The following is a 49,146-nucleotide window of genomic DNA, read 5'->3' as shown; positions in this document are numbered from 1 at the left end:
GTGAAACGCACACGCGCCGATGGTAGTGTGGCCTAAGCCATGCAAGAGTAGGTCATTGCTGAGCATTTACACCGAAGGCCGGTCCCCACAAGGGGCCGGCCTTCTTCTTTGGGCGAGAATCCATTTTTCCTGCGTCATCCCCACGGATTTCCTGCACCATCCCCGCGAATTTTCCGCGTCATCCCCGCGAAGGCGGGGATCCATGGACGTCGAACCGTAAAAACAAAACCCCCATGGGTTCTCCGGCGACCGCAGGAAGTGCAACTGGTGCTTACAGGAACCGTGCGGGTTCCCCGCCAATAATCACCACGTCAGCTGCCCGCCGGGCGAACAAGCCGACGCTGACCACGCCGGGGATCTGGTTGATCGCAGACTCCAGCCCAACCGGGTCGGTGATCGCCAGGCCATGGATATCCACGATCGTGTTGCCATTGTCGGTGACCACGCCACGCCCCTCCGCATCCTGCCGCCACACGGGTTGGGCGCGGGTCATGGCGAGTATCTCGCGCGCGACCAGGCTACGGGCCATCGGGATGACCTCGACTGGCAATGGAAACCGACCCAGCACGTCGACGCACTTGGACGGGTCAACCACGCAGACAAATTTGGTGCTGGCCTCGGCGATGATTTTCTCGCGGGTCAGCGCGGCCCCGCCGCCCTTGATCAGGCGTTTGTGCGGATCGCATTCATCTGCGCCGTCGACATACAGCGACAGCTGGCCGGACGCATTCAGGTCCAATATTTCGATGCCGTGGTCACGCAGGCGCCGGGTGCTTTGCTCGGAGCTGGAGACCGCTCCCTTGATGCGATCCTTGATTCGACCGAGGGCGTCGATGAAGTAGGCGACGGTAGAACCCGTGCCGACACCGACAATCATTCCGTCCTCGACGAACTCGATGGCCTTTTCCGCAGCAAGGCGCTTGGCTTCCGACATCCGGGGTTACTCCAGGGAAAGCAGGTAGTTGTACTGGTGAGCAGAGACCGGGAACACCGACAGGCGATTGCCGCGCCGAATCAACGCGAACTCTTCGCCCAGCTCGTCAGCGTGTTGCTTGATCTCGTCCAGGGCTATGGTGCGGGACAGCTTGCGCTCGAATGTCACGTCCACCAACTGCCAACGCGGTTCTTGCCGTGTGGCCTTGGGGTCATAATAATCTGACTCGGAGTCGAATTGGGTCTCGTCGGGATAGGACCCGGTTGCGACGGTGGCAGTACCGACGATACCGGGAACCTTGGTATTGGAATGGTAGAACAGTACCCCGTCGCCAATCGCCATGCCGTCACGCATGAAGTTGCGCGCCTGGTAGTTGCGCACGCCGTTCCATGGTTCGGTTCCAACCCGCTCCAGATCGTCGATCGAAAACGCTTCGGGCTCGGATTTCATCAGCCAGTATCGGCGGCGTTTGCTCATGGATTCTTGGGTCTGTGGAGGCTGAAGTGGGATGGGGTGCACACGGCGTCCATGGGAATGTCCCATTCGGCCGCCTCAAGTGTATCCACGCGCTGGAGGTCGAAGGCAACCCCGACCATCCACGGCGGCGGCGGCCGGCTTGCTTGCCGGAACGCGAAACTACGATCGTACCAGCCGCCTCCCATGCCCAAGCGTTGGCCGGTCGTATCGAACCCCACCATCGGCACCACCACCAGGTCGAGTTGATCGGCTTCGAGCAATTGCCCCGGGCCGACTGTGGGCTCCGGAATCCCGTACCGGTTGTCGATCAACGGGTCGCCAGCACGCCATGGCGCAAAGCACAGCCTGCCCGCGGAAAGCACCGGCAGACAGTAGATACATCCGTTGGGAAGTCCAGCCTGCCACGTGTCCAACGCAATTTCGCCGTCCATGGCCCAGTAGCCGGCCACGTGGCCGCCGGCTGGTGCAAATGGAAGGCTGAGCAGGTTCCCGGCCAGACACTCGGCGGCACGGGTGCGCTCGGATTCCGGGAGGGCACGGCGGCGGGCGCGTAGTTCGGTGCGCAGTTGCCGACGGCCTGCCGTCTGTTCCACCGTCATCGTGCTTGTCCTGTCCGACAGTGGCGGTGCGCCAGCCCGGTGTGGAGGGGGCTGGCGCGATCCTTGATAGCACTGGCCGACAGCAGCAACCGGCTGCCAGCTGGAAAGAAAAATCCTCCGCCGATGGCGATGCGCGCGAAACGACCTTGAACCCGAGGTTCAAGTGGGGACGCCTGGAGGCCGTCGGGCTTTCCGCTACGAGGGCGGACTTGCACGCCGGGCTTCCGTTGCACCCCCGCGGTCGCAATTAAGGGACAAGGTGTATGTTTGCGCACGCGGTCGTCCACAGCAGAGGACGTGACTCGAGTATAGCGCGGTGGCCGCAAACCGGTAGCGATCTGTCGCCAGGTGTTCAGCTCGCCGATGAGTCAAACAGCCCGTCGAGCTTGCGGTTCAAGTCACCCAGGGTGCGCGTCAGCTCCTGCGCACCTTCTGCGTCCTGGTCGCGGATCTGTTGCAGTTCGTGGGCGAAATTGAGTGCAGCCAACACGGCGACGCGGTCCAGGGCAGCCATGCGGTTGCTGCCGCGGATCTCGCGCATCTTGGTGTCGAGCAACTTCGCCGCCGCGATCAGGCTGTGCTGCTCGCCGGGTTCGCAACCGACGGTATATTCGCGGTCCAGCAGGCGAATGCTGACGGGTTGGTTGGTGCTCAAGTGTGTTGCTCCAGCGATTTCAAGCGAGCGATCATGCCCTCGACCCGGGTCCGTGCCTGCTCGTTCTTGGCCAGCAGCGCAGCGCGTTCGCTCGACAGGGTTTCCTGCTGTTGGCGCAGGCTCCGGTTCTCATCCTGGAGTTTGCGCATGCGCTCCGCCAGCTGGTCCACGCGAGCGGCCAACGACTGCATTTGGGAAATCAACGGGGAGCGATCCATCTTGGCACGATAGGCAGCGGCGGGCAGGCGGTCAAGAAGGCCGGTGAGGCAGACCGGCGGATTGGTTCAGTCAGCCGCCGGGCCAGCGTGCTCAACGCGTCCGAATAATCCGGGACCTCACCCTCGATGGCACCTTGGCGACGTTGCTAGACTGGAGGCCCTCCAATGGCGGTGATCGTCCATGACGCAAAGCTCCACCCCAGAACTCCCCACCCACGCTGCCGTGGAAGCTGAAATCAATCAGCTGGCCTTGTCCACCCCCGCTTCCGAGCTTCACGGCGGCCTCTGCGGCTGGCTTTCCGGCGGTGGTGCGAACGTGCGGCAATGGCCCGGCAAGGTGCTGGTCGACGACGCTGTTGCCAGCCCCGAGGAGGGCAGCCCGCTGGATGAGTTGCGCCTGGCCAGTGCAGAACAGCTGGCCGATCGCAGCTTCGATTTCGCGCTGCTGTTACCCGATTCCGGCAGCTCCCTGGCCGCCCGCAGCGGTGCAGTCTTTGATTGGTGCCGAGGCTTCCTGGGCGGCTTTGGCCTGGCGGCAGGGGCGAACCCGCCGTTGTCGGAGGAAAGCACCGAGGCGCTGGGCGACCTGGCCAAGCTTGCGGCCGCACACTCGCAGGATGAGGGTGATGAGGACGACGAAGCGGCGCTGGCCGAGATCGAGGAGTTCGTCCGCGTAGCGGCGTTGTTGGTGCATGGCGACTGCGTGCTGGCCCCCCAACACCGGCAACGACTGAACTGACATGGCCAATCCGTTGGCGATGCCGATCAAGGCCCATGCGCGGCGGCGCAAGCAGTTGATGGAAGTCGCCGGAGACGACAGCATCTTGATCCTGCCGGCAGCGCTGGAGCGGATCCGAAACCGCGACACCCACTATCCCTACCGGCAGGATTCCGACCTTCTGTATCTGACCGGCTTTCCCGAGCCCGAGGCGGTGCTGGTGCTGGTCCCCGGCCGCAAGCATGGCGAGACCCTGTTGTTCTGCCGTGAGCGCGACCGGGACCGGGAGGCTTGGGACGGGCCGCGATTCGGGCCCGAGGGTGCAGTGGAAGCGTTTGGGCTGGACGATGCCTACCCCATCACCGACCTGGACGACATCCTGCCGGGCCTGCTCGAAGGTCGTTCGCGGGTGTACTACCCCTTTGGTCGCGATGCCGAGTTCGACCTCAAGCTGATCGGATGGGTCAACCGGGTGCGCGCAATGATGAAGATGGGCAACCGGGCGCCGCACGAGTTCCTCGAGTTGGGCCATCTGCTCGACGAGTTGAGGTTGTTCAAGGATCGCGACGAGTTGCGACTGATGCAGCGTGCAGTCGACATCACCGTGACGGCGCACCAGACGGCGATGCGCGCGGTTCGGCCCGGAATGCAGGAGTACCAGTTGCAGGCGGAGATTGAACGGGTTTTCCGTGCCAATGATTCGGTGCCTGCCTACAGCAGCATCGTCGGTACCGGGTCCAATGCTTGCGTGTTGCACTACGTCGCCAACAACGGTCCGATTGCCGATGGTGACCTGGTGCTGGTGGATGCGGGCGCGGAGTATCGCGGTTATGCCGCCGATATCACCCGGACCTTTCCGGCCAACGGCCGTTTCAGCACGGAGCAACGGGCGCTGCACGATCTGGTCGGTGACGCCCATGCAGCGGCGCTGGCGCTGGCGCAACCGGGCATCGCGTACGCGGCCGGTCATGACGCGGCGGTCGCGACCCTGACCGAGGGACTGCTCAAGCTGGGCTTGCTGAAAGGCAAGCTGGAGAAAAGTATCAGTGACGGCAGTTACAAGCGTTTTTATCCGCACAAGACCGGACACTGGATCGGCGTCGATGTCCACGACGTCGGCGATTACCGGATCGATGGCGAGTCGCGCCTGCTGGAACCGGGGATGGTGTTCACGATCGAGCCGGGACTGTATGTGCGGCCGGATGACGCCAGCGTTGCCGCCAAATGGCGCGGGATCGGCATCCGTACCGAGGACGACGTGCTGGTGACCAGGGACGGCCACAAGGTGCTGACCGGGAAGCTTGCAAGAAGTGCGGAGGAGATTGAGACGTTCATGGCGCAGGGTTGAGCGAGCGCCGGTAATGAGCAACGTCGATAGTAAAAAAGCCCGGCCGGAGCCGGGCTTGCTGGTAGTCGGCGGCGGCCGTTGCTACCGGCTCACGCGGCGTTCGCGGCAAAATCCTCGCGGGTGAGGTTGATCGGGTCGCCATCGGTGCAGACCACATCGTCCTCGATCCGGATGCCGCCGTATGGACGGAAGGCGGCGACCTTGTCCCAGTTGACCGACTTGGCCTGTGGGCCCTTCTTGACCTCGTCAAGCAGCATGTCGACGAAGTAGATCCCCGGCTCGATGGTCATCACCATGCCCGGTTCCACCACACGGGTGGTGCGCAGGAACGGCTGGCCTTCGGGCTGGGCAATGGTGCCGCCGCGGTCGGATTCGGCGAAGCCGGCGACGTCGTGCACCTGAAGGCCGATGCCATGGCCGATCCCGTGCGGGAAGAAGGCGTTGCTGACGCCGGTTTCCAGCGCGGCCTCGGGCGACAAGTCGATGATGCCGAAGTCCTTGAGTACGGCGGATAACTTCAAGTGCGCGCCAAGGTGGAGCTGTTTGTAGTCGAAGCCGGCGCGTACCTCGTCGCACATCTTCAGCTGGGCGGCATCGACGGCGTCGATCAGTGACTGGAACTCGCTGTCGCGATCAAAGGCATAGGTGCGGGTGATATCGCTGGCGTAGCCGTTGTAGCTGCCGCCGGCATCAATCAGGAAGCTGCGCATCTGCGCCGGCGGCGTGGTTTCCGCATCGGAATAATGCAGCACGGCGCCGTGCTCGTTGAGCGCCACGATATTGTGGTACGGCAGCTCGTTGGGATCCTGGCGCGCCGCGGAGCAGTAGGCCATGTGGATGTCGAACTCGCTCCTGCCTGCGCGGAATGCGGCTTCTGCGGCCAGGTGCGCACGCACGCCAATGCGCGTTGCGCCGCGCATCATCATGATTTCGTACGGCAGTTTGAACGCGCGATGGTAGTCCAGGTAATTCACCACCGCGGCCGGGTTGTTGGGCACGAAGTTGCGCTGGTCGTCGCTGCCAAGAGCGCTTTGCGGCTCCCCCAGGATCGCGCAACGCGCCGGGTCGGCCGGCAGGTGTTGCAGGGCCTCTGCGCTCTTGCGGATGATGATGATCTCGAACTCGTCGACCCAATAGCCCTCGGGCGCACGGGGCACGACGTGCCAATAGTCGAACGGCTGCAGGTAGATGAGCTTGGGCTTCTGGCCAGGAGTGAACACCAGCCAGCTGCCGGGGTTCCGGGTCAGTGGAGCCCAGGCCTTGAACTGGGGGTTGACGGCGTACGGGTAGTCGCGATCATCGAATACCTGGTAGTGAATGGTCCCGCTGGGAATGACCAGGTGATCAAAACCGCCAAGCTCCAGAGCCTGCGTGCTGCGACGCTGCAGTTCCACCACGTAGTGGGAATAGGCGCTCGCCAGATCTTCGGTTGCCATGTCAATCCTCTTTGGGTCAGTGGTGCAATTCTGACCGATTAGTCGCCACGGCGCAGGGGACATTGGGCATGGCTGCGAGGAGTCTGCGGGTCATCTGGGCCGCGCAAGCCAGCCGTGCAGGCGTTGCCGATAGGGCTCCGGCAGGTTGATGAAGCGCAGCCCGACCCAGGTCCGCTCCGGGTTGGAGGTGGGTGCTTGCCACAACACGTGCGCCCCGACTTCGATCAACGATGCCGGGCTGTCGGTGCTGTCCAACTGGAACTGCAACTGATACAACCCGTCGTCGACCAGTGCGACGTTTGAGATCAGCAACATGCCCGTCTCCGACACGTTCCCAAGCAAGCCCAATGTACGGTCGGTCATGCAGTCGACAACCGCGATCACGCCGTCGGCGGGCCGGCGGACACCACGGCGCTGATCGCAGCCGTCCTCGGTGGTGGCGATGGAACTCACGGTGAAGTCTCCTGCGGTGGGTCCTGGCCGACCAGGCTGCGCAGCGCGCCCAGCGTCGCCTGCCAGGCACGGTCGACCACGCTTTCACGCTCGCTGCCGAGCACTGCTGCCTGGCCCACGGCGAGCAGCCGCGCGACCTGGTCCAAACTGTCGTGTTGCCCGGCATCCTCCACCCGTTGGCCACGCCGGTTCACAAACAGCGAACGCCCGGTCACCGGGCTGTACCACGCCAGGCGACGCCGGATCTTGTCACCTTGCTGGTTGGTCGCAAACTCGATCCAGGTACCGAATGGCAAGCTGCGCAGATGGTTGTAGCACGCCTGCTCGCGTGGATTGCGCTCCTTTTGAGGCGCTGTCGGCACCGAGCCGGGTCCTTGTGCGGAGCTTGATCGCCAGTTCGGTACGCGAGGCCGGATCGTGTTCTTCTTCGGCCGCGCCGACCAGGCGACTGGCAATCGCACTGGCTTCCTGGCCCTGATAGCCGACCAGTCCCAAAGCCTCCTCGACCCGGGGCTGGAGCTCGTCCCCGGCGGGCTGGCCGCCGGTGCTGGTGGCGACGATGGCGTCGGTGGCCTCAACCAGTTCCTGCCATTGGCCGGAATCCTGGCCATGGCGCAGCAGCGTCAGGCTCAGCACATCGACCCAGGCCTGGTCGAGCACATTGCGTTGGAACCGGGGTACCGCCGCGTCGCCGATGGCCGCTTTTACGGTGTCGGCGGCGTGTTGTTTTGCCAGATCCAGCTTGTCCCGTCCGCGAGCCGCTTCCACGTGACGGCGCTCGGCACTTTCGGCCTTGCGCGCCAGGGATTGCTGATGCTCGTCCAGGACCTGGTTGGCTGATTCAAATACGGTCTCGTCGCCGCTGTAATGCTCGACGACATGCTCGACCGCCTGGCCCAACTGCTGGTCAAGCTGAGGATCGACTTCATCCTCTGCGATCCAGCCGGCCCCGGCCTGGGCGACCGCGTTGAGCAGCTGGCGTGCAGGATGGTCGCCGCGTATGAAGAAACCACGATCCTGCAGCGCGACCCGCAACAAGGGCACCTGCAAGCGTTCCAGCAGGCCGGCGCTGGGGGTGTCGCGCCGCAGTTCGCGACCGATTTGTGCATACAGCAGGCCAAGCAGTTCGAAGGTCTCGTCGTCCTGCGGCGACAGCGACGTCGCATGGCCGCGCTGCTGTCGACTCTGCACCAGCAGGGCCTGCCGGATCTGGTCGGTACTGCGCCGATTGCCCGCCGTCGCGGGTTGCACCTGGAGCTGATGCAACGCGGCGTCAACCTCGGCGGTGGCCAGCGCGATCCTGGCCGGCGTGGAAGCGTCGGCGCCGGTGCCAGCCGGGGCCTGGCGCATCTCGCGCCGCCTTGCCAGCAGCAGATCCAGCTCCTGCCGCGCGAGAGCTTGAATATCCTCGTCGCTGGCGACACCAAATTCGGCGTGGGCTCGTCTATCGCCCGTTGTGACAGGTGCTGCAGCAATGGGGTCGGCACTGTCGGTGCGCTTGCCGGTGTCGTCGATCTCGACCCGCAGGGCAGGACCTGCTCCGCGACTCTTGCGCAGGGGAACAAAAGCCAATCCTGGCAGGACGTTGCCTTTTTCCAGCAGCGAGTTCATCAACTCCGCCAAGGCCGGGTAGCCGGCCATCAACTGACCGTCGAACCGCTGATAGAGCGACAATCGCGTGTCCAGGTTGAGGGACAGCTCGGCGCAGGTCTCGGCGAATATCCGGCCCAGGCACTGCGGCCCCACCGGGAGTCGCGCCGCCTCGAATGCGGGCATTCCGGCCAACACCCCGAATCGTTGGCCCAACAGCAGCAGCGGCAACCCCGCGCGCGATTCCTGGCGGCGCGCCATGGTGGCCAGCATGGCGTCCTCGGCGATCTCGTCATGCTCGAGCAGGCGTAACTGACCGGATCGCTGAACCGGCTCGTGCGGGTCGAGCGCGGCGATCGCACCGGCGGTTCGCAGGTTCCACAGGGTGGTTTCCAGTCTGGCGAGGAAGCGCGGAACGAAGCTGTCGCGTTGTTCACGCAAACCGCGCAAGTCATCGAAGTGCCCCGATTGCAACGCCGTGTTGCGGGCGCTGTCAGCCAGTCGAAACAGGTCTTGTTCCACCGTCTCCAACACGCGCTCCAACTCGTGGCCGAGCCTGGCCGCCAGCTGCGCCTGCAGTTGCACCAGCAGGCCATTCACACGGGTCGGCAACGGCAAGGTCGCCACGGCAGCGTGTGGTGCTGCTGGCGTGGCAGGCGGATCCTGATGTTGCGGCATGTTGGTCAGGCTCCCCCCGAGCCGCTGGCGCGTCTGGCAGCAAACGGTGCCTGACAGGTCGGATTATGACCGAAACGCACCGGTATCGACGGCGCGGCCAAACCCTCACTGATCGAGGAACAACGACACCACGTCGTTGGTGAAGCGCCGTCCCAATGGGGTGGGCTGCACATGGTCGTTCTCGATCGCCAGCCAGCCGCGATCGACTGCAGTCTGCAGTTGGGACGCGATCGTCGCCCGGGATTGACCCGTACGCGCTTCGAAGCCGGCCATGCTGAACCCGTCCACCAACCGCAGCGCATTGAGCATGAACTCGAATGCGCGGCGGTCTGGTGCCACCAACTCCTGGCCACCAATCGCGGCGGGGGTACCGGCATCGGCCAGGTAGCGGGTGGGGTGTTTGTGCTTCCAGCGCCGCAGGATCGACTGGTCGTGGCCCTGGGTGATCTTGCCATGCGCGCCCGCGCCGATCCCGAGGTAGTCGCCGTATTTCCAGTAATTGAGGTTGTGCGCGCATTCGCGGCCGGCCCGCGCGTAGGCGCTGACTTCGTACTGGCGATAACCGGCGCTGGCCAGCATCGCCTGGCAGTGCTCCTGCATGTCCCAACTGCCATCGTCATCGGGGATGCCCGCCGGCGGACGGGCGGCGAACACGGTGTTCGGCTCCAGGGTCAACTGGTAGTGGCTGACGTGCGCGGGTTGCAATGCGAACGCGCGCGTGAGGTCGTGCTCGGCCATCGCCAGGGTTTGTTGCGGCAGCGCGTACATCAAATCAAGGTTGAGGTTGTCGAACCCCGCATCCTGGGCCAGTTTGACCGCGGCCTCGGCCTCGGCGCTGTCGTGGATCCGTCCCAACCGCTGCAGGCAGCCATCATCGAAGCTCTGGATGCCAAAGCTGAGGCGGTTGACGCCGGCGTCGCGGTAGCCTTCGAAGCGGCCGTGCTCGGCGGTGCCGGGATTGGTCTCCAGCGTGATCTCGCAACCGGGCGCGAACCGCAACCGTGAACTGGCGCCCTGCAGGAAGCGGTCGATGAATTCGGCGGGCATCAGGCTGGGAGTGCCACCACCGAAGAACACCGACTGCACCGTGCGGCCCCAGACCAGCGGCAGGTCGAGATCCAGATCGGCCAGCAGCGCCGCCACGTAGGCGGCAAACGGCAATTTGCCGCGGCCTTCGTGCGAGTTGAAATCGCAGTACGGGCATTTGCGTACACACCAGGGGATGTGGACGTATAGCGACAGTGGCGGCGGGGCGAGGGTCATGCGGTCATTGCAGGCAACAAAGTGAGCTTCTCGCGCAGGATCGCCAGCGCGCGGCCGCGGTGGCTGACGCGGCTCTTCGCTACCGGTTCCAGTTCGGCTGCCGTCTTCCCGGTTTCCGGGTCGAGGAACAGCGGGTCGTAGCCGAAGCCGCCGGCGCCGCGGGTCGCGGTCAGGATCCGGCCGTGCCATTCGCCCTGCGCGATCAGCGGGCGCGGATCATCGGCATGGCGCAGCAGTGCCAGGGTGCAGTGGAAATGGGCACCGCGTTGCAGCTCGGGCACTCCGTCCAGCGCTTGCAGCAGCTTGTCGATGTTGCGTGCCGCATCGCTGGGTTCGCCGGCGTAGCGCGCCGAATACAGGCCGGGCGCGCCATTGAGCGCATCGACGCAGAGTCCGGAGTCATCGGCCAGCGCCGGCAGTCCGGTGGCCCGGGCGGCGTGGCGCGCCTTCAGCAGCGCGTTCTCGACGAACGTCAGCCCGGTTTCCTCGATGTCTCCGACCCCGAGTTCGCCCTGCGCGACGAATTCGATGCCTGCCTCGCCGAGCAGGCGGTTGAATTCGGCCAGCTTGCCGGTGTTGCCGCTGGCGACGACGATGCGGACGCTCACAGGCGCGGGCTCAAAGGCCGAGCGCTTCGCGCTGCTTCGCCACCAACTCGGTAATGCCTGCTTCCGCCAACGCGGTCATTGCCGCCAACTCTTCGCGACGGAATGCGTGGCCCTCGGCGGTGCCCTGCAACTCGATGAAACCGCCGCCGTCGTTCATGACCACGTTCATGTCGGTGTCGCAGTTGCTGTCCTCGGCGTAGTCCAGGTCCAGCACCGGTACGCCGCGGTAGATGCCCACCGATACGGCCGCTACGGCGCCGAAGATCGGTGAACGCCCCGCCTTGGACTTGATGTCGCCGCGCTTGATCATCCAGTTCACAGCATCGGTCAATGCCACATAGGCGCCGGTGATCGCCGCGGTGCGGGTGCCGCCATCGGCCTGGAGGACGTCGCAGTCCAGGGTGATGGTGCGCTCGCCGAGTGCCTTGCGGTCAATGCAGGCGCGCAGCGAGCGGCCGATCAGGCGCTGGATTTCCAGGGTGCGACCGCCCTGCTTGCCGCGCGCGGCCTCGCGGTCGTTGCGGGTGTTGGTGGCGCGCGGCAGCATGCCGTACTCGGCAGTCACCCAGCCCTCACCCTTGCCGCGCAGGAAGCCGGGCACCCGGTTTTCCACGCTGGCGGTACACAACACGCGGGTGTCGCCGAAGCTGATCAACACCGAGCCTTCGGCGTGGCGGGTAAAGGCGCGCTCGATGCGGACCTCACGCAACTGTTCCGGCGTGCGACCGCTGGGTCGTGAAAATTCGTTGCTGCCGGTGGTTGACATGGTGCGGACTGCCGTTGAAGTTAGGGGGTTTTGGGTGGGCGAGTTTACCATTCGCATCAATCGCCCCCATCGGGCACCCCGGCACCCAGCCGTCTCCCCGCCGTTCATCACAGGATATTGCGCATGATTCGCAGCATGACCGCCTTCGCAAGCAGCGAGAGCGTCACCGAATGGGGGACGCTGAGTTGCGAGTTGCGTTCGGTCAATCACCGCTTTCTGGAGATCGGTGTCCGCTTGCACGACGACTTGCGCGCGCTGGAGCCGGTGCTGCGCGAGCGAATCGCCGCGCGCATCGCTCGCGGCAAGGTCGATGTCACCGTGCGGTTGCGCTCGCCTGAAGGTGCCGGCGGGCTGCACGCCGACCCGGTCCGGCTGCGCGAGTTGGGCGATCTGGCGACCGAGCTGTCCAATCGTTTCCCGGGCCTGCATACCGAGTTCACCCAGCTGTTGCAGTTCCCCGGTGTGTTGCAGGCACCGGCCACCGATGCGGCCGCGTTGCAGGCCCGGGCGCTGGGGTTGCTGGACACCGTGCTGGACGAGTTCATCGCCGCCCGTGAGCGCGAAGGCGGCAAACTGGCGGCGGGTATTGCCGAGCGTGTTGACGGCATTGCCGCCATCGCCGCGCAGGTGCGGGAGCTGATGCCGGTCATCCGGGCCGCCCAACGTGCCAAACTGGAAGGGCGGCTGGCGGATCTCGCCCAGCCGGTGGAGCCGGGCCGGATGGAGCAGGAGCTGGTGATGTGGCTGCAGAAGCTCGATGTCGATGAAGAGCTCGACCGGCTCGACTCGCACGTGGTCGAGGCGCGCCGCGTGCTGACCTTGCGCGAGGCGGTGGGGCGCCGGTTGGATTTCCTGCTGCAGGAGTTCAACCGCGAGGCCAATACGCTGGGTTCCAAGTCGGTGGATGGGCGCAGTTCGGCTGCCGCGATCGAGTTGAAGGTATTGATCGACCAGGTCCGCGAACAGATCCAGAATATCGAATGAGCATGCGCGGAACTCTCTACATCGTCGCCGCGCCCTCGGGTGCGGGAAAATCCAGCATCGTCAACGCGGTGCTGGCCCGCGATTCGAACATCCGGCTGTCGATATCGTTCACGTCACGGCCGGCACGCCCCCGCGAGCAAAATGGCGAGCATTACCACTTTGTCGACGAGTCCGAATTCGAACGCATGGTTGCTGCCGGCGACCTGTTCGAGCATGCCCGCGTCCACGGTGACTGGAAGGGCACCGCGCGCCAGTCGGTCGAGCCGCAACTGGCGGCAGGAAAGGACGTACTGCTGGAAATCGACTGGCAGGGTGCACGCCAGGTCCGTCGCAAGTTGCCCGGAGCGGTCAGTGTTTTCATCCTGCCCCCTTCGCGCGCCGCGCTGGAGCTGCGCATGCGTGCGCGAGGCCAGGACAGTGAGGAAGTCATTGCCCGTCGGCTGGCCGCCGCCCGCGAGGAGATGTCGCACTACGGCGAATTCGATTACGTCATCGTCAATGACGATTTCAACGTGGCTGTCGACGAGATGTGTGCGATTTTCACCGCCAGCCGCTTGCGGCGTGACGCCCAGGTGGCGCGCCACGGCAAGCTGATCACCACGTTGCTGGCCGACGACCGGTGATGGCTGCGTAACTGCTTGATTCCAAAAGACGTGACTTGCCCTGCATTGCCCACAGTCGCTATAATCGCATCCCCTTTGCATCTGTATTGACGGCCCCGGCCGTCAGGAGCCCCATGGCCCGCATTACCGTAGAAGATTGCCTGGAAGTGGTCGATAACCGCTTTGAACTCGTCATGATGGCGGCCAAGCGTGCCCGTCAACTCGCCACCGGCGTCGAATCCAAGATCGACAACAGCGAATCCAACGACAAGCCGACGGTGCTTGCCCTGCGCGAGATCGCCGCACGCGAGATCAACCAGGAATACATCGACGCGGTGGACAAGTCCGAGCGTGCCCGCAAGGAGCGCGAAGCGCTGGAGTGGGCCGCTGCCGAAGTGGTCACCGACGACGACCTGGCCAAGGGCGACGACTGACCCCGCATCGGCCGGTCGTCCGGCCTGTGTTGCTTTCGACACGACCCCGCCTTGTGCGGGGTCGTCTGGTTTTGGAAATCGACTTGAGCCCACGCGTTGCATGGCGTGGCGCCGGACGCGTAGATTGCCTCAATGACTTCTTTCGAGCCCGCCTGTAGTCGCCCCGGACCCGCTGTCGACAACGACGATGCGGCACTGCCCGACTACATGCGCGAGCTTGAGCAGGCCGTCCGCTACCTGACCGAGCCGCAACGCAAGTCGCTGCGCCGGGCATGGGCGGTGGGCGCGCAGGCCCACGCCGGCCAGGTGCGGCGGTCCGGCGAGCCCTACATCACCCACCCGGTCGCGGTTGCGCGGGTGCTGGCCGACCAGGGGCTGGATGTCGAGACCCTGCTGGCAGCGATCCTGCATGACACCATCGAAGATACCGCGCTGACCCGCGATTGCATCGCCGCGGAGTTCGGCGACACCGTGGCGGAACTGGTCGACGGCGTCACCAAGCTCGACAGGGTGCAGTTCCGTGACCGTCTGGAAGCGAACGCCGAGAGCTTCCGCAAGATGCTGTTGGCCATGTCGCGCGACCTGCGGGTGATCTTGATCAAGTTGGCGGATCGCCTGCATAACATGCGCACGCTGGGCGCAAAAGATCCCGAGTCGCGCCAGCGGATCGCCCGTGAAACGCTGGAGATCTATGCCCCGATTGCCCAGCGGCTGGGCATGAACCTGATCAAGGCGGAGTTGCAGGACCTGGGCTTCCGCGCGTTGTATCCGTGGCGCCATGCGGTGCTGGAAAAATACCTGCGTGACCAGCCGGTGGTCCGGCGCGAAGCCCTGGTGCAGATCGAGGCCAACCTCGCCCAGCGACTGGCCAAGGAGAAGCTGCCCAACCGACTGATCAGCCGGGTCAAGTCGCCGTGGAGCATCTATACCAAGATGGAAGACGAGGGAAAGAGCTTCGCCCAACTGATGGATGTGTTCGGCTACCGCATCGTGCTGACCTCGGTAGCGGATTGTTACCACGCGCTGGGCGTGGTGCACTCGACCTACAAGCCTTTGGATGCGCGTTTCCGCGACTTCATCGCGATCCCCAAGGCCAACGGTTACCAATCGCTGCATACGGTGCTGTTCGGTCCCTACGGCTCGCCGATCGAGGTGCAATTGCGGACCGAGGAGATGGACCTGATCGCGGAGAAAGGCATCGCCGCACATTGGTCGTACAAGGAAGGAAGCGACGGCCCCAACAGCGCGCAAAGCCGCGCCCAGCACTGGATCAGTGGACTGGTGGAGTCGCAGCGCACGGCCGGCTCGTCGCTGGAATTCCTCGAGAACGTCAAGGTCGACTTGTTCCCTGACGAGGTCTACCTGTTCACGCCGAAGGGTGAAATCCTGTCGTTGCCGCGCAATGCGACCGCACTCGATTTCGCCTACTCGGTGCACACCGACGTCGGCAACCAGGCGGTCGCCGCGCGCGTGGACGGCAAGCTGGTGCCGCTGCGCACCCGGCTGTCGAGCGGCGAGCGGATCGAGATCATTACCGCCAAGTCGTCGATGCCAAAGCCGCAATGGCTGGAGTTCGTGGTCTCGGGCAAGGCCCGCACCTCCATTCGCCAGCAACTCAAGAGCATCGAGCACGAGGATGCCGTGCAGCTCGGGCACCGGATGCTGGACCGTGCGCTGGAGGCGCTGGACAGCTCGCTGGAGCGGATCCCGGCGGCGCAGCTTGACAACTACCTGCAGGAAAGCCGTTACCCGCGCCTGGAAGCCTTGTTGGCCGACATTGCGCTGGGCAACAAGATGCCCAGGCAAGTGGCGTTCATCCTGGCCTACCCACCTGGCAGCGAAGGCCGGGCGGCCCCGAAAACGCCCGGCATCTCGCAGGCCCAGGACAAGATCCTGATCACCGGCGCGGAAGGCGGAATAATCAGCTTCGCCAACTGCTGCCTGCCGATCGCAGGTGACGAGATCATGGGTTACCACACCGCGGGCAAGGGGATCGTGGTGCATCGGCTGGACTGCCCCAATGTCGCCGACTACCGCAAGTCGCCGGACCGTTGGGTGCCGATCGGGTGGGATCGCAAGGTCAGCGGTGATTTCAGCGCTGCGCTGAGGATCGAGGTCGACAATCGGCCCGGCGCGCTGGCCCAGGTTGCCGCGGCGATCGCCGAGGCGAAGTCCAACATCGAGCGGGTCGAGTACCTCGAGCGTGATACCAATGTGGCCGTGTTGCGTTTCTCGATCGAGGTCACCGATCGGCGCCATCTCGCCAACGTGATCCGCAAGGTCCGCAAGTCCGGCGTGGTGATCGCGGTGCAGCGGATCTGAGCCCAGCCTCCTACAATGTGGGTTGACCCCGCCCCCTTTGGAGCCCGCATGTCCCGCACCCCCGTTCACAGCGACCACGCCCCGGCAGCCATCGGCCCGTACTCACAAGCCGTGCGCATGGGCCAGACGGTTTTCCTGTCCGGCCAGATTCCACTGGACCCGGCCACCGGCGAGATCGTTGCCGGCGACGTGACCGCCCAGGCGCGGCGCTCGTTCGACAATCTCAAAGCCGTCTGTGAAGCCGCGGGTGGCTCGCTGGAGCAGGTCGCCCGGCTTGGCTTGTATCTGACCGACCTGGGCGACTTCGCTGCGGTAAACGCGGTGATGGCCGACTATTTCCAGGCGCCGTATCCGGCCCGATCGACGATCGAGGTATCCGGCCTGCCGAAGGGTGCGGCATTCGAGGTCGACGCGATCCTGGTTCTTGGCTAGACGCGCCACTCGTCCCGCACCCGCACTGGCCGCGGTCGGCGAAAACCCGCTGACCGTATTGCCGGGTTGTGGACCGAAAATGGCCGAAAAGTTGGCCGCGCGAGGCTTGTCCTGCCTGCAGGACCTGTGGCTGCAACTGCCTCGCCAGTACGAGGACCGGACCCGGCTGACGGCGATCCGCGCGTTGCAGCCGGGTGTCGCCGTACAGATCGAAGGGCGCGTCGAAGCGGTCGAGCGCAGCTTCCGGTATCGGCCGATGCTGCGGGTGGCTGTGGGTGACGGGTCACGCGCGACGGTGACCTTGCGCTTTTTTCACTTTCGCGCCGCGCAGCTCGCCCAGTTCCAGCCCGGCGCGCGGATCCGCTGTTACGGCACGCCTCGCCCCGGCCAACTGGGGCTGGAAATCGTCCATCCCAGCTATCGGCTGCTGGATGAGGGGGCAGGTGACGAGCTGGGTGACCGGTTGGACCCGGTGTACCCGGCGATCGAGGGCGTCGGTCCGGCCTCGCTGCGGCGACTGATCGGGTTCGCCCTGGATCGCCTGCCCGGTGACGAGGCCATCGAGCTGCTGCCCGGCAATGTGCTGTCCTCGTTGCGGTTGCCGTCTTTGCGCGAGGCATTGTTGACGGTCCATCGACCACCCGGTGACGCGGACGTCACGGCGCTGCTCGCCGGTACCCATCCGGCGCAGCGGCGGCTGGCGCTGGAGGAGTTGCTGGCCCATCACCTCAGCCTGCGGCGCCAACGCATGGCCCACCAGGCGCACGCCGCACCGGTACTGGCCGACCACGCGCTGGCACGACGCCTGCGCGACAGCCTCCCGTTCCGCCTTACCGGCGCCCAGCAACGGGTGCTGGGCGAGGTGTTGGTTGATCTGGCCAGGCCCACGCCGATGCTGCGGCTGGTGCAGGGCGATGTCGGCAGCGGCAAGACCGTGATCGCCGCATTGGCGGCGATGGTCGCCATTGCCGGCGACAGGCAGGCCGCCTTGATGGCACCAACGGAACTGTTGGCCGAGCAGCACCTGGTCAACCTGCGCAGCTGGTTTGATCCGCTGGATGTCAGCGTCGCCTGGTTGGCTGGCAAGGTCACGGGCAAGGCACGGACGAAAGTGCTGGAGCAGGTGGCTTCCGGCGAGGCGCGGATCGTGGTGGGCACCCACGCGCTGATGCAGGAGGGGGTCGCGTTCCACGACCTGGCGCTGGCGATCGTCGACGAGCAGCATCGCTTTGGGGTCCATCAGCGCCTGGCACTGCGCGACAAGGGCGCAGGTGGCGTTGTGGGCGCGCACAGCGTCGTCCCGCACCAGTTGGTGATGACCGCTACCCCGATTCCGCGCACCCTGGCGATGTCGGCCTATGCCGACCTTGATGTGTCATCGATCGACGAGTTGCCGCCCGGACGGACGCCAGTGCAGACCGTCGCGCTCAGTGGCGAGCGCCGCCCCGAGCTGGTTGAGCGGATCCGCCAGGCCTGTGCCCAGGGCAGGCAGGCGTATTGGGTCTGCACGCTGATTGACGAGCCGGAGGAAGGTGGCCGCGCCGGCAGTGCGCTGAAAATCGAGGCACAGGCGGCGCAGACGACTTTCGAGGCCCTGTCGGGACAGCTCCCGCAGTTGCGTGTCGGTCTTGTCCACGGCCGGATGAAGTCGCCGGAAAAGCGCGCGACGATGGCAGCGTTCAAGGCGGGTGACATCGACCTGCTGGTGGCGACCACGGTGATCGAGGTCGGCGTGGACGTGGCCAATGCCTCGCTGATGATCATCGAGAACGCCGAGCGGCTCGGGCTCGCCCAGTTGCATCAGTTGCGTGGACGGGTGGGGCGGGGCAGCACGGCCTCCAGTTGCGTGTTGCTGTATCGCTCGCCGTTGTCGATGTTGGCGCGGCAGCGGCTGGAAACCATGCGCGAGACCAACGATGGCTTCCTGATCGCGGAGAAGGACCTGGCGCTGCGCGGTCCCGGTGAATTGCTGGGCACCCGCCAGACCGGCCTGGCCGAGTTCCGGCTGGCCGATCTGGTTCGTGATGCCGACCTGTTGCCGCAGGTGCAGGCACTGGCCGAGCAACTGCTGGTCGACGCGCCGCAGGTTGCCGACCGCATTGTGGCGCGCTGGATCGGAGCCGCCGTACGCTATGCGGGTGCCTGATCCTGCGACATCCCAATGCCCAAGGACGATAATCACCTGATGACTGATCATTCGACGACTGAACCCCGAATCCCGCTGCTGATCGATACCGACCCCGGTGTCGACGATGCGCTCGCGCTGCTGATGGCCTTCAACGACCCTCGTCACGAGGTGGTCGGGCTGACTATTGCTGCCGGCAATGTCGGCCTGTCCCACACCGTCGCCAATGCACTGAAACTGTGCGAGGTGGTCGGGGCGGATGTACCGGTATTCGCCGGCTGCGCATCGCCGCTGCTGCATCCCGCCGACGATGCCGCGCACGTGCATGGGCAGGATGGCTTTGGAGACGCCGGACTGACTCCACCGGTGCGTCGCATGGAAACCGAACACGCGGCGCTGGCGATCCTGCGGCTTTCACATCAATACGCAGGGCGCCTGCTGCTGGTCGCACTGGGGCCGCTGACCAATCTCGCCCTGGCGCTCAAGCTGGACCCCAGCTTGCCGGCCCGGATTGATCGGCTGGTGGTGATGGGCGGGGCGGTGACCGGGCACGGCAACATGACCGCCGTGGCCGAGTTCAACATCGGGTTTGATCCGGAGGCCGCGCACGTGGTCATGTCGGCTTTCGACCGGTTTGAGCTGGTGGACTGGGAGGCGACCATCGCCCACGGCCTGCACCACGATGACGTGGTGGAATGGCTGGCAGCTGACAGCGACGCGGCACGTTTCTTCGAGGCGATATCGCGCCAGACCCGGGAATGGTCGATCGACCGGCGCGGTGACAAATGGCTGGCGGCCGATGCCCTGGCGATGGCGCATGCCTTGCAGCCGCAGGGCGCCCTGTCGCAGTTGGCACGCCCGGTGGCGGTCGAACTGGATGGCCGCCACACCCGTGGCGCGACGGTGGTGGATTGGCTGCAGATGAGCGGCGCGCCCGACAATGCGTCGATCCTGATGCAGTACGACCAGCGCCGATTCGAGCAACAGGTCCAGTCGGCATTGGCCGCCCGCTAGAAGGTTGTCCGTCGTACTTGCACAGCCTTGGGCAGGGCCGTTATACTTTCCCGCTTCCTTCCGCATAATTGGTGAGTGCCAATGAAAGCCGGCATCCATCCCGAATACCGCCCGGTCGTGTTCCAGGACGTGACCAGCGATTTCCAGTTCCTGACCCGCTCGACCCTTGCCGATTCCAAGATGGGCAGCAAGGAATCGATCAAGTGGGAAGACGGCAACGAGTATCCGTTGATCAAGGTCGACATCTCGTCGGCCTCGCACCCGTTCTATACGGGCAAGCACAAGATCATGGATACCGGTGGTCGCGTGGACAAGTTCCGCAAGCGTTACGCCCAGAAGTAATTTTCGGCGGCGCACGGCGCTGTATCCGGGTTATCAACAACGGCTGCCAAAAGGCGGCCGTTGTCGTGTCTGGGAGCCTGATTGCCACGCCATTGCAACACTGCGTCTCCGTCCGCGGACATCCGCGCGCCGGCCATGCGGTACAGCATTGTGTGATAATTGGACGTTCGCGGCGTGGCCGCGATCCTTTGTCCCCCTTCCCGTTCGCGCATCGCGCGAATGCGTAGACAAGAGGAGTGTTTCGTGTCCGAGTCACCGTCAGGCCTGAGCCAGGCCATCCTGTCCGTCGGCGATAGCCGCGTCGAGCTTCCGGTGCAGCAGCCCACATTGGGCGCACCCTGCATCGACATCGGCAAGTTGCCCAAGGGTACCGGCTGCTACACCTACGACCCCGGCTTTACCGCCACTGCCAGCTGCAAATCCGCCATTACCTACATCGATGGCGAGAACGGAGTACTGCTGTACCGCGGCTACCCGATCGAGCAACTGGCCGAGAACTCCAACTTCCTGGAAGTCGCCTACCTGCTGATCAACGGCGAGCTGCCCAGCAAGCCGGAGTTTGCCGCGTTCGAGAGCGACGTCACCCATCACACGATGATGCACGAGGCGTTCAAGGGCTTCCTGGGCGGGTTCCGCCATGACGCGCACCCGATGGCGATGCTGGTGGGCATGCTCGGCTCCATGGCCAGCTTCTACCACAACGACCTGGACCTGGATGACCCGCAACAGCGCCGTCTGGCTGCGATCCGCCTGATGGCCAAGGTGCCGACGATCGCCGCCGCCTGTTACCGGCATTCCATCGGCTGGCCGCTGCGCTATCCACGCAACAACCTCGATTACACCACCCGCTTTCTGCACATGCTGTACGAGGTGCCCAGCGAGCCGCTGGAGCTCAACCCGATCGCGGCCAAGGCGATGGACCTGTTGTTCATCCTGCATGCCGACCATGAGCAGAACGCCTCGACTTCCACCGTGCGCCTGGTGGGATCGACCGGTGCCAACCCATATGCGTGCCTTGCCGCCGGCGTTGCCGCGTTGTGGGGGCCCGCCCACGGTGGTGCCAACGAGGCCGTGCTCGGCATGCTCAACGAGATCGGCCGTCCGGAGAACGTGCAGTCGGCAATCGACAAAGCGAAGGACAAGGAGTCGGGCTTCCGCCTGATGGGCTTCGGCCACCGCGTCTACAAGAACTACGATCCGCGCGCGGCGCTGGTGCGCAAGATGACCCACGAGGTCCTGGGTCAGCTGGGGGTCAACGACCCGTTGCTTGAGGTTGCCCTGAAGCTGGAAGAGGCGGCGCTGAAGGACGACTACTTCGTGGAGCGCAAGCTCTACCCGAACGTCGACTTCTACTCCGGCATCATCTACAAGGCGCTCGGCATCCCGGTGGAGATGTTCACCGTGATGTTCGCCATCGCGCGCACCGCCGGTTGGGTGGCCCATTGGCTGGAGCAGCAGGACGATCCGGAAAACAAGATCGGCCGTCCGCGCCAGATCTATACCGGGGCGGTCAACCGCGATTACCTCGGCATGGAACAACGCTGAGATCAGGTGCCAGCTCTGCGTTGACGCAACAAGTTGATGCAGCAATTTGATGCAACCAGAAACGCCCCGCATTTGCGGGGCGTTTCTGGTTTTACGACATGAGGCCGCGATCAGGTCGTCGGTGCTGCTCAGAAGATATCGAAGGTTTCTTCGGTCATGTCGGCCTGGTCCGCATTTTCATAGGCGGCGCGGCTCTGCATCCGCTCCAGGTCCTCGGTTTTGATCCACTCGTTGATCCCGCCGCTGCCGGCGGGCAGCAGGTTGCCATTGGCCGCCACCGAGACCTCGACCATGCCGTCGGGCGGCGTGTTGGTGGCCACCGCGCGGTCCTCCAGTGCGACCCGCATGTAGTCGATCCAGATCGGCAGTGCTGCCCGGCCGCCGTACTCGCCGCGACCCAGTGACTGGAAGTTGTCGCGACCCACCCACACCGTTGTGGCCAGCTTGCCGCCGAAACCCGAAAACCAGGCATCGCGGTGGTCATTGGTCGAGCCGGTCTTGCCGCCCACATCCTCGCGCCCAAGCACCTTGGCGCGGACGCCAGTGCCGCGTTGGACCACGTCGCGCATCATGGAAACCATCTGGTAGGCAATACGCTCGTCAATCGCGCGCGGCGCTACCACCAGGTCGGCGGGCGGATCTATCGGGGTCGTGTCGGCGTTGGCCTGGGCATCCGGCTCGGGCGCCGCAGGGGCGGTCGCGAGCGGTGCCGGACCGAAGTTGAAACCTCCCACCGTGGTCCGGTTGCTTGCCGATGCCGCGTTTTCGGATGGCCGGTTGCAGTAGCGGCAGGCCGTGGCCGGATTTTCCTCGAAAATCACGATGCCGTCGCGGTCCTTGACCGTCTGGATGAACCATGGATCGACCCGCGAGCCGCCGTTGGCAAAAACCGCATAACCCCGCGCGATCGACAGTGGCGTCAACGATGCGGTGCCCAGCGACATCGACAGGTTGGGCGGCAGGCTTGATTCCTCGAAGCCGAAATGACTGATGTACTTGCGTGCGTAATCAATGCCGATGGCGTCCAGCAGGCGCACCGATACCAGGTTGCGGGAACGCACCAGAGCCTCGCGCAGGCGCATCGGTCCCAGGAACCTGCCGTCGTCATTCTGTGGCCGCCACACGTGGTCGCGGCGATCCTTGAATACCACCGGTGCGTCGAGCACGATCGAGGCCGGAGTGAAGCCGCGCTCCAAGGCGGCGGAGTACAGGAAGGGCTTGAAGCTCGAACCGGGCTGGCGTCGGGCCTGGGTGGCGCGGTTGAACTTGCTGCCGGCAAAACTGAATCCGCCGGCGAGCGCACGCAGGGCGCCGGTGTCGGCTTCCAGCGACACCAGTGCCGATTGGGCGCGCGGGATCTGGGTCAACCCGTACCGGGGCGCGGCAGGCGCAGCCGGTTGCGCGCCGGTGTCATTGGCATCCTTGTCCGTGTCGGCGACCGGTGTGTCGGTGCGGTGTACCCGTACCAGGTCGCCACGCTTCAGCAGGCTGGCCGGGCTGCGACCACCCCAGCCATCCTTGGCCCCCAGCTCGACCTGCCGGCCGCTGGGCAGCACCACGGTGGCGCTGCTGCCCTGGGTAGCGAGCACGATGGCCGGCAACATGTCCGATTGGGTCGCGATCGGGCGCAGGCGTGCGCGAACGCTGTCTGCGTCCTCATCGGCCGCCAGGTCGAAATGCTGCTCTGCCCCGTGCCAGCCGTGGCGCTGGTCATAGGCGACCAGCCCTTCGCGCACCGCTTGATTGGCCGCGTGTTGCAGTCCCGGATCGATGGTGGTGGTGACGTGGTAACCCTTGGTCAGCGCTTCGGCACCGTAACGGGCGATCATTTCCCGGCGCACCATCTCCGAGACGTACGGCGCATACATCTGGATGGGTGGTTCATGCGCCGTGGCGTGCATGGGAACGGACTGGGACCGGGCCATCTGCGCTTTATCGATGAACCCCAGGTCGGCCATGCGCAGCAGGATGTAATCGCGACGTATGCGCGCACGCTCGGGATTGCCCAGCGGGTTGCCGCTGGACGGGAACTTGGGGGTGCCGGCCAGCGACGCGGTCTCGTCCAGGTCCAGTTCGTCCAGTTTCTTGCCGTAGTAGAACTCCGCAGCCGCAGCGATGCCGTAGGCGCGATTGCCGAAAAAGATCTTGTTGAGATACAGCTCGAAAATCTCGTCCTTGCTGAGCTCGCGTTCCATCCGCCAAGCCAGCATCATCTCGGCAATCTTGCGGGTATAGCTGTACTCGGAACTCAGGAAGAACTGGCGGGCGACCTGCTGGGTGATGGTCGAGCCACCCGGCACGCGGGTGTCGTCCGTGGTGGCCAACAACCAGACCGCGCGCGCGACACCTTTGTAGTCGACGCCGTGGTGCTCGTAGAAGCGGTTGTCCTCGATGGCAATGAAGGCCTGTTTCACGGTTTCGGGCACATCGTCGATGTCGATCGGGTAACGACGGGTCTCGCCGAATACCGACATCAGTTGCCCGTCGCGTGCGTAGATGGACATGGGCTCCTGCAATTCGACGTTGTGCAGGCTCTGCACGTCGGGCAACGTCGGCGCGATCAGGTAGTAAAGCGCGCCCAGGGCGATAACGCCGATCACTGCCAAAGCGGCAACGGTGAGGAGAGCCCAGCGCAGGACACGACGGAAGCGAGGTGACATCAAGGAGTTCCGGAACACAGTCATCAAGGTGGTGAAGTATATGATGGCGTCGGGATCGGCATCCGGCTTACCATTGCGCCGGCGCCGCATAGCGTCAGAAAGGGGCACTGGTGGGCAATTAGCGGGTAAGGTGGTTGCGGCTTTGTGAAAAGTCCGTTATCTAAGACGGGGCACACGGAGCTCGCGCAAGCGGGCCAGTGGTTGCAAGGGGCAAGGGGAGATAACAGTGGGCGTGATCAGCAAGAGCCAGCCGGCGCTCGTCGGTGTGGATATCAGTTCGACCGCAGTCAAGCTCCTGCAGCTTTCGCGGGCGGGTAACCGCTACCGCGTTGAGCACTACGCAGTGGAGCCGCTGCCACCCAATGCGGTGGTGGAAAAAAACATCGTCGAGCCTGAAGCCGTGGGCGAGGCGATCAAGCGTGCCGTCGCTCGCTCGGGAACCCGGGCCAAACACGCGGCTGCAGCAGTCTCCGGTTCCGCCGTTATCACCAAGGTGATTCCGATGGCGGCCGAGCTTGAAGGCGATGACCTGGAGGCGCAGGTAGAACTGGAAGCGGTCAACTACGTGCCGTATCCGATCGAAGAGGTCAACCTCGATTTCGAAGTGCTCGGGCTGGTTCCCGGCAGCACCGAATCGGTGCAGATATTGCTGGCCGCCTCCCGCTCCGAGAACGTCGAGATCCGCGTCTCGGCGCTGGAGATGGGCGGGTTGATCCCGAAAGTGATGGACGTTGAAGCCTTCGCGATCGAGAACGCTTTCGGCCTGCTGGTCGACCAGTTGAACGTGCCGAAGGACGGGTTGGTGGCACTGATCGACTCGGGCGCGACGATGACCACGCTCAATGTGTTGCGCAATGGTCGCAGCCTGTATGGGCGCGAGCAGGTGTTCGGCGGCAAGCAGCTCACCGACGAGATCATGCGCCGCTACAGCCTGAGCTACGAGGAAGCCGGTCTGGCCAAGCGCCAGGGTGGATTACCTGAGACCTACGAAGCCGAAGTGCTGGAGCCGTTCAAGGAAGCCATGGCGCAGCAGGTCAGCCGGTTGCTGCAGTTCTTCTACGCCGGCAGCGAGTTCAACCGGGTCGACCAGATCGTGATCGCCGGCGGTTGCGCCGCGATCCCGGGCATCGCCCAGATGGTCGAAGAGCAGCTTGGCGTGCCAACCATGATCGCCAATCCGCTGGCCCACATGACATTGGGCTCGCGAGTGCAGGCACATGCATTGGCCCAGGACGCGCCGGCACTGATGATTGCCTGCGGACTGGCCTTGAGGAGCTTTGACTGATGGCCCGGATCAACCTTCTTCCGTGGCGCGCCGAGCGCCGCAAGCAGCGCCAGAAAGACGCGATGATGATGCTGGCGCTGTCGGCGCTGGCGGCGGTGGTGCTGTCGTTCCTGATCGTGGGTTACCACAACGCCCAGATCGATGGCCAGACCGAGCGCAACAGCTTCCTGAAAGCGCGCATCGCCGAGGTCGACAAGAAGATCGCCGAGATCGACGAGCTCGACCGACAGAAGTCGAAGCTGCTGGCGCGCAAGGACGTGATCGAGAAGCTGCAGGCCAATCGCTCGCAGATGGTGCATCTGTTCGATTCGCTGGTGCGCACGATCCCCGACGGGGTCATCCTGACGGGGATCAAGCAGGACAACGAGACCTTGAGCCTGGAAGGCCGCTCGCAGTCCAGCGCCCGCGTCAGTACCTACATGCGCAATCTGGAAGGTTCCAGCTGGATGACGCAGCCGGAGTTGTCGATCATCGAGGCGAAGGGCTTCGAGAAAGGCCTGCCGTACGAGTTCAAGTTGCAGGTCAAGATGGCGAACCCGAACGCACCCGTCGATGAGGATGGTGACGGCGTGCCCGACGAGCCGTTACCCGAGGATCCGTTGCCCGAGGATTCTGCCGAGGTCGCCGCGACACCGGAGCTCCCGGCTGCCGAGCCAGGCGCCGAGGCTGCACCGGCAAGCGGGGCCGCAGATGACGCTGTCGGCACCAGCGCCGAATCAGCGGTTGCTGATGATGCCGATACGACGCCCGTCGAGACCGCGCCCGTCGACACCACGCCCGCTGCCGACGCGGCGGCCGATCCGGCTGAAGGCAGCGATGTCGTTGCCCCCGCACCAGGAGCCGCCTCGTGAGCCAGAAGATCAATATCCGGGAACTCGACTTCCAGAACATCGGCGGATGGCCGCAGCGGGCGCGGGTTGGCTTGTGCGTGATCATCGGCCTGCTCATCGTCGGCTTGTCATGGTGGGTATTCGTGCGCGACCAGCGCGAGCAACTCGCGGGCCTGGAACGCACCGAAACCGAACTGCGCGACGAGTTTGCCGAGAAGCAGGGACGCGCCTCCAACCTTGAGCCGCTCAAGCTGCAACTGGCGCAGATGGAGCAGCAACTGCAACAGATGTTGCGCCAGCTGCCAAGCAAGACCGAGATGCCCGACCTGATCGTCGACATCTCGCAGACCGCGCTTGCCACCGGGATCCGCAATGAGTTGTTTCAACCGGGCGCCGAGCAGCTGAAGGAGTTCTACGCCGAAAAGCCCATTGCGCTGCGCATGGTCGGCAGCTACCACCAGTTCGGCGGATTCGTCAGCGGGGTCGCCTCGCTGCCACGGGTGGTCATCATGACCATGCACGACATTTCGCTGAAGCCCCGCGGGGACGACAAGGGCGCCGGGATCACGGCCAACTCGCCACTGGAGCTTGCCGGCACGGTAAAGACCTATCGCTATCTTGACGAGGACGAAGTGGCCGAGCAGGCGCAACAGGATCAAGCGGCAAAGAAGGGAGGGTCCTGACATGCGTAACCTGACCGTTCACCGCGGGGCGCTGGTAACACGGCTGCTGGTGGTAGCGCTGCTGGCAATGGCAATGGCCGCTTGCACGCGCGGGGTGACCAGCAGCTACGACCAGGCACCGAACCTGGAGGAATTTGTGGCCGAGGTACAGGCACGTCCTGCGCCACCCCTGGACCCGTTGCCGGTGATGCAGCAATTCGAAACCTTCGAGTACGCCGCCCACGGCCTGCGTGATCCGTTCAGCAACGCATTCACCGATCGCGACGGCAACAACGGTCCGCGTCCTGATTCCGGCCGGCGCAAGCAGGTACTGGAGCAGTTTCCGCTGGACAGCCTCGACATGGTCGGCACGCTGGGCCAGGGCGGCAACATCGTGGCGTTGGTGATGGCGCCCGACAAAGTCACTTACCGGGTGAATCCGGGCATGTACGTAGGACAGAGCGACGGTCGGGTGACCGGCGTGTTCGAAGACCGCATCGAGTTGGTGGAACTGGTGCCGGACGGTGCGGGGGGTTGGCTGGAACGCGCGGCCTCTGTCGCTTTGGAAGATCAATGAGAATTGGGGATAGCACGATGACCGTATTCAAAGCCACACGATCGCGGCGTACGCAGCGCCCCCTGTTGTTTCGCAGAGCCGGTTTCGGCCTGCTGCTGGGGGGGATTGCGGCCTTCACCGCCGTGCACGCGGGGACGCCGCACGCCGGCATGGCCGCGTCGGCCGTGGTCGCGCCAGCGGCTCCGACAACCAGCCTGGACCCGGCCAAGCAACTGCCAGGTGCGATCGCGGTGTCCAACATCGACTTCAAGCGCGGTGATGGTGGCTCCGGGCAATTGATCCTCAGCTTCACCGGCACCGGTGCGACACCGGACTTGCGCAGCCAGGGGTCCCAGGTCGTCATCAATGTCGCCAACGCGTCGTTGCCGGCATCCCTGCAACGCCCGCTCAACGTATCCGACTTCGCGACCCCGGTGGATCATATCGAGGCGCGTAGCAGCAACAGTGGCACCACCCTGGTGCTGGAGACGTCGGGTGCCTACGAGTCGATGGCCTACCAGACCGGCAACGACTACATCGTCGAGATCGTGCCGCGCGCGGCCGTGGCGAAGTCCGCGTCGAAGGGCGATGACCAATCCAGCGCCGCGATGGGTGCCACCAGCGCGACCACCAGCGACAGCAGGAAGTACGCCGGGCGCCCGGTGACCTTCAACTTCCAGGACGTGCCGGTACGCACCGTGCTGCAGCTGATCGCCGAGGAGTCCAACCTCAACCTGGTGGCCTCCGACACGGTCCAGGGCAACGTGACCCTGCGCTTGATCAACGTGCCATGGGACCAGGCGCTGGACATCGTGCTGCGGGCCAAGGGCCTGGACAAGCGTCGCAGCGGTAGCGTTGTCTGGGTGGCCCCGCAGGCCGAACTGGCCAAGTACGAGCAGGACAAGGCCGACGCCCGCATCGCGATGTCCAACCGGACCGAACTGGTCACCGAGTACATCCAGATCAACTACCACAACGCCGAGCAGATCTTCAAGATGCTGACCGAGGCCAAGGGCATCGGTGGCTCGGGTGCCGGTGGTGGCGGTGGTGGTGGCCAGGGTGGCCAGATCGATACCGGCTTCCTGTCCTCGCGCGGGCGGGTGATTGCTGACTCGCGCACCAACACCTTGATGGTCAGCGATACCCCGGACAAGGTCGAAGCGATGAAGATCCTCATCCGCGAAATCGACCGTCCGGTCGACCAGGTCGTGATTGAGGCGCGGGTGGTTGTCGCTACTGAAAGCTTCATGCGCGAGCTGGGTGCCAAGTTCGGCATTAGCGGCAGCAAGGACAACGCCTACTTCAGTGGCGACATAGAAACAAATGGTAAGAATCGCACCAAGGATGTCGAAACCCAGATCGCCAATCGCAATGCGATTTACCAGAACAACCAGGCCAATGCAAATGCCATCCGCGATTGGCAGATGGAGAACACGGAGCGTGCGCTGGAGGGCCTGGCTGGGCTGCCTGCGCCTGTCCCGACCCTGCCACAACTGATCACCAGCACGATCACCCAGGGCTTGATGAGCAACCTTGGTGTGAATCCGGCCGGAGCGGTGGCGCTGTCGATTCTCAATGCCGGTTACCTGCTGGATATCGAGTTGTCGGCGATGCAGACCCAGGGGCGTGGCGAGGTCATCTCCAACCCCCGCATCGTCACCAGCAACCAGCGCGAAGCGATTATCCGCCAGGGTCAGGAAGTCGGCTACGTGACCATCCAGCCGGCCACCGCCGGCGGCGTCGCCACCCCGAGCGTGCAGTTCAAGGATGTCCTGCTGGAGATGAAGGTCACCCCGACCATCACCAACGACGGCCGCGTGTTCCTGGATCTGAACGTCAAGAAGGACGAGTTGGAGCGCTGGTTGAAGACCGGTATCGGTGAGGTTCCAATGATCAGTACCCGCGAGGTCAATACTGCGGTGCTGGTCGAGGATGGCCAGACCGTGGTGGTAGGCGGCGTGTACGAGTTCCGTGACCGCGAAGATGCCAGCAAGGTGCCGTTCCTGGCCGACATCCCGTTCCTGGGCAATCTGTTCAAGACGAAGGGCCGCAGCAAGGAGAAGGCCGAGCTGCTGATCTTCGTGACCCCCAAGGTGCTCGAGGTTTCCCAGCGCAACCATCGCGACTGAAGCGGGTTGCCAGCACCATGAAAACGGGGCCTTCGGGCCCTGTTTTCGTTGGGCAGGGCGGAGTCGAAAAGCTGAATGCGAGTCTCCCGGGACGGAACCTCGACAGCTGACATCGGTCAAACTCGAGCTGATGCCCCGACCCGAGACCCCCGATGGACGAATTTTCGATGGACGATAGCGTGATAGCTGAACAACCGGATCGCGCGTCCGGAACCGACCCGATCGAGCTGGCCCGGCTACGACGGACGTTTGACCAGCTGCGCACGGACTTGTCGGTTGAGATCATCGGCCAGGCGGCCCTGATCGACCGGTTGCTGATTGCGCTGCTGGCGGACGGACACTTGCTGGTCGAGGGCGCGCCCGGGCTGGCGAAGACCAGCGCGATCCGGGCACTGGCGGCGCGGCTGGATGCCGAGTTCGCCCGGGTCCAGTTCACCCCCGACTTGTTGCCCGCAGACCTGACCGGGACCGAGATCTGGCGTCCGCAGGATGGCCGTTTCGAATTCCTGCCAGGGCCGATTTTCCACCCGATCCTGCTGGCCGACGAGATCAACCGCGCGCCGGCCAAGGTGCAGTCCGCATTGCTGGAGGCGATGGGCGAGCGCCAGGTGACCGTCGGCCGGGCGACCTATCCGTTGCCGCCGCTGTTCCTGGTGATGGCGACCCAGAACCCGATCGAACAGGAGGGCACCTTCCCGCTGCCGGAGGCGCAGCTGGACCGGTTCCTGATGCACGTGAGGATCGGCTACCCCGAAGCCGAGGCCGAGGCCGGGATCCTCAAGCTGGCCCGTGATCGCGCGCGTGATGCGCTCAAGCCAGTGACCGCGCCCGCGACGCGGCTGTCGCAGCAGGATGTATTTGCCGCCCGCGATGCGGTGCTCGACGTCCATCTGGCACCGGCAGTGGAGCGTTACCTGATCGAACTGGTGCTGGCCTCGCGCAATGCCGCCGCCTACGACGCCGCGCTCACCCGGCGGATTGCCTGGGGGGCGAGCCCGCGTGGATCGATCGCATTGGAGCGCTGTGCACGGGCGCACGCCTGGCTGGTGGGACGCGACTATGTCACTCCGGATGATGTCCGCGCCGTCGCACCCGACGTGCTGCGCCATCGCATCCTGCCCAGCTACGAGGCGACGGCGGAAGGCTGGGATGGCGACCGGCTGGTGGCCGAGCTGCTGGCCAAAGTCCCGCTGCCGTGAGCGACGGCATTTCCCCGACGTTGGCCGAACTGGTGGCACTGCGTGCCGCGGCGAGTGGCCGGCGCGGTGCCAGGCGAGGTCGCCACGGGGTCAGCGGTCAAGCGCTGTCGCCGGTGCGTGGGCGCGGGATGGAGTACGCCGAGTCACGCGAATACATCGCCGGCGACGACGCCCGTCATATCGACTGGCGACTGACCGCGCGCACCGGACGCGCCCACACCAAGCTCTACCAGGCCGAACGCGAACGACTGACCCTGATCGTCGCCGACACCGCGCCTTCGTTGTATTTCGGGACCCGGACCCGGTTCAAGTCGGTCCAGGCCGCGCGGGCCGGGGCGGTCGCCGCCTGGGCTGCGGTCCGCGACGGCGACCGCATCGCGGCGTTGCGTGGCAGCCAGGCCGAGCCGCCGGTGACGCCGGCCGGTGGTCCTCGCGGCGCCCTGCGGGTATTGGATGCACTGATGCGGTGGTACGCACGGCCGCCCGACGAGGATGCCGGCCTTGGTGTCGCCCTCGACCATGCCCAACGCTTGCTGCGCCCCGGCTCAAGGCTGCTGGTGCTGGCCGATCCGCACAGCCTGGCCGACATTGCGGAGCGGCGCTGGTCGGTGTTGTCCCAACATCATGAAGTCGTGGTGCTGCTGTTGACCGATCCGCTGGAGTTGTCGCCACCGACGGCGACGTTGCCGTTTCGCAGCGGTGATCAACGCATCGAGCTGGACCTGGGCAGCCCCGCCCGGCGGAAGCAATGGCGTGCGGAGTTTGCCGTCCCATTGGAGGCGGCGCTGGCGTCATTGCCGGCGCGCGGGGTCCGTGTGCAGGCCTTGTCCTGTGATGCACCCAGTGAATCGTGGTTGCCGTTGCTGGGCCAGCCACGGCCGATGGTGGCGTGATGCAGGACGCGGCGCTGGTATTGCGCGACATCCACCAGCCGCCGGCGCCGCCGTGGTGGCCACCCGCACCGGGCTGGTGGTTGCTTGCTGCGCTGGTGGTTGTGGCGGTGGGCGGTTGGGCCTGGTGGGCCCGGCGGCGACGCAGGCGGCTCGCGGCCATTGCCGCGGTGTTCGACCAGACCGTGGCGGCCGCAGCAACGCCAGCCGCGGAAGTGGCAGCGATATCGGAACTGCTGCGCCGCGCGGCACGACGGGTGAGCCCCGAGGCGGATCGACTGCAAGGCGACGCGTGGCTGGAGCTGCTCGACCGTGATGCCGGAACCAAGGGCAAACGCGGAAAACGGGCGGCTGGTAACCACGGCTTTCGCCAAGGCCCGGGTCGCCTGTTGCTGGACGGGGGCTATCGCAAGCAGGTCGACCCGCAGCAGGTCGCCGCGCTGCGCCCACTCGCGCGTGCACGCTTCCTGCGATGGATGGCGAAATCGTGATCGCGGCGTGGGAAGCGTGGCTGGCGCAGGCATTCGCGGGGTTTGCCTGGCCGTGGTTGCTGCTCGCCGCGCCTCTGCCGCTGCTCGCACGTTGGCTGCTGCCGGCAAGGCCCAGTCCTTCACCGGCGCTGAAGGTGCCATTCGGTGACCGGCTTGGCGGTCTGGCCGGTGTCGGCGGCGTGCGGGGCAGTGGCGTGCCGTGGTTGTTGTGGCTTGCGTGGCTGCTGTTGTGCGTGGCGGCCGCGCGGCCGCAGCAGTTGGGCGAGGCAATCCTGCCACCGGAGCAGGGCCGGGAGCTGATGTTGGCGCTGGACCTGTCGGGAAGCATGAGTGAGCCGGACATGCAGTTGGGCGGTCGCCAGGTGGATCGGTTGACCGCGGCCAAGGCGGTGCTGTCGGACTTCCTGGACCGTCGCCAGGGTGACCGGGTCGGCCTGGTGGTGTTCGGGCGTCGTGCCTACGCATTGACCCCGTTGACGGGGGACCTGGCCAGCGTGCGTCTGCAACTGGCCGACAGCGTGGTCGGCCTGGCGGGCCAGGAAACCGCGATTGGCGATGCGATCGGGTTGGCGGTGAAGCGCTTGCAGGGCCGGTCCACGGCCCCCGCCGCCACCGCTGATGGCGATGCCGATACGGTGCTGATTGTGTTGACCGATGGCGTCAACACCGCCGGCTTGCTGAAGCCGTTGAAGGCGGCCGAGCTGGCCCGTGACGCCGGCGTGCGGGTACACACCGTTGCGTTTGGCGGTGGCGGCGCGATGTCGCTGTTCGGCTTCCAGTTGCCGATGGCCGGGACCGTCGACGATATTGACGAGGTGACCTTGAAGAAGGTCGCGGAGATTACCGGTGGCCGCTTCTTCCGTGCCGGCGACACCGCTGCGCTGGCCGGCATCTACGCCGAGATTGACCGGCTCGAGCCGGTGGAGCGTCCAGGCCAGGCGGTACGACCGAAGCTGGAGCGCTACCCATGGCCGCTGGGCGCGGCGTTCGCGCTGGGCTTGCTGGCTTTGCTCTGGCCCGGCAGGAGGCGCGCGTGAATATCGACCTCGATGCGCTGCATTTCCTTCGGCCTGACTGGTTATGGCTGCTGTTGGGCCTGCCGCTGCTGGGCTGGTGGTGGCAACGTCGCCGGCAGCGCGCGAGTGTCTGGCGTGACGCGGTTGACCCGCATCTGCTCGCGCATCTGCTCGCAGGCCGAGGCGGTTCGCGCAAGCCGCGGGTGCTGCTTGCCGCGGCCGGATACTCGCTGGCCTACCTGCTGGCCGTCCTGGCACTGGCAGGGCCGAGTTGGCAGCAGACCGCGCAGCCACTGTGGCAACCGCAGACACCGCTGGTCATCGCGCTGGACCTGTCCAGCACCAGCCTGGCCGGCGACCTGCAGCCGTCGCGGCTTGCCCAGGCACGCGCCAAGCTGGCGGTATTGCTGGACCAGCGCGAAGGCGGACAGGTCGGGCTGGTCGTCTACGCCGGCGATGCTTTCACGGTGGCCCCGCCGACCCGCGATGCAGCCAACGTCGCGCTGTTCCTGGGTGCGCTTCAGCCCGAAGTGATGCCGGTGGACGGCCAACGGGGCGACCGCGCGATCGCCTGGTCGGCCCGGCTGCTGGAGCAGGCCGGTTTCCGCAGTGGCCGGATCCTGTTGTTGACCAACCACGCCGATGCCGATGCGTTGGCCGCGGCGCGCGCCGTCAGTGCCCAGGGCTATTCGGTATCGGCCATCGGTTTGGGCACGGCCCAGGGAGCCCCCTACAAGACCGCGACAGGCGCCATAGCCAGCACCCGTCTGGAGGTCGACTCGCTACGCCAGCTCGCGGCGGCGGGCGGGGGACGCTACGTCACCCTCACGCCGGACAACTCCGACCTGGAGAGGCTTGGAGTACTGGATCCGACGGATACGGGCATGGATGGCGCTGGCGGCCAGTCCGCTGCTGCCGAGCACGGTTTGAGTTGGCAGGATGGGGGCTTCTGGTTGCTGCCGCCGCTGATGCTGCTGGCATTGTTCGCGTTTCGACGTGGCGCCCCGGTTGCCGTGATCGTGCTGTGTTTGTGGCTTCCCGGTCGCACCGCGCAGGCTGCGGAGCTGTGGCAACGCCCCGACCAGGTGTCCCATCAGAAGATGGAACAGGCAGCGCAGGCGTATCGCCAGGGTGACTTTGATCGCGCCGCGGAACTCTACGCAACCATCGACGGCGCGCAGGCCGATTACAACCGTGGCAACGCGTTGGCCAAGGCCGGCCAATATCCCCAGGCGCTGGAAGCCTACGATAAGGCGATTGCCCGCCAGGCTGCCATGCCCGACGCGGTCGCCAACCGGCAAGCCGTCGAGGCGGCGATGAAACGCCAGCCGCCAAAGGGCCCGGGCAAAGGCAAGCAACCTGAGGATCAGGATCAAAAAGATTCAGGACAGGGTGACTCGGGGCAGGGCGATTCGGGCCAGGAGCCTAAAAATGGATCCCCATCAGGCTCGCCAGCCGACAGTGGCAAGAAGTCCAAGCCGCCCAGACAAGCCGAGGATGGAGAACCGCAAGATCCCTCCAACGATCCCGGTAGCCCGCCACCGTCGCCCTCCGCACCGCCCGAGGCCGCCGATGCTAAAGCCCAGCAGGCGGCAGACGAGGCCCAGCGCGAGCGCATGGAACAGGCGCTTGGTCAGGCCAGCCAGAAACCCGGCAAGCCTGAGGAATCGGAAGCGTCGACGGCTCCTGCGTCGGAGACGCCGGACCAGCGCGAACGCAGGATCGCCAACGAGGCCTGGCTGGGCCGGGTCCCTGACGACCCGGGTGGCTTGCTGCGGGAGAAGTTCCGGATCGAGTACCAGCGTCGCCAACTACAAGGGGGCAGTGAACAATGAAACCGATGTCGCGAATAATCCTGCAAGCCTTGTTGTTGCTGCTTTCGATGGCCAGCCTGGCGGCCAACGCACAAACCCGGACCTGGCTCGACCGCGACCGGATCGAGTTTGGCGAGACGGTCACCCTCAACATCGAGACGGACACTGGCGCCAGCCCCGACTACGCGCCGTTGCAGGCCGACTTCCAGATCAGCGGCCGCAGCAGCAGCCGGCAGATGACCCTGACCAATGGCCGCGCCGTGTCACGGACCTTGTATGCGGTCGCCCTGAAGCCCCAACGTGAGGGGGTGCTGACCGTACCGGCGCTGGATATCGGTGGCCAGCGCACCGACCCGTTGTCATTGGTGGTGGCCCCGGCCAGCGCCGTCAGTCCGGCGCGCGCCGGCGATGATGTGTTCCTGGAAAGCGAGCCCGACGACACGACGCCCTACGTGCAGCAAACGGTCGGCTGGGTGGTGCGCTTGTACGCGGCGGTGCCGTTGGTCTCGGGCCAACTGGACCAAGCGGCGCCGGAGGGCGCGACGCTGCAGCAAGTGGGTGATGATGCGCAATACAGCCGCCAGATCGACGGTCGGCGCTACAACGTGATCGAGCGTCGCTACCTGCTGATCCCCGAGCGCAGCGGCAGCCTGAGCGTGCCCGGTGCCAGTTTCGAGGGCCGGGGTGCGGCCGGGTTCTTCGAGGACTTCCTGGGTCGCGGCGGTGGCGCGTTGCACGCACAGGCGCGACCGCGGGTGCTTGAGGTCCAGCCGATTCCCAAGGCCGCGCCACAGCCGTGGTTGCCATTGCACGACATGAAGTTGCGCTACTTGTCGACGCCCCAGCAACTCCATGCCGGCGTGGCGGCGACCGTGACCGTGGAAGCCGTGGTCGACGGTGCCACCACGGCCCAGGTGCCTGAGTTGCAACTGCCCCCGGTAGAGGGTGTGCAGGTATTCGCCGAGCCGGCCCAGACCGACGAACGCTTCGTCGATGGACGGCCACAGGTGACCGTGACACGCCAGTTTTCGCTGGTGCCGTCGAGGGCGGGCGTGGTGACGCTGCCGGGTTTGCCTTTGCAGTGGTGGGACGTGGACGAAGGCGCGACCCGCACCGCCAAGTTGCCGCCGCTGGAGTGGACGGTGGCTCCAGCCGCGGGTGGCTTGCCGGTGCCGCCGATGGATGCGTCGCTGCCATCGGCGGTGAGCGAGCCCGCACCAGCCAACGTGATTGCCGGGGCGGATCGTGGCTGGGTGCTGGCGACCGCGCTGTTCGCGCTGCTGTGGCTGGTGACCCTGGTGTGGGGCCTGCACCGGTTGCCCGCGGGCACGTCGCCATCGGCGGCGTCGACGCCTGCCCGGACCGATGATTCAAAGCAGGATGGGGCAAAGCAGGATGGCGCAAAGTCGGACGTCGCCGGTTTCAAGCGCGCATTGGCCAGCAGTGATTTTGAAGACATTGCCGACCGCTTGTGTCGCCTGGCCCGGTTGCCGGCGGGGAGCATTGATGAGGTGTGCGTACGGCTTGACGATCCGGCCCAGGTGGATGCACTGGACGCGATGCAGCGCGCGCGCTGGGGCGGCGGCGACGGCGTTGTCGCACGGCAGATGATGCGTGCGGCATTTGCCCGCGGCCCACGTTGGCGCCCGTCATCGCCGGAGCCCGTCTCGCCATTGCCGCCGTTGTATCCGAAACCATGAGGAAAGTCCCGTCGGAGCCAGACGTGGAATAGAGGTTCAGGTTTGCTAAGCTCGGTCGCTGTCCAGCAGGAAAACACCCGATGACCGAAGCAAAAAGCGGCGCGGACGCCAAGGGCAAGAGCAAGATGCCCTTGCATTGGAAGATGGCAATCGGTTTCGTCGCCGGCCTGTTGTTGGGGATGATCGCGCACTACGTGTCCGGAGCCGACGCCGCCTGGGTGCAGTGGCTTACCAATTACGTGACCCAGCCGGCTGGCCAGTTGTTCCTGCGGCTGATCTTCATGCTGATCATCCCGCTGCTGTTCTCGGCGCTGGTGGTTGGCATTGCCGAAATGGGGGACGTGCGTTCGCTGGGCCGGGTCGGCTGGAAGACGCTGGCTTATACGGTCATCGTGTCCAGCATCGCGGTGGTGATCGGGCTGGTGCTGGTCAACTGGCTGCAGCCGGGCGTCGGCGTCGACCGCGCCGCCGCCGAGCAGATGCTCGCCGAAGGTGCCGACCGTGCGCAGGCGATCGTCGCCAGCAGTGCGGGCCAGGCGCAGGGCATGGACATGCTGTTGTCGATCGTGCCCAGCAACGTGATTACCGCGGCGGCTGAAAACTCGATCCTCTCGGTCATGTTCTTCGCGCTGATGGTCGGCATCGGCCTGGTGATGACCAACAGCAAGGCGGCCGATACCCTGCAACGCGGTATCGAGGGGCTGTTCGAGGTGTCGATGACCTTGATCGGGCTGGTCATCAAGCTGGCGCCGTATGCGGTGTTCTGCTTCATGTTCAACCTGGCCGCATTGTTTGGCTGGGACTTGCTGGTGCGGCTGGGCGCGTATGTCGGCGTGGTGGTGCTGGCGCTGTCGATCCACATGTTCGTGGTCTACTCGATCGCGCTGAAGTTCGTCGGCGGCTATTCCCCGGTGAAGTTCTTCAAGAACTCGCAGGAAGCGATCCTGATGGCGTTCTCGACGTCCTCGTCGAACGCCACTTTGCCGACCGCGCTCAAGGTTGCCGAAGTGGATCTGGGACTGCCGCGCAAGATCTCGCGTTTCGTGCTGACCGTCGGCGCTACCGCCAACCAGAACGGAACCGCGTTGTTCGAAGGTGTGACGGTGCTGTTCCTGGCGCAGTTCTTCGGGGTCGAATTGTCGCTGGCGTCGCAGGTCACGGTGATGTTCGTGTGCATCCTGGGCGGCATCGGGACCGCGGGCGTGCCGGCCGGCTCGTTGCCGGTGATCGCGCTGATCTGCACCATGGTCGGGGTGCCTCCGGAGGGCATCGGCATCATCCTGGGTGTCGACCGCTTCCTCGACATGTGCCGGACCACGCTCAACGTCACCGGCGACCTGGCGGCGGCCGTGGTGGTGTCCCGTGGTGAGAGCGACCCGGCAGTGCTGACAATGGCGGATTGAGCGGCAGGCCGGAGGCGATCATTGGAAGGGGGGTGCCGGCTTTATGTAACGCGCCGGTAGCGTCGTAGATTGAGCGTCGTGGGGGGGGCGGGCAACCGACGGTAACTGGGGAGAGGCAGGGTGACTTTTCTGGATTTGGCCAACGCCACCGGCGCCGGCCAGCAGTTGAATGCACGTGCATTGTTCAATGCGATTGCGGACTTGCCGCAGGTGAAGCAACACGAGCGCCTGCGCGAGCTGACTTGCGACGCACAGACGATCGCGATGGTCGAGGAATTGCTCCACGCGCGGACTCGAAGTCTGGAACGTCGGGATGCCGCCGGGCTGCTCTCCGGATCAGTATCGACTGACACCGAGCTGAACGTTGGCGACACCCTGGGCTCATGGCGGCTGGTGGAGTGTCTGGCCAGCGGCGGGATGGGTACCGTGTTCATCGCCGAGCGTGCCGATCGACTGTATACACAGCAGGTCGCGATCAAGCTGATGCATGGCCAGCCCGACGCCGCGACCATCGAGCGTATGGCGGCGGAGCGGCAACTGCTGGCGCAACTCCAGCATCCCGGTATTGCGCGCCTGTATGACGGTGGCACCACGCCGGCCGGACAGCCCTACCTGGTGATGGAATACATCGACGGCCTGCCGTTGCACCACTATTGCCGCGAGCGCCAGCCGAACCTGCGACGACGGATCGAGTTGTTCCAGAACGTCTGTCACGCCGTCGAGTGCGCGCATCGCCACATGATCGTGCATTGCGACCTGAAGCCGGGCAACGTCCTGGTACGCGCCGATGGCGAGCCGGTGCTGCTTGATTTCGGCATCGCTCGCGGACTGGTCGGAGGCGATGAACATGGCGGGTTCTGCACGCCGGCCTATGCCAGTCCGGAACTGTTGGCGGGCCATCCTGTAAGCGCCGCCAGTGACGTGTTCAGTCTCGGCGTGATGCTGATCGAGTTGCTGGCACAACAAGCGGTATCGCGCGATGCCGATAGTCGTGATCGCTTGCTGCCTGCGCCAAGCCGATTGGCAGGCGTAACGGTCGATTGGCGTGCGGAACTGCGCGGTGACCTTGATGCGATTGCGGCCAGGGCTTGTGCGCCAGATCCGAAGCTCCGCTATCAAACGGTGGTGGAGCTGCACGATGAACTGCAGCGCTATCTTGAGCGCCAGCCGGTGCTTGCGCGTGGGGCGCCGCCGGGCTATCGATTGCTCCGGCTGATGCGGAGGCGTTGGCGCGAGACAGCAGCGCTGGCGCTGTTCAGTGTGCTCGCTGCCGGCTTTGTCTGGCGGTTGGATGGCGAGCGCGAGCGAGCGCAACGCGCCGCCGAGACCGCCGAGCAGGTGAGCAAGCTGCTGGCGTCCTCGTTCACCGCCGTCGATCCCAAGCAAGGTGGCGGCAGTACCGAACTCAGTGCGCGCGACATCCTTGATGCCGGTGCGGCCAAGCTCAAGACAGAGCGCATCGACAACCCCGAGGTACTGGCGCGGCTGCAGGATGCGCTGGGCAACGCTTACCTCAATCTCGGTCACCCGCAGGTTGCCGAGCCATTGATGATCGCCGCCGCGAATGGCTATCTCGACCCGTCCGTGAGCCAGCCGGGCAAAGCCGCACAGGTGCTCAGCGAGCTGGCCGTGCTGCGTGGCAACAGTGGCCACGACAAGTCTGCCATTGCCGCGGCCCGTCGCTCACTGGCCCTGCGTGAGAAAATTGGCGCGACGCCAGCCGAGGTCGCCGACTCGCTCAACTCGCTTGGCATTGCGCTGGTCCACGTCGATGGCGACGAAGCGGAAGCCGTGCTGATGCGCGCGCTGGCGATGCGCCGCGAACATGTCGGCGAGCCATCCACGGATGTCGCCTCGACCCTGCACAACCTTGGCATGTTGCAAAAGCAGCGCGAGGACTTCGTCAGCGCCGAGCGCTATTACCGCCAGTCGATGGTGATGAAGGAGGCGCTCGAGCGGGGACGCGATGCGAGCTACGAGCGCAGCTTGGGTGGGTTGGCGCAATCGGTGCGGGGACAGGGCCGGCTGGCGGAAGCGGCGGCAATGCAACGCGAAGTGCTCGATCTTGCGAAGATACTTTATGGGGATGGCGTCAACGTCGGCTGGGCCCACAACGAACTTGCCTCCACCTTGCACGACATGGGCGAATGGCCGCAAGCAGATTCGCATTACGAGGCGGCGGAGCAGTGGACAGCAGCGTCCGCTGGTACTGACAGCATCGATTACGCGATCAAGCTCAACAACCACGCCACACTCGATGAAGATCGCGGCGCGATCGATGCGGCCGAGCGCGGCTTCCGTCGCTCGCTCGCGATCCGCAGCGCACAGCTCGATGCCGACAATCCCAGTGTGTTGCGAGCCCGCTTCAACCTTGGTCGTCTGCTGTTGCGCGCGGGTAGGGTCGACGAGGCAGGCGAGTTGATCGATGGTGCCTGGGCGCAATGGCAGCAGCGGTACAAGCCGCAACATCCGTCAAGCCGGGGTCACCGGCTGCTGGTCGCCGAGTGGTTGCTCGCCAGTGGCCGTGCCGCCGATGCGGCCCGTGAATTGCGCGCGATCACCGCACTTGGCCTGGACAGTCCGCGCCGCATGGCCTGGCTGGAATCACTGCTGGCCGATCTGAGCGTGGCCGAAGGAGATCTTGATAGAGCGCGGGACCATCGTGGCGAAGCCCTGCGGGTAATGGTCGAGGAACTAGGTGGGGATCACGTGGAAGCCGCCCGGCGACGGTTGGCTTTCGCTGCCAGCCTGGAGGGGGTCGGCGATGCCGTGCGCGCGCGGCATGAGCTGCAACAGGCGGCCGCGGTGCTGGGACCACGCCTGGCGCCCGACGCACCTTTGCGCGCGGACATCAGCGCGCTGCAGGCAATACTCGGTCACCCGCGGTATGCCAGTGCCGAGTGAGGTGCCGATGTTGCATGTGCAACTGCTTGGCGAGCGCGGTCTGTGGTCGGGCAGGCGCGACGTCAGTAGCGCAATCCACTATCGAAAGGGTTGGGCGCTGCTGGGTTATCTGGCCGTGGAGCGGGGTCGTCGGCATGCCCGGGCCGATCTGGCGCAACTGTTGTGGCCGACGTTGGCAGATGGCTCGGCGCGGACCAACCTGCGCCAGGTACTGGCCGACCTCAACCAGGCGCTTGTTGGCCATGGCGGCGTCGCCATGATCGAGAGCGACCGCGACAACATTGGCCTGTTTCCGCAGCCAGGCACGACAATTGACCTGGTGGCGCTGGATCAGATCGAAGTCGTGGTCAGTGGCACCGCAGGCATGGATATCGAAGCCGTCGAACGTGATGCCGCCCGTTTTGGCGGCGAGTTCCTGCATGGGTTGGCATTGCGCGACTGCGGGGATTTTGAAAGCTGGCTGCTGCGTACTCGCACCACGCTGGCAAAACGTACAGACGCGGTGTTGACCCGGCTGTGCGAGGTGCAGCGCGCGGACAACCGGTTGCCGCAGGCCATCGTCATCGCGCGCGGACTGGTGTCGGCGAACGAATGGAATGAGCGCCATCTGCGACTACTGATGGAGCTGCTTGCTGCAGCCGGTCTGCATGCGCAGGCGTTGGATGCCTACGAAACGCTGCGTGTCAGTCTGGCGGCTGACCTGGACAGCGAGCCCGAAGCGCAGACGCAGGCGTTGCGAGTTCGCATCGAAGCCGATCGCCGGCGGGGACTGATGGTGCCGGGTCCGGCGATACCGGCGGCCGTGGCGGAGGTACTGCAGCCCCGGTTCGGCGATGTGGATGACTCCGGCGCCGATGCCGATGCTGACCGCAGGCTTGCCAGCAAGTTCAACACCGGGCCAGTGACCCGGCGCACGTTACCTGTCACCGCTGCGCTGGCGATTCCGGGGGTCAGCTGGATTGAAGTCGTCCAGGGGGCTGATCAGGGCGTGCGGCTGATGGTCACCGAGAAGCCGCTGGTGATCGGCCGTTCAAGCGACGCTGACCTGCGCGTGGTTCACCAGACCGTGTCGCGTCATCACTGTGCGATCTGGCGTGAAGGTTCCCGTGTCCGTATCCGGGACCTGGGTTCCACCAACCGCACCCGGGTCAACGATGCGCGAGTGGAGGAGGCTGAACTGAGCGACGGCGACAATGTCATGCTGGGTGAGACCGTGTTGCGTTTCGTCTGCGACCCGGGCTGACCTGCCACCGGGTAGCGCTCGCGTCAGCGGTTCATCCGCAGGTAGCCCACCAGTTCTGCAACCTGCCCGTCCGGGTTGGTCGATCCGCTCATCGTGTCAGTAGATTCCAGGCTCCATGGCGCGCCAACGGCATTGGTGATGTTTTGCTGGTCGATCTCACGGAAGCGGCCATGGCGAGCGTCGACGCGGCCGTCAATCTTGCCATCCAGCAATGTCGCCAGCTCGGGCGTCAGCCCTTGCAGCCGCATCACGTTGCGGGACCGGTTGGCGTAGACGCCGACCGCGGTGGACGGCTCCGACCACTGCACTGCGGCGAAGCACACCTGGACGTCGTGCGGCACGCCCCGGCTGTCCTGGTAGACGTAACGATCATTCATGCCTTCCCCGCGCCCGGCGGGAAGCGTGATGCCCCGCGCCAGCATCGTGTTGAGCAGATTGTCCTGGCACAAGAAGTTATTGAGGCCGTTGTTGACCAGGCCGCCAGGATTGTCGAAATTGTCGCCCGGCACCGTCCCGACTCCGGCCACGTACTGGTCGTATGCCAACAGCCAGCCCTGCACGAAGTCGGTACTGAGTCTCTCGGCGGCGGCGCTGCGGTAGACGTCGCGGCCGACAGTCACGGCACCGACCAGCAGGGCGATGATCACCAGCACCACCGACATCTCGATCATGGTGAAGCCAGCGGTGCGGTTGAAGGACGATGAAGAACGGTTGCGCTGCATTGCGGTTTCCCTGGTGGGGCATCGGTGACGTGGAAGGTCATGCGGGTCGGCGCCGGACACGGGTCAGTACATGCCGGCCTTATCCGCCGCCTTGGCATGTTCAAGGACCTCATTGTTGAGTACTGCCGCCCGTGAGATCAGCGGATCGACATCGTCATGCGCGTCCTTGGCGGATTCGTGCGCGGCGATGGCGAAGCCCTCCATCGTCGCCGCAGTGATGGTGACCGCGACGGCGGCGGCAACGGCGGCGGCGGCGAGGCCCACCTTGTAGGCGACTATGCCGGTACTGGCCAGACCTTCGGAGATCGAGTCCGCCATGCCGGCGCCGGCGCCCATCACCCCGGAGATGCCGCCCGCGATCGCGGCGCCGCCGCTGAGCGTGTTGGCCAGGGCCATTTTCTCGGCCACCGCCAGTTGGCTCTTGTAGTCGATCAAGGCCGTGTGCATTACGGCGATCGAAGCGGCTGCATTGAAATGGGCGTGACCGACAGCAGCGAGGTTGTCGCCGCAGCGCATGCGCGAGAACAACTGGTCCATTCCGACGGCGAGTACCCGGTCGTCGTACTCGGGACTGCTAGGTCGACGTGGCGAATCGAAGGCGGCAGTGCTGCCGGCCTGATGCCCACTGAACCCGTCGCCGCCGCGCGGCAGCGCCAGCGCGTAGGCTATGTTGCCGGCGATATCTGCCGGTGCGCCGGGTTGGGTGACATGCAGGAAAGCTGCATCGGCCGGGGCGTTCTGGGCGCTGCGCAAGGCCCAGCACATGTCGAGGCCGTTGATGGTGGGATTCGGTAGAGCCTTGCCCACCATCGCGGACTTTCCGCCGAAGACCTGCAGCGGAAAGTATCGATCCGAACGCTTCGACAGGTCAGCATCGTGCTCGGCCAGCGCCGCCGATCGGCGCAGCACCCCGTAGCGAATCCTGCGAGCGTTTGCATCGGGCAGGCCCAATGTCTGGTACGGCAGTTGTCCGACCTGGCCGCTGCCGCAGTTCTCCTCGCCGGAGCCGTCGCTGGCGGGGCAGGGCAGGCGGCTGTTGACCATCGCGAACGCCAGCAGCGCGTCGTCGGCGCGGCCCAGCAGGTCGGCGCTGGCCACCTCGTGGCGCTCCCGCGAGGCGGTGCCGAGGAACTGCACCAGCAGCACCGTCACCAGGCCGAGTACCACCAACACCATGGCCAGTTCCAGAAGCGAGAATCCAGCGTGCCGGGAACGCCGTTGGGGCGCGCGTCCGTATCGAGTATGGATCGGCATCATGGTTGCAGCCCCTGCTCGTCGAGATGCTGTGCGCGGAGCAAGGACTGGTTGGCCAGCGTGGTCATCCGATCGAGGTTGGCGGTGGCGGCTGTTTCCTGATCTTTGGCGGTCTCGACATCTTCGATCGCGCTGTCGAGGTCAATCGCCGCCGTGGCCACGGCAGCGATCGCCAGCCCCAGTTGAACCGTCGCCGCCACATGCGAGACGATGCCGGTGGCAATGCCGAAGGGGTCTGGTGGCCAGCCTGCGGCCTCCTGCAGGATCGCGATCATCTCGGTGAACACGCCGTAGACAACGTCGAAAGCTGCGAATGCGACCCCGGTGTCCGCGTTGGCCTTGTTCATCTTCGCCACCTGGATGGCGAACGTCCGAAAGTCCTTGTATTCCCTGGCGATCTGGGCGAGGTCGTAGGCGGTGTAGGCGGCGTGGGCCGCACCGCGCGCCCGGGCGACGCGGTCCGGACAGGCCAGGCGGCTGGCGAACTCGCCGGGCCCGATCGCGAGCACGCGGCGCCCAGCGGCGCCCGGGCTTCCGGGCAACACGAATTCGGCGGTCGCGGACAACTGGTCATGGCCGGCCTGTCCGGGATGCATCAGCGCGAACGCGGTCGGGACGCCATTCATGCCGTCCAACGTGGCCAAGTGGGCGCTCTTCAGGCGCATGCAAAAATCCAGCCCGTTGACCTGTTGAGGTGCCGGCGGCGGCCCCCCCAGGCCGAACGCAAGCGGCAACGACAGCTTGAAGTCGCTGCCGGGCGCGGTCAGGGACGATTGCACCTGGTAACGCAGCTTCAGTTGTGATGGCAGCCCGAGCATTTCCGTCGGCAGGACGCCCAGGCCGTCCTCGTTCACCGGCGCGGGGAGCTGCGAGTGCGCCAGCGCGTACCCCAACAGCGCCTGCTCGGCCCGCGCAAGGTCGCGCCCGGCGCTGTCCCCTGCCGCGACCTTCGGCGCCAGCGGCAGCGTCTGCCACAACGCGAGGCCCAGCACGCCCATCACCATCAGCACCACGGCCAGTTCGACCAGCGACCAGCCGCCTGTCTTTCGATTCATGGGCCGGTTCATGGGTTGCAGACCTCCGGTTGGACCGCGCCGGTGGCGCCCCTGCAGTTGGCCGTGCGCAGGATTTCGGTGACGCCCTCGACGATCTTGATCCCGCTGCTGCTTCCGCCCTCCGAATCCATGTTTTTCAGTGCCTCGCACTGTGCCTTGGCGGTCGCGTAAGCGCCCTGCTTGTCGGTCAGTTCCACCTCCTTCAGGCGCAGTGATTCGACCAGGTGCTTGCGCTGGTAGTAGGTCCTTGCATAGGTCTCGCGCTCATCGTCATCGTCCTGGAACGGGATGATCAGGATCTGACAACTGCTGGTGATCGCGCACCACCACGAATGGTTGTTGAGCGGCGGTTGCGTTCTTGCGCCGGCCTCGTGCGTAAGCTGGACATAAGTCGCGCGTACGACCTCGCTTTCCTCGGCAAGCTGGTCGTAGCGCTTCTGGTTCTCGCCGAGACATTGCATCTCGCCCTGTGCGTTCACGCCTGCATAGGCGGGGTCGCACTGTTGCAGTCCCTTCAGCGAGTTGCGATTGTTTTCGCAGCTCACCTTGAGCTGGAGTTCCGTTGGTGGGTAGTTGTCGCACTGAACCACCTTGACGGTGATCTCGACGATGGCCTGGTGCATGTAATCCAGTTCCGTCTTCGCGTCCTCGGCGGCTTGCGCCGCGATTTCCCAGGTGTAATGCGCGTCCTCGGCCTTGCGGATCGCCTCAAGCTTGGCGGCGAGCTCCCGTTTCCATCGTTTGATGATCCCGGGCTGGCTGTCCTCCCACGTCTTCAGAGCCGCGTTGTACGCGGTGTCGCCGTCCTCACCCTCCTCATAGCTGCCGCGACCGGGCTTGCCGTAGTTGTAGTCGAACAATTTCGCCCTGAAGTCGGCGTTCTCGAAGGACGTCAGGCTCTGGTCGGTGTCGTCGATTTCGGTCTGGATCTCGACCAGTTGCTCCTCGATCTCCTCGACCTGCTGCAACAGGCCTTCCTGGTAGATGCCGGGCGGGTCGATCGTGAAGCGCTTCTTCGTATCCGGATCGACATCCCACAACCGCCAACCGCCGTCCGCCGACAGGCAGGTCTGCTCGGTTACCTCGGCGATGCTGTTGGCGGGACTGCTGAGCGGTACGTCCGCCATCTGCTGCGCTTCGATCGTGACCCCGAGAGCGGCGCTGCTGAGCCCCAGTGCGATTGCCGCCAGCGCGGTGGCGCCGGCAGCCAGGCCGACGGCGATGCCGCCGGAGATCACCGCGCCGGTGTAAGGCGGGATCAGCGCGCAGCCGACCAGCACCACGCAGGTTCCGATCGCGGTCGCCAGCTGGGCAGACGCGGTGGCCAGGGTCGAGGCCGAATTGGAAACGCCGGCCGCGGCTAGCGCCACGTTGATGATCGCGAAGGCTTCCGAGACGCCGGCCATGATGACCGCCAGTTCGGTGTCCTCCTGGTTGCCCTCGTGCTGCTCGTCGACCTCGTCGCTGACGTCCACCGCCAGCGCCAGCATGTCCAGCGACGCCAGCACCAGCCCGTCCGGGGCGGTCGCGTTGGCGTAACCGCAGCCCAGCGTCTGCGCGAGCGCGTTGAAGTCGCGGACACGGACGCGGTCGTCGTAATCGCTGTCGGCGCCGCGTGCGGGCGACTCCATCGCGGCGGTGGACTGCTGGTTGCGACCGTCGAAACGTCCGCTGCTACCTGGTGTGCTGCCGGCGGCGCTGAGGCCGTAGGCGACATTGATGGCGGTGCCGTCGATATCGGTGGTTCGCGCGCGGTCGCCCTTGGTGGCGGTTGCCGTCTCGCGGGCCGCTTTGGCCAGCGCGGCGCACAGGTCGAGGCCGTTCACGGCGTCGAATTCGTGCTCGGATCCGTCCCATTTGTGCGGGTTGAACTGGTTGCTGGCGGTGGCCAGGTCGCTGCCGGGATCGCTGCCCCGGTAGACCATGTAGCGCAATGGCTGGCCGGGGCCAGCGCCGGTGGGATGCACGGCCTCCAGCGCCCGCACCGGCAGCCAGCCTTTCTGGTTGGGCCCCACGCAATCGGTGGCGTCGCTGGTGGGACTCGACACCGCACATGGCAACCGGGCATGTGTGGCGGCATAGGCAACCAGCGCCTGGTCGGCCCATTGCAGAGCCTGCTCCTGCGCCGCCACCTGTTGCGCCGGCTTGCGCGACTGCATTACCAGGAATCCGGCTGCCATGACGCTGCCGATCAGCAGCACCACCAGGGCGACTTCAAGAAGGCCGACGCCTCGCTGCCGGTAACGTGCGGCCGTGTGACCGTGTCGGCGCGAAGCGCTTGGGCCAGGGGGCTGGCGTGGACTGGGGAGCGATTGCATTGGGACCTCCGCGTTCAGAACTGGGGAGCGGACATGGCTTGCCGGACCAGGTCATAGACCGGCAGCAGCAGGGCGACGATCAACAGCACGAACATGCCGCCAGCAAGCAGCACGACCACCGGCTTGATGATCTCCGACAGGTTGGCGATCAGCCGTTGCAGTCGCAGGCTGTATTCGCCCGATAGCCGTGCGAGTTGTTTGTCGACGGTGCCGGTGTCTTCGCCGACCGAGATCATCCGTACCATCATCGGCGGGAAGCCGCCCACCTGGCGCATTGCCGAGGACACGCGGTCGCCGCGTTCCAGTACCTGGCGGATGGCGATCACGCGGTCGCGGTAGTACTCGTCGCGGATCGCGCGCTCCATGATCTGCAGGCTGCTGACCATGTCCACGCCGGCCTTGATCAGCAGCGAGAGGTATTCGGTCAGGAACGCCAGGCCGGCCGAGTTCATGATGGTCTTGGCGATCGGCAGCCGGTGCAGGGTGTAGTGCGTGCCGCGGCGGAATGCGCGACTGTAGCGCCAGCTCACCCACAACACGAAAGCGGTGACCACCAGGCCGATCAATATGCTGATGACGTTGGCGGTGAACCACTCGGAGAACGCGATCACGGCCACGGTAAGCGGCGGCAGCTTGGCGTTCATCTGCTTGAACAGGCCGGTGAGGTTGGGGATCACGTAGTAGATCCAGAATCCGCCGGCGGCGAAGATCGCCAGGAATACGAACGCGGGGTAGATCAGCGCCTGGGTGGTGTCGGCGGTCATCCGCGACACGCGCTCGACATGGTCCGCCGCCTCGCTGAGCATGTGGTCCATGCTGCCGGTCTCGTCACCGATCATGACCAGGTTGCGCACGGTCTCGGGAAAGGTGTCGGGGTAGCGTGCGAAGGCATCGCTCATCGATGCGCCGGCATCAAGCTCATCAAGCAGGTTGCGCGCCACCCGCGCGGCATTGGACGCGCGCCCGGTACCGGCTTCCTGCGAGACTGCGCGCAGCGCCTCCAACACCGGGATGCCGCTGCTGGTCATCACCGCCATGTCGCGCAACATGCCGGCCAGTTCCGGTGCGCGGATGCTGGGCCGAAACAGCTGCGACAGGCTGCGCTGGGTCTCGGCCAGCCATCCGGGCAGGCGATGCAGCAGGATTACGGTGGCATCGAAGTTCTTCTCCAGCCACATCCGCGCCGAGCTGTCCTGCTCCACGGCAAGCTGGGCGATCCCGGCCTTCACCCGGCCGTTGGACAGCAGCAGGCGGTAGTAATAGACATTCACGGCGCCGGTCCGTCGCCGACCACGCGCAGCACTTCGGCCGGGCTGGTCTGGCCAAGCATCACCCGCCGCTTGGCGATCTCGACCATGTCCTTGAAGCCGTTGGCGTGGGCCAGGGTGCGTACCGCCTCGCGGCCGGCGTCGTCGGCGATGGCGTTGGCGACCGCTTCGTCCAGATGCAGGATCTCGTAGACAGGCAGGCGA

At 65.4% G+C, this 49,146-nt stretch carries 43 protein-coding genes, 1 other RNA gene and 1 pseudogene (1 of these 45 only partly in view); 25 read left to right on the top strand and 20 right to left on the bottom strand.

The features are described 5' to 3' along the window. Nucleotides 1-271: 271 nt before the first annotated feature. The 6 genes from rpiA to ACW7G1_RS14065 form a co-directional block, all read right to left on the bottom strand. Nucleotides 272-934, bottom strand: a complete 663-nt coding sequence (gene rpiA / locus ACW7G1_RS14090; protein WP_456980377.1) for a ribose-5-phosphate isomerase RpiA — start codon at nucleotides 932-934, stop codon at nucleotides 272-274. Between the two features lie 6 nt (nucleotides 935-940). Further along, entirely contained in the window at nucleotides 941-1,411 is a 471-nt protein-coding gene (locus ACW7G1_RS14085) for an EVE domain-containing protein (RefSeq protein ID WP_456980376.1), read from the bottom strand. After that, nucleotides 1,408-2,010 carry a 5-formyltetrahydrofolate cyclo-ligase gene (locus ACW7G1_RS14080; protein WP_456980375.1) on the bottom strand — a complete coding sequence of 201 codons (603 nt, stop codon included), beginning with the start codon at nucleotides 2,008-2,010 and terminating at the stop codon, nucleotides 1,408-1,410. Before ACW7G1_RS14080 ends, ACW7G1_RS14085 begins: the two co-directional genes overlap by 4 nt. Nucleotides 2,011-2,120: 110 nt before the next feature. Continuing rightward, a non-coding RNA gene (gene ssrS, locus ACW7G1_RS14075) (6S RNA) lies at nucleotides 2,121-2,308 on the bottom strand. A 54-nt stretch (nucleotides 2,309-2,362) separates the two neighbouring features. Further along, a complete protein-coding gene (locus tag ACW7G1_RS14070; RefSeq protein WP_456980374.1) occupies nucleotides 2,363-2,665 on the bottom strand; it encodes a cell division protein ZapA in 303 nt (100 codons plus the stop codon). Next, nucleotides 2,662-2,883, bottom strand: coding sequence for a TIGR02449 family protein (locus tag ACW7G1_RS14065; RefSeq protein WP_456960729.1), 222 nt, complete (start codon nucleotides 2,881-2,883; stop codon nucleotides 2,662-2,664). Before ACW7G1_RS14065 ends, ACW7G1_RS14070 begins: the two co-directional genes overlap by 4 nt. 181 nt (nucleotides 2,884-3,064) lie before the next feature. On the opposite strand from ACW7G1_RS14065, the gene ACW7G1_RS14060 reads away from it, so the two are divergent. Continuing rightward, on the top strand, nucleotides 3,065-3,622 hold the full coding sequence (locus ACW7G1_RS14060; RefSeq protein ID WP_456980373.1) for a UPF0149 family protein: 558 nt from the start codon (nucleotides 3,065-3,067) through the stop codon (nucleotides 3,620-3,622). Between the two features lies 1 nt (nucleotide 3,623). Continuing rightward, nucleotides 3,624-4,949, top strand: coding sequence for an aminopeptidase P N-terminal domain-containing protein (locus ACW7G1_RS14055; protein ID WP_456980372.1), 1,326 nt, complete (start codon nucleotides 3,624-3,626; stop codon nucleotides 4,947-4,949). Between the two features lie 89 nt (nucleotides 4,950-5,038). Here ACW7G1_RS14055 and pepQ read toward each other — a convergent pair whose 3' ends face one another. From pepQ to rph, 7 genes are all read right to left on the bottom strand, one after another. Beyond that, complete coding sequence (gene pepQ / locus ACW7G1_RS14050) at nucleotides 5,039-6,385, bottom strand: Xaa-Pro dipeptidase (protein WP_456980371.1); 1,347 nt, start codon at nucleotides 6,383-6,385, stop codon at nucleotides 5,039-5,041. 90 nt (nucleotides 6,386-6,475) lie between these two features. After that, nucleotides 6,476-6,838, bottom strand: coding sequence for a PilZ domain-containing protein (locus ACW7G1_RS14045; protein ID WP_456980370.1), 363 nt, complete (start codon nucleotides 6,836-6,838; stop codon nucleotides 6,476-6,478). Next, on the bottom strand, nucleotides 6,835-7,200 hold the full coding sequence (locus tag ACW7G1_RS14040; protein ID WP_456980369.1) for a DUF1631 family protein: 366 nt from the start codon (nucleotides 7,198-7,200) through the stop codon (nucleotides 6,835-6,837). The genes ACW7G1_RS14045 and ACW7G1_RS14040 overlap by 4 nt, the downstream gene beginning before the upstream one ends. Then, entirely contained in the window at nucleotides 7,088-9,106 is a 2,019-nt protein-coding gene (locus ACW7G1_RS14035) for a DUF1631 family protein (protein ID WP_456980368.1), read from the bottom strand. Before ACW7G1_RS14035 ends, ACW7G1_RS14040 begins: the two co-directional genes overlap by 113 nt. Before the next feature lie 105 nt (nucleotides 9,107-9,211). After that, nucleotides 9,212-10,369, bottom strand: coding sequence for a radical SAM family heme chaperone HemW (hemW, locus tag ACW7G1_RS14030; RefSeq protein WP_456980367.1), 1,158 nt, complete (start codon nucleotides 10,367-10,369; stop codon nucleotides 9,212-9,214). Then, entirely contained in the window at nucleotides 10,366-10,977 is a 612-nt protein-coding gene (rdgB, locus tag ACW7G1_RS14025; RefSeq protein WP_456980366.1) for an RdgB/HAM1 family non-canonical purine NTP pyrophosphatase, read from the bottom strand. The genes hemW and rdgB overlap by 4 nt, the downstream gene beginning before the upstream one ends. A gap of 10 nt (nucleotides 10,978-10,987) precedes the next feature. After that, nucleotides 10,988-11,743, bottom strand: coding sequence for a ribonuclease PH (gene rph / locus ACW7G1_RS14020; RefSeq protein WP_456980365.1), 756 nt, complete (start codon nucleotides 11,741-11,743; stop codon nucleotides 10,988-10,990). 123 nt (nucleotides 11,744-11,866) lie between these two features. Here rph and ACW7G1_RS14015 point away from each other — a divergent pair, with 123 nt between their 5' ends. The 9 genes from ACW7G1_RS14015 to ACW7G1_RS13975 all read left to right on the top strand — a co-directional run bounded on the left by ACW7G1_RS14015 (nucleotide 11,867) and on the right by ACW7G1_RS13975 (nucleotide 21,543). Further along, complete coding sequence (locus tag ACW7G1_RS14015) at nucleotides 11,867-12,727, top strand: YicC/YloC family endoribonuclease (protein ID WP_456980364.1); 861 nt, start codon at nucleotides 11,867-11,869, stop codon at nucleotides 12,725-12,727. Nucleotides 12,728-12,729: 2 nt separating this feature from the next. Beyond that, entirely contained in the window at nucleotides 12,730-13,350 is a 621-nt protein-coding gene (gene gmk, locus ACW7G1_RS14010) for a guanylate kinase (RefSeq protein ID WP_456980363.1), read from the top strand. Between the two features lie 113 nt (nucleotides 13,351-13,463). After that, entirely contained in the window at nucleotides 13,464-13,763 is a 300-nt protein-coding gene (gene rpoZ / locus ACW7G1_RS14005) for a DNA-directed RNA polymerase subunit omega (RefSeq protein WP_456980362.1), read from the top strand. A 132-nt stretch (nucleotides 13,764-13,895) separates the two neighbouring features. Beyond that, the gene (locus tag ACW7G1_RS14000) at nucleotides 13,896-16,085 is read left to right on the top strand and encodes a RelA/SpoT family protein (RefSeq protein WP_456980361.1); all 2,190 of its coding nucleotides are present in this window, start codon (nucleotides 13,896-13,898) and stop codon (nucleotides 16,083-16,085) included. Between the two features lie 48 nt (nucleotides 16,086-16,133). Beyond that, nucleotides 16,134-16,517 (top strand): RidA family protein, encoded by a 384-nt coding sequence (locus ACW7G1_RS13995; protein WP_456960742.1) that lies wholly within the window; start codon nucleotides 16,134-16,136, stop codon nucleotides 16,515-16,517. Further along, on the top strand, nucleotides 16,510-18,663 hold the full coding sequence (gene recG / locus ACW7G1_RS13990) for an ATP-dependent DNA helicase RecG (RefSeq protein WP_456980360.1): 2,154 nt from the start codon (nucleotides 16,510-16,512) through the stop codon (nucleotides 18,661-18,663). Before ACW7G1_RS13995 ends, recG begins: the two co-directional genes overlap by 8 nt. A 39-nt stretch (nucleotides 18,664-18,702) precedes the next feature. Next, complete coding sequence (locus tag ACW7G1_RS13985; protein WP_456980359.1) at nucleotides 18,703-19,656, top strand: nucleoside hydrolase; 954 nt, start codon at nucleotides 18,703-18,705, stop codon at nucleotides 19,654-19,656. A gap of 81 nt (nucleotides 19,657-19,737) precedes the next feature. After that, nucleotides 19,738-19,998 (top strand): type B 50S ribosomal protein L31, encoded by a 261-nt coding sequence (locus tag ACW7G1_RS13980; RefSeq protein ID WP_456980358.1) that lies wholly within the window; start codon nucleotides 19,738-19,740, stop codon nucleotides 19,996-19,998. A gap of 243 nt (nucleotides 19,999-20,241) precedes the next feature. Continuing rightward, nucleotides 20,242-21,543 (top strand): citrate synthase, encoded by a 1,302-nt coding sequence (locus tag ACW7G1_RS13975; protein WP_456980357.1) that lies wholly within the window; start codon nucleotides 20,242-20,244, stop codon nucleotides 21,541-21,543. A 128-nt stretch (nucleotides 21,544-21,671) separates the two neighbouring features. Here the strand turns inward: ACW7G1_RS13975 and ACW7G1_RS13970 are convergent, their stop codons facing one another. Next, the gene (locus ACW7G1_RS13970) at nucleotides 21,672-24,203 is read right to left on the bottom strand and encodes a penicillin-binding protein 1A (RefSeq protein ID WP_456980356.1); all 2,532 of its coding nucleotides are present in this window, start codon (nucleotides 24,201-24,203) and stop codon (nucleotides 21,672-21,674) included. Between the two features lie 226 nt (nucleotides 24,204-24,429). On the opposite strand from ACW7G1_RS13970, the gene ACW7G1_RS13965 reads away from it, so the two are divergent. From ACW7G1_RS13965 to ACW7G1_RS13900, 14 genes and pseudogenes are all read left to right on the top strand, one after another. Further along, nucleotides 24,430-25,488 (top strand): pilus assembly protein PilM, encoded by a 1,059-nt coding sequence (locus tag ACW7G1_RS13965; protein WP_456980355.1) that lies wholly within the window; start codon nucleotides 24,430-24,432, stop codon nucleotides 25,486-25,488. Further along, a pseudogene (locus ACW7G1_RS13960) lies at nucleotides 25,488-26,211 on the top strand (PilN domain-containing protein); the annotation flags it as partial. The gene ACW7G1_RS13965 and the pseudogene ACW7G1_RS13960, both read left to right, overlap by 1 nt. A 124-nt stretch (nucleotides 26,212-26,335) precedes the next feature. Beyond that, entirely contained in the window at nucleotides 26,336-27,001 is a 666-nt protein-coding gene (locus ACW7G1_RS13955; protein WP_456980354.1) for a type 4a pilus biogenesis protein PilO, read from the top strand. Nucleotide 27,002: 1 nt separating this feature from the next. After that, nucleotides 27,003-27,557 carry a pilus assembly protein PilP gene (locus tag ACW7G1_RS13950; protein ID WP_456980353.1) on the top strand — a complete coding sequence of 185 codons (555 nt, stop codon included), beginning with the start codon at nucleotides 27,003-27,005 and terminating at the stop codon, nucleotides 27,555-27,557. Nucleotides 27,558-27,574: 17 nt separating this feature from the next. Beyond that, complete coding sequence (locus tag ACW7G1_RS13945; RefSeq protein WP_456980352.1) at nucleotides 27,575-29,665, top strand: type IV pilus secretin PilQ; 2,091 nt, start codon at nucleotides 27,575-27,577, stop codon at nucleotides 29,663-29,665. Nucleotides 29,666-29,817: 152 nt separating this feature from the next. Further along, the gene (locus tag ACW7G1_RS13940; RefSeq protein WP_456980351.1) at nucleotides 29,818-30,864 is read left to right on the top strand and encodes an AAA family ATPase; all 1,047 of its coding nucleotides are present in this window, start codon (nucleotides 29,818-29,820) and stop codon (nucleotides 30,862-30,864) included. Then, nucleotides 30,810-31,757 carry a DUF58 domain-containing protein gene (locus ACW7G1_RS13935; protein WP_456980392.1) on the top strand — a complete coding sequence of 316 codons (948 nt, stop codon included), beginning with the start codon at nucleotides 30,810-30,812 and terminating at the stop codon, nucleotides 31,755-31,757. The genes ACW7G1_RS13940 and ACW7G1_RS13935 overlap by 55 nt, the downstream gene beginning before the upstream one ends. Beyond that, nucleotides 31,757-32,245, top strand: a complete 489-nt coding sequence (locus ACW7G1_RS13930) for a DUF4381 family protein (protein ID WP_456980391.1) — start codon at nucleotides 31,757-31,759, stop codon at nucleotides 32,243-32,245. The genes ACW7G1_RS13935 and ACW7G1_RS13930 overlap by 1 nt, the downstream gene beginning before the upstream one ends. After that, the gene (locus tag ACW7G1_RS13925; protein WP_456980350.1) at nucleotides 32,227-33,282 is read left to right on the top strand and encodes a vWA domain-containing protein; all 1,056 of its coding nucleotides are present in this window, start codon (nucleotides 32,227-32,229) and stop codon (nucleotides 33,280-33,282) included. Before ACW7G1_RS13930 ends, ACW7G1_RS13925 begins: the two co-directional genes overlap by 19 nt. Beyond that, nucleotides 33,279-35,096, top strand: a complete 1,818-nt coding sequence (locus ACW7G1_RS13920) for a VWA domain-containing protein (protein ID WP_456980349.1) — start codon at nucleotides 33,279-33,281, stop codon at nucleotides 35,094-35,096. Before ACW7G1_RS13925 ends, ACW7G1_RS13920 begins: the two co-directional genes overlap by 4 nt. A 5-nt stretch (nucleotides 35,097-35,101) precedes the next feature. After that, entirely contained in the window at nucleotides 35,102-36,775 is a 1,674-nt protein-coding gene (locus ACW7G1_RS13915) for a BatD family protein (protein ID WP_456980348.1), read from the top strand. A gap of 80 nt (nucleotides 36,776-36,855) precedes the next feature. Next, on the top strand, nucleotides 36,856-38,178 hold the full coding sequence (locus ACW7G1_RS13910; protein ID WP_456980347.1) for a dicarboxylate/amino acid:cation symporter: 1,323 nt from the start codon (nucleotides 36,856-36,858) through the stop codon (nucleotides 38,176-38,178). Nucleotides 38,179-38,298: 120 nt separating this feature from the next. Next, nucleotides 38,299-41,082 carry a protein kinase domain-containing protein gene (locus ACW7G1_RS13905; protein ID WP_456980346.1) on the top strand — a complete coding sequence of 928 codons (2,784 nt, stop codon included), beginning with the start codon at nucleotides 38,299-38,301 and terminating at the stop codon, nucleotides 41,080-41,082. Further along, the gene (locus ACW7G1_RS13900) at nucleotides 41,066-42,325 is read left to right on the top strand and encodes an FHA domain-containing protein (protein WP_456980345.1); all 1,260 of its coding nucleotides are present in this window, start codon (nucleotides 41,066-41,068) and stop codon (nucleotides 42,323-42,325) included. Before ACW7G1_RS13905 ends, ACW7G1_RS13900 begins: the two co-directional genes overlap by 17 nt. A 23-nt stretch (nucleotides 42,326-42,348) precedes the next feature. Here the strand turns inward: ACW7G1_RS13900 and ACW7G1_RS13895 are convergent, their stop codons facing one another. From ACW7G1_RS13895 to ACW7G1_RS13870, 6 genes are all read right to left on the bottom strand, one after another. Then, nucleotides 42,349-43,047, bottom strand: coding sequence for a type II secretion system protein (locus ACW7G1_RS13895; RefSeq protein WP_456980344.1), 699 nt, complete (start codon nucleotides 43,045-43,047; stop codon nucleotides 42,349-42,351). Between the two features lie 63 nt (nucleotides 43,048-43,110). After that, complete coding sequence (locus ACW7G1_RS13890) at nucleotides 43,111-44,223, bottom strand: hypothetical protein (RefSeq protein WP_456980343.1); 1,113 nt, start codon at nucleotides 44,221-44,223, stop codon at nucleotides 43,111-43,113. Nucleotides 44,224-44,300: 77 nt separating this feature from the next. After that, on the bottom strand, nucleotides 44,301-45,356 hold the full coding sequence (locus ACW7G1_RS13885) for a type II secretion system protein (RefSeq protein WP_456980342.1): 1,056 nt from the start codon (nucleotides 45,354-45,356) through the stop codon (nucleotides 44,301-44,303). Between the two features lie 8 nt (nucleotides 45,357-45,364). Beyond that, complete coding sequence (locus ACW7G1_RS13880) at nucleotides 45,365-47,674, bottom strand: hypothetical protein (RefSeq protein ID WP_456980341.1); 2,310 nt, start codon at nucleotides 47,672-47,674, stop codon at nucleotides 45,365-45,367. Nucleotides 47,675-47,688: 14 nt separating this feature from the next. Next, nucleotides 47,689-48,945 carry a type II secretion system F family protein gene (locus ACW7G1_RS13875; RefSeq protein ID WP_456980340.1) on the bottom strand — a complete coding sequence of 419 codons (1,257 nt, stop codon included), beginning with the start codon at nucleotides 48,943-48,945 and terminating at the stop codon, nucleotides 47,689-47,691. Continuing rightward, a protein-coding gene (locus ACW7G1_RS13870; RefSeq protein WP_456980339.1) for a GspE/PulE family protein crosses the window boundary here: on the bottom strand, nucleotides 48,942-49,146 show its 3' portion. The gene runs 1,511 nt beyond the window's last position; the window shows 205 of its 1,716 coding nt (coding positions 1,512-1,716); the start codon falls outside the window, past its right edge; its stop codon occupies nucleotides 48,942-48,944. Before ACW7G1_RS13870 ends, ACW7G1_RS13875 begins: the two co-directional genes overlap by 4 nt.

The sequence above is a fragment of the Lysobacter sp. A378 genome, assembly GCF_054052125.1.
This window is presented reverse-complemented; position numbering and strand designations above follow the sequence as displayed.

What these genes read in the sequence shown, in the direction of transcription:
- rpiA (WP_456980377.1), bottom strand. Translation starts at nt 934, where the DNA reads ATGTCGGAAGCCAAGCGCCTTGCTGCGGAAAAGGCCATCGAGTTCGTC.
- ACW7G1_RS14085 (WP_456980376.1), bottom strand. Translation starts at nt 1,411, where the DNA reads ATGAGCAAACGCCGCCGATACTGGCTGATGAAATCCGAGCCCGAAGCG.
- ACW7G1_RS14080 (WP_456980375.1), bottom strand. Translation starts at nt 2,010, where the DNA reads ATGACGGTGGAACAGACGGCAGGCCGTCGGCAACTGCGCACCGAACTA.
- ACW7G1_RS14065 (WP_456960729.1), bottom strand. Translation starts at nt 2,883, where the DNA reads ATGGATCGCTCCCCGTTGATTTCCCAAATGCAGTCGTTGGCCGCTCGC.
- ACW7G1_RS14060 (WP_456980373.1), top strand. Translation starts at nt 3,065, where the DNA reads ATGACGCAAAGCTCCACCCCAGAACTCCCCACCCACGCTGCCGTGGAA.
- ACW7G1_RS14055 (WP_456980372.1), top strand. Translation starts at nt 3,624, where the DNA reads ATGGCCAATCCGTTGGCGATGCCGATCAAGGCCCATGCGCGGCGGCGC.
- pepQ (WP_456980371.1), bottom strand. Translation starts at nt 6,385, where the DNA reads ATGGCAACCGAAGATCTGGCGAGCGCCTATTCCCACTACGTGGTGGAA.
- ACW7G1_RS14035 (WP_456980368.1), bottom strand. Translation starts at nt 9,106, where the DNA reads ATGCCGCAACATCAGGATCCGCCTGCCACGCCAGCAGCACCACACGCT.
- hemW (WP_456980367.1), bottom strand. Translation starts at nt 10,369, where the DNA reads ATGACCCTCGCCCCGCCGCCACTGTCGCTATACGTCCACATCCCCTGG.
- rph (WP_456980365.1), bottom strand. Translation starts at nt 11,743, where the DNA reads ATGTCAACCACCGGCAGCAACGAATTTTCACGACCCAGCGGTCGCACG.
- ACW7G1_RS14015 (WP_456980364.1), top strand. Translation starts at nt 11,867, where the DNA reads ATGATTCGCAGCATGACCGCCTTCGCAAGCAGCGAGAGCGTCACCGAA.
- gmk (WP_456980363.1), top strand. Translation starts at nt 12,730, where the DNA reads ATGCGCGGAACTCTCTACATCGTCGCCGCGCCCTCGGGTGCGGGAAAA.
- rpoZ (WP_456980362.1), top strand. Translation starts at nt 13,464, where the DNA reads ATGGCCCGCATTACCGTAGAAGATTGCCTGGAAGTGGTCGATAACCGC.
- ACW7G1_RS14000 (WP_456980361.1), top strand. Translation starts at nt 13,896, where the DNA reads ATGACTTCTTTCGAGCCCGCCTGTAGTCGCCCCGGACCCGCTGTCGAC.
- ACW7G1_RS13995 (WP_456960742.1), top strand. Translation starts at nt 16,134, where the DNA reads ATGTCCCGCACCCCCGTTCACAGCGACCACGCCCCGGCAGCCATCGGC.
- ACW7G1_RS13985 (WP_456980359.1), top strand. Translation starts at nt 18,703, where the DNA reads ATGACTGATCATTCGACGACTGAACCCCGAATCCCGCTGCTGATCGAT.
- ACW7G1_RS13980 (WP_456980358.1), top strand. Translation starts at nt 19,738, where the DNA reads ATGAAAGCCGGCATCCATCCCGAATACCGCCCGGTCGTGTTCCAGGAC.
- ACW7G1_RS13970 (WP_456980356.1), bottom strand. Translation starts at nt 24,203, where the DNA reads ATGTCACCTCGCTTCCGTCGTGTCCTGCGCTGGGCTCTCCTCACCGTT.
- ACW7G1_RS13950 (WP_456980353.1), top strand. Translation starts at nt 27,003, where the DNA reads ATGCGTAACCTGACCGTTCACCGCGGGGCGCTGGTAACACGGCTGCTG.
- ACW7G1_RS13945 (WP_456980352.1), top strand. Translation starts at nt 27,575, where the DNA reads ATGACCGTATTCAAAGCCACACGATCGCGGCGTACGCAGCGCCCCCTG.
- ACW7G1_RS13940 (WP_456980351.1), top strand. Translation starts at nt 29,818, where the DNA reads ATGGACGAATTTTCGATGGACGATAGCGTGATAGCTGAACAACCGGAT.
- ACW7G1_RS13930 (WP_456980391.1), top strand. Translation starts at nt 31,757, where the DNA reads ATGCAGGACGCGGCGCTGGTATTGCGCGACATCCACCAGCCGCCGGCG.
- ACW7G1_RS13925 (WP_456980350.1), top strand. Translation starts at nt 32,227, where the DNA reads ATGGATGGCGAAATCGTGATCGCGGCGTGGGAAGCGTGGCTGGCGCAG.
- ACW7G1_RS13915 (WP_456980348.1), top strand. Translation starts at nt 35,102, where the DNA reads ATGTCGCGAATAATCCTGCAAGCCTTGTTGTTGCTGCTTTCGATGGCC.
- ACW7G1_RS13910 (WP_456980347.1), top strand. Translation starts at nt 36,856, where the DNA reads ATGACCGAAGCAAAAAGCGGCGCGGACGCCAAGGGCAAGAGCAAGATG.
- ACW7G1_RS13900 (WP_456980345.1), top strand. Translation starts at nt 41,066, where the DNA reads ATGCCAGTGCCGAGTGAGGTGCCGATGTTGCATGTGCAACTGCTTGGC.
- ACW7G1_RS13895 (WP_456980344.1), bottom strand. Translation starts at nt 43,047, where the DNA reads ATGCAGCGCAACCGTTCTTCATCGTCCTTCAACCGCACCGCTGGCTTC.
- ACW7G1_RS13890 (WP_456980343.1), bottom strand. Translation starts at nt 44,223, where the DNA reads ATGGTGTTGGTGGTACTCGGCCTGGTGACGGTGCTGCTGGTGCAGTTC.
- ACW7G1_RS13885 (WP_456980342.1), bottom strand. Translation starts at nt 45,356, where the DNA reads ATGAATCGAAAGACAGGCGGCTGGTCGCTGGTCGAACTGGCCGTGGTG.
- ACW7G1_RS13880 (WP_456980341.1), bottom strand. Translation starts at nt 47,674, where the DNA reads ATGCAATCGCTCCCCAGTCCACGCCAGCCCCCTGGCCCAAGCGCTTCG.